General features: G+C 35.4%; 42 protein-coding genes and 1 tRNA gene (2 of these 43 running past the window's edge). 22 read left to right on the top strand and 21 right to left on the bottom strand.

The features are described 5' to 3' along the window. The 4 genes from BUR19_RS09020 to BUR19_RS09005 form a co-directional block, all read right to left on the bottom strand. Window positions 1-262, bottom strand: partial view of a hypothetical protein gene (locus BUR19_RS09020; RefSeq protein WP_074234975.1) — the beginning only. 479 nt of this gene lie to the left of the window's left edge; the window shows 262 of its 741 coding nt (coding positions 1-262); it begins with the start codon at window positions 260-262; its stop codon lies beyond the left edge, outside the window. A gap of 68 nt (window positions 263-330) precedes the next feature. Then, a complete protein-coding gene (locus BUR19_RS09015) occupies window positions 331-1,437 on the bottom strand; it encodes a hypothetical protein (protein ID WP_074234973.1) in 1,107 nt (368 codons plus the stop codon). A gap of 71 nt (window positions 1,438-1,508) precedes the next feature. Next, window positions 1,509-1,928: a hypothetical protein gene (locus BUR19_RS09010; RefSeq protein ID WP_139297292.1), complete on the bottom strand. Its 420-nt coding sequence runs from the start codon at window positions 1,926-1,928 to the stop codon at window positions 1,509-1,511. A gap of 21 nt (window positions 1,929-1,949) precedes the next feature. Continuing rightward, window positions 1,950-2,939, bottom strand: coding sequence for a hypothetical protein (locus BUR19_RS09005; protein WP_074234968.1), 990 nt, complete (start codon window positions 2,937-2,939; stop codon window positions 1,950-1,952). A gap of 135 nt (window positions 2,940-3,074) precedes the next feature. Here BUR19_RS09005 and BUR19_RS09000 point away from each other — a divergent pair, with 135 nt between their 5' ends. Beyond that, entirely contained in the window at window positions 3,075-3,593 is a 519-nt protein-coding gene (locus BUR19_RS09000) for a DUF421 domain-containing protein (protein ID WP_074234966.1), read from the top strand. A 7-nt stretch (window positions 3,594-3,600) separates the two neighbouring features. Here BUR19_RS09000 and BUR19_RS08995 read toward each other — a convergent pair whose 3' ends face one another. The 4 genes from BUR19_RS08995 to trhA form a co-directional block, all read right to left on the bottom strand. After that, complete coding sequence (locus BUR19_RS08995; RefSeq protein ID WP_074234963.1) at window positions 3,601-3,813, bottom strand: hypothetical protein; 213 nt, start codon at window positions 3,811-3,813, stop codon at window positions 3,601-3,603. A gap of 72 nt (window positions 3,814-3,885) precedes the next feature. Then, a complete protein-coding gene (gene pncA / locus BUR19_RS08990) occupies window positions 3,886-4,491 on the bottom strand; it encodes a bifunctional nicotinamidase/pyrazinamidase (protein WP_074234961.1) in 606 nt (201 codons plus the stop codon). Window positions 4,492-4,607: 116 nt separating this feature from the next. After that, window positions 4,608-6,233, bottom strand: coding sequence for an L-glutamate gamma-semialdehyde dehydrogenase (pruA, locus tag BUR19_RS08985; RefSeq protein ID WP_074234960.1), 1,626 nt, complete (start codon window positions 6,231-6,233; stop codon window positions 4,608-4,610). 225 nt (window positions 6,234-6,458) lie between these two features. Continuing rightward, window positions 6,459-7,094, bottom strand: a complete 636-nt coding sequence (trhA, locus tag BUR19_RS08980) for a PAQR family membrane homeostasis protein TrhA (RefSeq protein ID WP_074234957.1) — start codon at window positions 7,092-7,094, stop codon at window positions 6,459-6,461. 189 nt (window positions 7,095-7,283) lie between these two features. Here trhA and BUR19_RS08975 point away from each other — a divergent pair, with 189 nt between their 5' ends. From BUR19_RS08975 to BUR19_RS08965, 3 genes are all read left to right on the top strand, one after another. After that, window positions 7,284-8,813, top strand: coding sequence for a T9SS type A sorting domain-containing protein (locus BUR19_RS08975; protein ID WP_074234955.1), 1,530 nt, complete (start codon window positions 7,284-7,286; stop codon window positions 8,811-8,813). 6 nt (window positions 8,814-8,819) lie between these two features. Beyond that, window positions 8,820-10,193 carry a D-alanyl-D-alanine carboxypeptidase/D-alanyl-D-alanine endopeptidase gene (dacB, locus tag BUR19_RS08970; protein WP_074234953.1) on the top strand — a complete coding sequence of 458 codons (1,374 nt, stop codon included), beginning with the start codon at window positions 8,820-8,822 and terminating at the stop codon, window positions 10,191-10,193. 147 nt (window positions 10,194-10,340) lie between these two features. Beyond that, complete coding sequence (locus tag BUR19_RS08965) at window positions 10,341-10,826, top strand: DNA-deoxyinosine glycosylase (protein ID WP_074234951.1); 486 nt, start codon at window positions 10,341-10,343, stop codon at window positions 10,824-10,826. A 1-nt stretch (window position 10,827) separates the two neighbouring features. Here BUR19_RS08965 and BUR19_RS08960 read toward each other — a convergent pair whose 3' ends face one another. Beyond that, window positions 10,828-11,553: a shikimate dehydrogenase family protein gene (locus tag BUR19_RS08960; protein WP_074234949.1), complete on the bottom strand. Its 726-nt coding sequence runs from the start codon at window positions 11,551-11,553 to the stop codon at window positions 10,828-10,830. Window positions 11,554-11,679: 126 nt separating this feature from the next. Here BUR19_RS08960 and BUR19_RS08955 point away from each other — a divergent pair, with 126 nt between their 5' ends. Beyond that, the gene (locus BUR19_RS08955; protein WP_074234947.1) at window positions 11,680-12,513 is read left to right on the top strand and encodes an aldo/keto reductase; all 834 of its coding nucleotides are present in this window, start codon (window positions 11,680-11,682) and stop codon (window positions 12,511-12,513) included. 184 nt (window positions 12,514-12,697) lie between these two features. Here BUR19_RS08955 and BUR19_RS08950 read toward each other — a convergent pair whose 3' ends face one another. From BUR19_RS08950 to BUR19_RS08935, 4 genes are read right to left on the bottom strand one after another with little or no spacing between them, the layout of a single operon-like run. After that, complete coding sequence (locus BUR19_RS08950; RefSeq protein WP_074235620.1) at window positions 12,698-13,081, bottom strand: response regulator transcription factor; 384 nt, start codon at window positions 13,079-13,081, stop codon at window positions 12,698-12,700. Between the two features lie 14 nt (window positions 13,082-13,095). Beyond that, the gene (locus tag BUR19_RS08945; RefSeq protein ID WP_074234945.1) at window positions 13,096-14,961 is read right to left on the bottom strand and encodes a PAS domain-containing sensor histidine kinase; all 1,866 of its coding nucleotides are present in this window, start codon (window positions 14,959-14,961) and stop codon (window positions 13,096-13,098) included. Between the two features lie 27 nt (window positions 14,962-14,988). Continuing rightward, complete coding sequence (locus tag BUR19_RS08940; protein WP_074234942.1) at window positions 14,989-15,312, bottom strand: DUF962 domain-containing protein; 324 nt, start codon at window positions 15,310-15,312, stop codon at window positions 14,989-14,991. Beyond that, window positions 15,296-16,984: an APC family permease gene (locus BUR19_RS08935; RefSeq protein WP_074234940.1), complete on the bottom strand. Its 1,689-nt coding sequence runs from the start codon at window positions 16,982-16,984 to the stop codon at window positions 15,296-15,298. The genes BUR19_RS08940 and BUR19_RS08935 overlap by 17 nt, the downstream gene beginning before the upstream one ends. Before the next feature lie 210 nt (window positions 16,985-17,194). Between BUR19_RS08935 and BUR19_RS08930 the strand changes: the two genes are divergently transcribed. The 5 genes from BUR19_RS08930 (at window position 17,195) to BUR19_RS08910 (ending at window position 23,302) form a co-directional block, all read left to right on the top strand. Beyond that, a complete protein-coding gene (locus BUR19_RS08930; RefSeq protein WP_074235619.1) occupies window positions 17,195-20,164 on the top strand; it encodes a tetratricopeptide repeat protein in 2,970 nt (989 codons plus the stop codon). Between the two features lie 12 nt (window positions 20,165-20,176). Further along, the gene (locus BUR19_RS08925) at window positions 20,177-20,650 is read left to right on the top strand and encodes a hypothetical protein (RefSeq protein WP_074234938.1); all 474 of its coding nucleotides are present in this window, start codon (window positions 20,177-20,179) and stop codon (window positions 20,648-20,650) included. A 58-nt stretch (window positions 20,651-20,708) separates the two neighbouring features. Next, a complete protein-coding gene (locus BUR19_RS08920) occupies window positions 20,709-22,487 on the top strand; it encodes a TonB-dependent receptor (protein ID WP_074234936.1) in 1,779 nt (592 codons plus the stop codon). 73 nt (window positions 22,488-22,560) lie between these two features. Then, window positions 22,561-22,634 (top strand) — tRNA-Arg (locus BUR19_RS08915). 461 nt (window positions 22,635-23,095) lie between these two features. Beyond that, window positions 23,096-23,302 carry an NAD(P)H-dependent oxidoreductase gene (locus tag BUR19_RS08910; RefSeq protein ID WP_083600714.1) on the top strand — a complete coding sequence of 69 codons (207 nt, stop codon included), beginning with the start codon at window positions 23,096-23,098 and terminating at the stop codon, window positions 23,300-23,302. 413 nt (window positions 23,303-23,715) lie between these two features. Here BUR19_RS08910 and BUR19_RS08905 read toward each other — a convergent pair whose 3' ends face one another. From BUR19_RS08905 to BUR19_RS08890, 4 genes are all read right to left on the bottom strand, one after another. Further along, the gene (locus BUR19_RS08905; RefSeq protein ID WP_245799049.1) at window positions 23,716-24,300 is read right to left on the bottom strand and encodes a hypothetical protein; all 585 of its coding nucleotides are present in this window, start codon (window positions 24,298-24,300) and stop codon (window positions 23,716-23,718) included. A 22-nt stretch (window positions 24,301-24,322) separates the two neighbouring features. Beyond that, the gene (locus BUR19_RS08900; RefSeq protein WP_074234934.1) at window positions 24,323-27,271 is read right to left on the bottom strand and encodes a DUF11 domain-containing protein; all 2,949 of its coding nucleotides are present in this window, start codon (window positions 27,269-27,271) and stop codon (window positions 24,323-24,325) included. Window positions 27,272-27,707: 436 nt separating this feature from the next. Continuing rightward, a complete protein-coding gene (locus BUR19_RS08895) occupies window positions 27,708-29,366 on the bottom strand; it encodes a helix-turn-helix domain-containing protein (RefSeq protein ID WP_083600713.1) in 1,659 nt (552 codons plus the stop codon). A gap of 425 nt (window positions 29,367-29,791) precedes the next feature. Beyond that, window positions 29,792-31,474, bottom strand: a complete 1,683-nt coding sequence (locus tag BUR19_RS08890) for a T9SS type A sorting domain-containing protein (RefSeq protein ID WP_074234929.1) — start codon at window positions 31,472-31,474, stop codon at window positions 29,792-29,794. Between the two features lie 191 nt (window positions 31,475-31,665). Between BUR19_RS08890 and BUR19_RS08885 the strand changes: the two genes are divergently transcribed. From BUR19_RS08885 to BUR19_RS08865, 5 genes are read left to right on the top strand one after another with little or no spacing between them, the layout of a single operon-like run. Next, window positions 31,666-33,618 carry a tetratricopeptide repeat-containing sensor histidine kinase gene (locus BUR19_RS08885; protein WP_074234927.1) on the top strand — a complete coding sequence of 651 codons (1,953 nt, stop codon included), beginning with the start codon at window positions 31,666-31,668 and terminating at the stop codon, window positions 33,616-33,618. A gap of 5 nt (window positions 33,619-33,623) precedes the next feature. After that, the gene (locus tag BUR19_RS08880; RefSeq protein ID WP_074234925.1) at window positions 33,624-34,289 is read left to right on the top strand and encodes a response regulator; all 666 of its coding nucleotides are present in this window, start codon (window positions 33,624-33,626) and stop codon (window positions 34,287-34,289) included. 47 nt (window positions 34,290-34,336) lie between these two features. Continuing rightward, window positions 34,337-34,540, top strand: a complete 204-nt coding sequence (locus tag BUR19_RS08875; RefSeq protein ID WP_074234923.1) for an ArsR family transcriptional regulator — start codon at window positions 34,337-34,339, stop codon at window positions 34,538-34,540. Window positions 34,541-34,543: 3 nt separating this feature from the next. Beyond that, window positions 34,544-35,305 (top strand): helix-turn-helix domain-containing protein, encoded by a 762-nt coding sequence (locus BUR19_RS08870; protein WP_245799048.1) that lies wholly within the window; start codon window positions 34,544-34,546, stop codon window positions 35,303-35,305. 22 nt (window positions 35,306-35,327) lie between these two features. Beyond that, window positions 35,328-36,488 carry an FAD-dependent oxidoreductase gene (locus tag BUR19_RS08865; protein ID WP_074234921.1) on the top strand — a complete coding sequence of 387 codons (1,161 nt, stop codon included), beginning with the start codon at window positions 35,328-35,330 and terminating at the stop codon, window positions 36,486-36,488. Window positions 36,489-36,822: 334 nt separating this feature from the next. Here the strand turns inward: BUR19_RS08865 and BUR19_RS08860 are convergent, their stop codons facing one another. The 4 genes from BUR19_RS08860 to BUR19_RS08845 all read right to left on the bottom strand — a co-directional run bounded on the left by BUR19_RS08860 (window position 36,823) and on the right by BUR19_RS08845 (window position 42,149). Further along, window positions 36,823-37,686: a T9SS type A sorting domain-containing protein gene (locus BUR19_RS08860; protein WP_074234919.1), complete on the bottom strand. Its 864-nt coding sequence runs from the start codon at window positions 37,684-37,686 to the stop codon at window positions 36,823-36,825. An 82-nt stretch (window positions 37,687-37,768) separates the two neighbouring features. Further along, window positions 37,769-39,589: a GEVED domain-containing protein gene (locus tag BUR19_RS08855; RefSeq protein ID WP_074234917.1), complete on the bottom strand. Its 1,821-nt coding sequence runs from the start codon at window positions 39,587-39,589 to the stop codon at window positions 37,769-37,771. 131 nt (window positions 39,590-39,720) lie between these two features. Continuing rightward, window positions 39,721-40,857 (bottom strand): hypothetical protein, encoded by a 1,137-nt coding sequence (locus BUR19_RS08850; protein ID WP_074234915.1) that lies wholly within the window; start codon window positions 40,855-40,857, stop codon window positions 39,721-39,723. Beyond that, complete coding sequence (locus tag BUR19_RS08845; RefSeq protein ID WP_175565888.1) at window positions 40,854-42,149, bottom strand: helix-turn-helix domain-containing protein; 1,296 nt, start codon at window positions 42,147-42,149, stop codon at window positions 40,854-40,856. Before BUR19_RS08845 ends, BUR19_RS08850 begins: the two co-directional genes overlap by 4 nt. 561 nt (window positions 42,150-42,710) lie before the next feature. Here BUR19_RS08845 and BUR19_RS08840 point away from each other — a divergent pair. The 7 genes from BUR19_RS08840 to zwf all read left to right on the top strand — a co-directional run. Next, window positions 42,711-44,165: a T9SS type A sorting domain-containing protein gene (locus tag BUR19_RS08840; RefSeq protein ID WP_083600712.1), complete on the top strand. Its 1,455-nt coding sequence runs from the start codon at window positions 42,711-42,713 to the stop codon at window positions 44,163-44,165. A 751-nt stretch (window positions 44,166-44,916) separates the two neighbouring features. After that, window positions 44,917-47,250, top strand: coding sequence for a TonB-dependent receptor (locus BUR19_RS08835; protein ID WP_074234909.1), 2,334 nt, complete (start codon window positions 44,917-44,919; stop codon window positions 47,248-47,250). Between the two features lie 2 nt (window positions 47,251-47,252). Continuing rightward, window positions 47,253-48,068 carry a DUF4249 domain-containing protein gene (locus tag BUR19_RS08830; protein WP_074234907.1) on the top strand — a complete coding sequence of 272 codons (816 nt, stop codon included), beginning with the start codon at window positions 47,253-47,255 and terminating at the stop codon, window positions 48,066-48,068. A gap of 197 nt (window positions 48,069-48,265) precedes the next feature. Then, window positions 48,266-53,293 carry a translocation/assembly module TamB domain-containing protein gene (locus BUR19_RS08825; RefSeq protein WP_074234905.1) on the top strand — a complete coding sequence of 1,676 codons (5,028 nt, stop codon included), beginning with the start codon at window positions 48,266-48,268 and terminating at the stop codon, window positions 53,291-53,293. A gap of 2 nt (window positions 53,294-53,295) precedes the next feature. Further along, on the top strand, window positions 53,296-55,662 hold the full coding sequence (gene tamL / locus BUR19_RS08820; RefSeq protein WP_074235616.1) for a translocation and assembly module lipoprotein TamL: 2,367 nt from the start codon (window positions 53,296-53,298) through the stop codon (window positions 55,660-55,662). 143 nt (window positions 55,663-55,805) lie between these two features. Further along, entirely contained in the window at window positions 55,806-57,224 is a 1,419-nt protein-coding gene (gene gndA / locus BUR19_RS08815) for an NADP-dependent phosphogluconate dehydrogenase (RefSeq protein WP_074234903.1), read from the top strand. Between the two features lie 13 nt (window positions 57,225-57,237). Beyond that, window positions 57,238-57,671 carry the 5' end (the start) of a glucose-6-phosphate dehydrogenase gene (zwf, locus tag BUR19_RS08810; RefSeq protein ID WP_074234901.1) on the top strand. 1,048 nt of this gene lie beyond the right edge of the window, so 434 of the gene's 1,482 nt are visible here — the first part of the coding sequence; it begins with the start codon at window positions 57,238-57,240; the stop codon falls past the right edge of the window.

Genomic DNA, 57,671 nt, shown 5'->3' with positions numbered 1-57,671 from the left:
GATTTTTCTTGACAATAAAACGCCAATCATCGCCATTATCATCAAAGTTGACAAACTGAACAATATCAGTATAAATTTTCCCTAATTCAAGCTTCTCATCAGGTCTCAATTGACTTTTGAATACTGTTGAATCTTTCTTTTCCTCAGTTTCTTTTTTCACTGAATTTTCCTTATTCGTTGGCTTTTCTTTCTTCTCACAAGATTGTAAACTGAAACTCAAAAAAACGATTGATAATAGGATAGAAGTGATTTTGTTTTTCATTGGCTTTTAGTTTTAGAAAGATTTATGATTTGCTGAATGATTGATGATTATGATTTTATATTAGAAAATTAATAATATAAAATGGTTCTGTCCCAAGTCAGACGTTCATCTATCTGCATTTCATCACTGAAACGGCTTTTCTCAAAAGATGTTTTTTGTTTCCAAATCCAGTTATTTTGATTGTCATATTTGTAATCGTAAACAATATAGTCTCCATCTTTGTAAACCGATTTTATCACATCGCCTTGAGGATTATATTGATGATGAAGATAGTCTCTCATCGTTCCGTCTTGGTTTAGAAAATTTTCTTCAGTCAGTTGCCCCAAATTATTGTAAACAAAAGTCGATGTTTTATTTCTTTTGGTATCTCTATAACTATTGAAGATTTCTTGCTTTTTAATCAACTGATTTTTTGTATTAAAAACATACATCTCGTTAGTTTCCTGTTTTCTTTCCTCATTAATCTCTTTTTTTACTACAAAAAATTCGTTTTCGGTTTTGGAGCATTCAAATGTGATTTTTTTCTTTATCGTTTTTTTTTCTTTATCGGTTATTTCAACTTCATAAAGTCCCATTGCATTATAGAGAAAATGGTTTTTAGCCATTAGATTTTTTTTATCACCTAGATATATTTCAGTATTGATGATTTGGTTTTTATCGTTGTAAAATACTTGACTAAAACTTTCAAGTCCTTGAGATTTGCTCCATTTATCCATCATCTCTTTCGCATAGGTTTGTAAAAAGCCTTGGTTAGAAAATGTCAAATCTACAGTATTTCCTTTGGAAAGTGTTTCGCTGTAGCCTACCAAAGTGTCTCGTTTTTCTACATTTTTTATGTTTTTCACAGTTCCTCTCAAACCAAAATCTTTTGCCATAAATCCTTCTCCGAATTTATCAGCTCCTAAAATGATTGCAACATTGTCACAAGCACATTTTTTTGCATTAGAATCCAAGTTCAGATTTTCTATAACTTTTGATTCTTGAACATTGATATTTTCATTGGGAAGAGTTGGAGGTGAAATATATTGTATATCGCTTACTTTATTCGTTTCTTCAACTACACTTGGTTTTATTGCTTCCACTTTTGGAGGCGGAAGTGGTTTCTGTTTTTTCTTTTGTCCAAGAGCAATTGTGAAACAGAAAATAAGTAAAAGGAGGGAGTTTATTTTTTTCATTCTTTGAATTTTAGGTCTGAAATTACAAAATTCGCTGTCTACTTTTTTTGAAGATTTTAAATTCGTTGTTTTTATTGATTTCTATAAAACTGATACAACTTTTCGATTCTTGGATAATACAAACTGTCTTGATTACCATTGGAAACTTTGAGTCTTTTTTTGTTGGAAAAATAAAGAATAATGATTTGATCCGTTCCGTCATATTGATATCTTCCAGAGTCAGATTTTATGTTTTCAAAAGCTTCAATATCAATGTTTTTCAAAAGTTTTTCCCAATTTTCAGCAGTATTTTTTATCTTTATTTCTTTAAAAGCTTCTGGATTCCAGTTAAAATAAGATTCCACAATACTATCTTTGGTAAAAACAGAACGGTGACTTTTACAGCCTTTACCACCACAAATACTTTTGAATTCAACTTTCACAATGTCTTTATCGGTTGATTGACAAGATAAAACAGAAAATAATAGGAGTAGGAAAAATAGATGCTTCATATTTTTCATTTAATCAAAGAATTAATGCCTATTGTCGCAGTCAGTATAAAGCTCTGGATAAGAAGAGTCTAAAAACGTAATGCACGGACAACCAAACGATTCTGAAACAAAACCAAAAACAACAGGTGGTTTATTTTTGAACAATTTTCCAGTCCATTGCCAATCGTTGTATTCGTTATTATTAATGAAATTCAGAGGACTGAATTCTGCGCCTTCGCCAGTTGTAAATGTTTTTGCAAACGTAACCTTGTTATCTTTTACAACGGCTAATTTTCTCTTATAAATCCCATATTCGCCTTTGTAATCCTGAATATAATAAGTAAGATTTTCAAATTTTGCCATATAAGTATTTTCTAAACTCTTGTCGTTTTTTAATGGAAAAGGAAATTGGTTACGGCTAACTTTTTTCCAATGGATTGGAATCATTTTTTCTCCAGAAAATGGGTTTTCCTTTCCAAAATACGCCCAACTATAATTGGTTTTATCCATTACAGATTGTTCTGAAGATTCAATTTGATTCAGTTCGAAACCAATCATATAATAATAATTATAAATCTCTTCGCCTTCACTAGTATAAAGGTCAAGATTAGCAACCGATTTCAAATCACGGATTGGGAATTTCTGCAACTGGGCATCTTTGTAATTGTAAAGAAACAGCGTGTCAGTTTCCGATAGGGAAGTTCCTTTTAGTAATTTTTCGCGGTAAATTCCAGTCAATTCAAAATGCTTCAGTTCGGCAAATGTCTTGGTTTTTTGATTCTGAATAATTTCCTCAGGAATTGCTAAAGAATCATTATAAATATCAGACAACGAAATGAATGTGCTGTATTTGCCAGCATTTTCCATAGAATACAAATCGAAAATATGAAAATCAGAAAGGTTTTTCTTTTCTGTAGAAATTGTATCAACAGTGATTTCTTGTTTTTTATCAACAGTTGCGACTTTCTCGACTTCTTTTTTACAAGATAAAAGGCATAATGATACAGCGAATAGTAAAAGTTGTTTTTTCATCGTTTGGTTTTATTTCAAATATAGTTTAAAATATTTTGTTTCTCACAAAGCTTTTGCGAAACAAAAATTATGCAAAATATACTTTAACAATATCCGGAAAACTATCTATCTTTATTTTATAAATTTTTTCAAACTTTGAATCCAATTCTTGATATCGTTGTTCGTTCGCTGGCAGTTTACTTTTTTATGGTCATTGCTGTGCGTGTTTTTGGTAAGAATCAATTGTCACAACTTAATGCAGGCGATGTGATTCTTCTGCTTTTGATAAGTAATGCGGTTCAGAATGCAATGGTTGGTTCCAACAGCAGTTTACAGGGTGGAATTGTCGCCGCTTTGGTTTTATTTGTAGCGAATTTTGTAGTGAAGAAATTTATCTTCAAGAATCAGAAAATAAAGGAATTGATAGAAGATAAACCTTATATTCTGGTAAAAGATGGAGTAGTGTTTCCTGCGATTCTTAAGAAAGTTCAAATCTCCGAAGACGAATTGGAAGAAGCCATTCACGAGCACGGCATCGAAAATGTGGGTGATGTGAAGTTGGCAATTCTGGAAGTGGATGGAAATATCAGTGTGATTTCAACCGATAAAAATACGGAGCAAACGCATTATTCCAGACATAAAACTAAAATGAAGCGGAAATTTAGAAATCAGTAAACTACATCTAAAATATTTTTCTACAAATATTAATGATAATAGCAATTGAGTCTGAGATAAGACTCCCGTCATCACTTTTCAAATCTTTATACGCTTTTCTTTTTTCTTTGAAATTTTTACTTTTCAATTTTTTATTGATGTTCAATAAATCAATCATCGACCAGCTGAAACCGATGATGAAAACTATAATCATTAAAAAAACTAGAAGCGTTTCATTCATTTGTGTTGATTTTAAAATTTGTCATTCCGTAAATTACTTATTATTACGGAAGGACAAATAGTGATTTCATAATTACGCTAAAATAGTAATGCCCTTCTCAGCTAAATCATAAATCGTGTTTCTAGCGCTGTCCGGTTTTACATTCACAGCTTTTGTTCCGTTGAAATGTAAGCAAGTGACAAATCCAGCATTAAAAGCATCAATCGCAGTGAATTTTACACAATAATCCAACGCCAATCCAACTATCTCAACCAACTGAATATCGTGGTATTTTAAGAAATCTTCCAATCCTGTTTTCATAAAGTGATTGTTATCTTGAAATCCGCTATAGCTGTCAATTTCAACATTTTTTCCTTTCTGTATGGTATGTGTGACTTTATCACGATTCAAATCTTTATGAAACTCTGCTCCAAAAGTTCCCTGAACACAATGGTCTGGCCACATAAATTGTGGAACGCCGTTTAGAGAAATTGTTTCTCCAACGTTTTTTCCATTGTTGGAAGCAAAACTTTTATGGTCTGCAGGATGCCAGTCTTGTGTCAAAACGATTTGGTCATATTCGTTTTCTTCCATCAGAAGATTGATATAAGGAATGATGCTGTTAGCTTCCGGAACGGCAAGAGCGCCACCTTCACAGAAATCATTTTGAACATCAACTATAATAAGCGCTTTTTTCATTGTCTAAGATTTAGGTTATTAAAATACAAAATGTCATTCTGAAAGAACCGAGCCAATTAATATAATTAGCGTTTAGATTCCTGCAAAATGACATTTTGACTTAATTTATTTTGAAATTATCCTAAATATGGATATTTATAATCTTTTGGAGAGACAAAAGTTTCCTTGATACTTCTTACAGACACCCAACGAGTCAAATTCATTTTAGAACCTGCTTTGTCATTGGTTCCAGATGCTCTAGAACCTCCGAAAGGCTGTTGTCCTACAACCGCTCCTGTTGGTTTATCATTGATGTAGAAATTTCCGGAAGCATTTTCCAAAGCTTTGTAAGCTTCGTCAATTGCATATCTGTCTTGTGCGAAGATTGAACCAGTCAAAGAATATTGCGTCGATGTGTCAACCAATCTCAAAGTATCTTCCCAGTTTTCATCTTCATAAACAAAAACAGTCAAGATTGGACCGAAGATTTCCTCAACGATACTTTCGTAATAAGGATTAATCGTTTCTATAACTGTTGGATGAACGAACCATCCTTTTTTATCGTCATATTTTCCACCGATAACAACTGTTGCATCTTCAGACTTTTCAGCTCTGTCAATATAACCTTTACATTTCTCGAAAGAATTTTTATCAATAACCGCGTTTACGAAGTTTGAAGGGTCTTCTGGAGAACCAATTTTAATCGTTTTGATTTGAGCTTCCATCACCGCTTTTACTTCATTCCAAAGCGATTTCGGAATGTAAGCTCTGGATGCAGCAGAACATTTTTGTCCTTGATATTCAAAAGCTCCTCTTACCAAACCTGTGGCAACGGCTTCAACATTCGCTGAAGGATGAACCATCACGAAGTCTTTTCCTCCAGTTTCACCAACGATTCTTGGGTAAGATTTATAATTGTGAATATTATCGCCAATCATTTTCCACATTCCTTGGAAAACCTTTGTAGAACCTGTGAAGTGAAGACCTGCGAAATCAGGATGAGCCAAAACTTTCTCAGCAGTTTCTTTTCCGTTGGTAAAAATCATATTGATAACACCATCTGGAAGTCCAGCCTCTTTCAGAACATCCATAATCACTTTTGCTGAATAAACTTGTTTGTCAGAAGGTTTCCAAACCACAACATTTCCCATCATTGCCATACAAGCCGGCAAATTTCCAGAGATTGCAGTAAAGTTGAAAGGTGTCACTGCAAAACAGAAACCTTCAAGCGGTCTGTATTCTACACGATTCCAGATTCCTGCATCAGAAACCGGCTGCTCAGCGTATAGCTCAGTCATAAATTCTACATTGAAACGTAAGAAATCGATGAATTCACAAGCCGCATCAATCTCTGCCTGATGAACGTTTTTAGATTGTCCAATCATCGTTGCAGCATTGATAACATCTCTGTAAGGTCCAGCCAAAAGGTCAGCTGCTTTCAAGAAAATTGCTGCTCTGTGTTCCCAACCCAATGCATTCCATTTTGATTTTGCAGCAAGAGCAGATTCAATGGCCTGGTCTACGTGAGACATATCACCTTCATAATAAAATCCGAAATCGTGCTGATGATCCTGAGGTGAACTCAGTTTTATTTTTTTGTCTGTTTTAATATCTTTTCCACCGATTACCATTGGGATTTCGGTTTTTTCTTTCCACATTTTTTTATAAGTAGAAATAAGGCTTTTTACCTCGTCAGAACCAGGAATATAAGAATTTACGGGTTCGTTTTGTGCAAAAGGCACTTGAGAAATGGCTTTAGACATAAATTTAATTTTTAATTTCCCCAAATTTACGATAAGGATTTCATAACTGCAATCTAAAGACTTTGTTTTATTGACTGAGATTTAGAATTGGATTTAAACTGCTGTACTGTATAGTTTTATGAATTTAACAAATGGAGTGATTTTGTTAAATTTTCTAAAATCTGTAATTGATTATTGATAAATTAACGCTTCAAATTTTACAAATTTTACATCGCTGAAAATATTCTAAGGAAGGATAAAAAAGAAAACTGCACAAAAATGCATAATACTGCCACCTAAAACGAATAAGTGCCAAATAGGATGATAAAACGGTTTTCTATCTTTAGCATAAAAATAGATTCCGAACGTGTAGCATAGTCCGCCAAGAATAATCAATGTCAATGCGCCTGTAGAAAGGTTTTCTATCATTGGTTTGATGGCTATAATGGCTGCCCAACCCATCAAAGCATACATCGAAAGAGATATTTTTTCATTATTCCTAAGTGGAGAAAATTTAAAAATAAAACCAATCAAAGCCATTCCCCAAATCACACCAAACATGCTCCAACCCCAAGCGCCTTTCAGTCCTAGAAGTGCAATGGGCGTGTAAGTTCCCGCAATGAGAAGGTAGATACTGAGATGGTCGATTCTTTGACAAATTTTTTTCCATTTCAGTTTGTAAACCGCGTGATAAACAGTGGATGCTGAATAGAGTAGTATCAAACTAATCCCGAAGACCAAAGAAGAAGCAATCGCAATCCCACTCCCGCTAATCACGGAATAGTAAATCATCAGAATCAAGGCGACGACGGAAAGTATAACCCCAAGACCGTGTGTGATGACATTGTATAATTCTTCTTTTTTGCGGTTCTTCTTCGGCATCTTTTAAATTTTAAAGTAAAGTTACCTATAAAACTGCCTGACTAACTGCTAAAACGTAAATTTAACAAATTATTATAATAATGTTATATAATATAGTATTTTTGCAAAATTCCACAATATTAACTTATTGAATATAAATGAGATTTTGTGACGGAATTTCACTAAAATTAATTATAATTAACTAATAATATGAACAAAAAACTAATTTCAATATTTGCACTTCTCTTACTTCCAATAGCTATTTATTCGCAGGCACCAGCTATTCAATGGAAAAAAACTTTTGGCGGAAGTATTCTTGATTTTGCAAAAGATGTACAGCAGACCAGTGATGGTGGCTATATTGTAGCTGGTTACTCTTATTCTTCTGACGGTGATGTAATAGGAAATGACGGCGGTATAGATTGTTGGATTGTAAAACTTAATAGCAACGGTGTTATCCAATGGCAAAAATCTTTAGGAGGAACTAGTCCTGATTATGCATATTCAATCCAGCAAACTACAGATGGAGGTTACATTATAGCTGGACGTTCTTGGTCTAATGATGGTGATGTAAACGGCAATCACGGTGATAGTGATTATTTAGTTTTTAAATTAAATGCTAATGGTGTTATTCAGTGGCAAAAATCCTTAGGCGGGAGTGATACTGATTATGCAAATTCAATTCGGCAGACTACAGATGGTGGATATATTATTGCCGGAATTTCTAATTCTAATAATTTTGATGTAACAGAAAATTATGCAGGCTACGACTTTTGGATAGTAAAATTAAATAGCAACGGTACCATCGATTGGCAAAAATCTTATGGTGGAGGTGGTGAAGACTGGGCTAATTCTGTTCAGCAAACCGTGGATGGTGGATACATTGTGGCAGGTTATTCTAATTCTAATAACGGCACTGTCACAGGAAACCATGGTGATACAGATTATTGGGTGATAAAATTAGATAATAACGGTATTGTGGAATGGCAAAAATCCTTAGGCGGTAGTAATACTGATAAAGCCAATGCTATCCAGCAGACTGCTGATGGCGGTTATATTATTGCAGGAGAGTCAAAATCCAATAATGGTGATGTATCAGGAAATCATGGAGGAACTGATTGTTGGATTGTAAAGCTAAATGGAAACGGTAATATTGAATGGCAAAAAACTGTTGGAGGAAGTCTTAATGATTCTGCAAACTCTATAAAGCAAACTTCAGATGGCGGCTATATTATAGCTGGTAATTCTGAATCTAATAATGGTGATGCAACACAAAATTTTGGAAAGACTGATTATTGGATTTTTAAGTTAAGTCAAAATGGTAATTTGCAATGGCAGAAATCTTTGGGTGGAAGTGATAGTGAAACTGTGGCCGCAGCTCAACAAACTTCTGATGGAGGGTATATTGTAGCAGGATCTTCTTATTCTAATAATGGAGATGTAGCAGGAAATCAAGGGTATTCTGACTATTGGGTGGTAAAATTGGGTCCGGATAATTTGAATACCAATGAGTTTACTCTTAAAAACACTGTTCTTGTAGAAAATCCTGCCAAGGATCTGCTAAAGATACATAGTAAAGATAGTATTACATCTTTGCAGCTATATAGTATGGGTGGCAGAATCATAAAAACGAGCAACTCGAAAACGATGTCAGTTAAAGAATTACCAAAAGGTATCTATATTTTAAAGATACAGCTGGAAAATGGCAAAACTATTTCTGAAAAAATAATAAAAGAATAAGTATTGATGAAGTATTTTCTTTTAATACCATTACTTATTTCGCAAACTTACTTTTCCCAATCGGTTTCTGATCAACTGGACAAATCTGTGAAAGAAATGATGTCTGCGTCCAACGCTTTGTCGGCCAATCTTTCGTTCTATGTTTCGGATGAGAATGGAAACTTGGTTTATGAATATAATGGGAACAAAGGGCTTTCCACAGCCAGCACACAAAAGATTTTTACATCTGTTGCGGCTTTGGAAACGTTAGGTAAGAATTATCAGTTCAAAACAACAGCTTCCTACTCTGGGAAAATATCGAACGGAACTTTGGATGGTGATTTTTACATCACTTCCAATGGTGACCCAACTTTGGGAACTTGGCGGTACGAAAATTATAAACCTGAAAACTTCAAACAGCAGTTATTAGAAGCTATCAAAAAATCCGGAATCAAGAAAATATCAGGCAATCTGATTGTGGATGATTCTTATTTTGATTTCCAAAGTACGCCTGGTGGCTGGCCTTGGAATGATTTAGGGAATTATTATGGTGCAGGAACATTTGGAGTGAATTGGAGGGAGAATCAGTTTGATATTAATATTAATGGAAATCAGTTCAAGAATTTTTCATATGATTTGGATAATGTCAATTGGATCAATGAACTGAAAACCGGCGGAAGCTCTGACCAAAGTCTGATCTTCACAGCACCACATTCTGAAACCGCAATGATTAATGGAATGTTACCTGCCGGAAAAGTAAGTATCGTTTCCGGCGCAACACCTAATCCGCCAATGCAATTGGCTGTTGAAATCAAAAAGCTGCTGACAGAAAATGGAATTTCAATCTCAGGGAAAACAACCACTTATTATAATGAAAAGATTACCGGAAAATCCATTTCAAAAGTACCAACTCAAAATCAAATCTTTGAATATAAATCACCAACGCTGGACAAAATTGTCTATTGGTTTTTGAGAAAAAGTATCAATCTTTATGGAGAAACGCTCATCAAAACAATGGCGAAAGAAAAACGAAATAATCCAACTTTTGAAACCGGTGTTGATTTTCTCAAAGATTTTTGGAAGTCAAAAGGAATTAATCCAAATATGATTAATTTTGCTGACGGAAGCGGACTTTCGCCACAGAATTATGTTTCTGCAAAAGCCCAGGTTCAGGCTTTGTTATATGCTAAAAAACAAAATTGGTTCGATGCTTTTTATGAAGGTTTCCCAACTCAGAATGGCATCAAAATGAAAAGTGGAACCATCAAAGACAGCAAATCTTTTGCAGGTTATCAGACTTCCAAAAGTGGAAAAAATTATGTGTTCTCCATTATTCTAAACAATTATCAGGGCGGAAGTATCAGTAATACTTTGTTCAAAATTCTGGATAATCTTAAGTAGAGTTTTAAACGCAAAGGCACAAAAATTGAATCAGAATGATGCTTTAAGGGACAAAGTAACTTCATTAAATTCTAAAACCGTAGTTTTACTTTGCGACTTTTACTGAATTAATTTTAAATTAAATTTTGCGACTTTGCTATAAACAAAATGAACCGAATCAATTCTTTTCCACCAATTGTAGATGAACATTCACAAATTCTGATTCTTGGTTCTGTTCCTGGAGTTAAATCTTTGGAAATGCAGCAATATTATGCGCATCCACAAAATCAGTTCTGGAGATTGATGTTTTATCTTTTTGATACAGAATTTTCTACGGATTATAACACGAGATTAGAATTACTGAAAACCAATAAAATCGCACTTTGGGATGTCATCGAAAGTTGTGAACGAAAAGGAAGTCTGGATACGGAAATCAAGAATGAAATTGATAACAATATTCCGCAACTCATAAAGAATCATCCGAACATCAAAATCATCTTCTGCAACGGACAAAAGTCGTACAAAAATCTCATTAAAATTTTGGGCAAGAATTTCAAAATCCCGATTATGGTTTTACCTTCTACAAGTCCGCTTCATACTGTTAAGTTTGAGGAGAAATTGGAGAGCTGGAAAGTGATTAAAGATTATTTGTAAATCAGCTATTCCAAATCTGCCAAGCTTTCTCAGCCTGTTGTTCCAGCATATAAAATCCGTTAAGCGTTGTTGCGCCTTTTTCTGCACAATGTCTAAGAAAAGCAGTTTCAGATGGATTGTAAATCAAATCAATAACGTAATGTTTATCGGTAATCGCATCAAAAGGAAATTGAACAGAATCATCAACATTCGGGAAAGTCCCAACTGGTGTTGTCTGGATAATTAATAATGAATCTTTTACCAAATCTTCAGTCAGGTTTTCAAAATTGATTTCGGATTTTCTGGAAACAGTTTGATGTTCTATGTTGTGTTTATCAAGAATATATCTCACAGCTTTCGCAGCGCCTCCGTCGCCCAGAATCAAAGCTTTATTATGATGGTCTTTTTTGTTAATTAAAAGCGTTTTTTCAAATCCAAAAGCATCTGTATTATAACCGGTTTTCTTACCGTTTTGGAAACTTACGCAATTCACAGCTCCAATTTGTAAAGCTTCATCACTGAGTTCATCAAGAAAAGGAATAATCGCTTGTTTGTAGGGGATTGTGACATTCATTCCAACTAGATTTTGATTATCTATAATTGGATTTAAATGTTCTATTTCAGCAATATCAAAGAAATTGTATGAATGATTTTTTAGAAATAATTTTTTGAATTTTTCCTCAAAATATTTTTTTGAAAATGAGTAAGAAATATTCTTCCCAAGCAATCCGAATTCCTGTTTTTCCATAGTTCAAATTTATGAAATATCATTAAAATTTGAATTATAATTTTTAGATTCTTCTATCAGTTTTATTATTTTAAAATCTCTTTTAGATGGCGTAATTTTGGCTTTCGAAAAATCAAATTTTTTAAAATGAAAAATGTAATTCTAAATAACGGAACTGAGATTCCGGAAATCGGTTTTGGAACTTGGCAAACAACGGAAAGTGTTCAGAAAACTTTGAAAACTGCTTTAGAAGCTGGTTACAGACATATTGATACGGCTGATATCTATGGAAACGAAGCAGAAATAGGAGAGGCGATTGAAGAATCCGGAATTGCAAGAAAGGATCTGTATCTCACTACTAAAATATGGAACAGCAACAGAAGCGGGCAAGGTGTGAAATATTCCGTAGAACAGTCTCTTAAAAAACTGAAGACCAATTATCTGGATTTGTTATTGATTCACTGGCCTGCGAATGAAAAACAATTTAAGAATTGGAAAGAAATTAATGCGGAAACGTGGAAAGCAATGGAGGAGTTGTACAAATCCGGCGTTGTAAAAACAATTGGCGTCAGCAATTTTATGTTGCCACAATTGGAGGCTTTACTGGAAACTGCAGATGTGATTCCAGCTGTTAATCAGATAGAGTTTCATCCGGGTTATGTTCAGCAAAGTGTTGTTGATTTTTGTAAGGAAAAAGGAATTGCGATAGAGGCGTGGAGCCCTATTGGTTCCGGAAGATTATTGAAAGATGAAGATTTGAAAGATATTGCTGATAAATATAATGTTTCTCCTGCGATTCTTTGCATTCAGTTTTGTTTGCAGTCCGGTGTGATTGTTTTGCCTAAATCTGAAAATCCGGAAAACATCAAAAACAACTTGCATTTTGAACGATTCAAAATTGAGGAGAGTGATATGAAGGCTTTAAAAACTCTGGAAGAAACAGGTTTTTCCGGTTTGAATCCAGAAACGGTCGATTTCTAAATTTGGAATAGTTAAAGAAAAGAAAAGCAGTTTAAAAATTTAAACTGCTTTTTTATTGAGTATTATTTTTTCATAAATTTTAAAAGTTGAATGGCACGCAGCCTGACCTGAGTGGAGCTCTTTTTCTTTTTATTTAAAAAGAAAAAAGCGGGAACGGTGGGCGGATTAAGCTGCCCAAATTAAATTACTCAGCCGAACTATTGGAATAATATCTGATTTTTTCTACAATTTCTCCTAAATCAAAAGGTTTTGGGATGAAATCTATTGCTCCGCTTTCTATCGCAGAATCTCCCAAACCTCGGCTGGCAGACATTATCACAACCGGAATGTTTTTGAAATCCTGATGTGCTTTTATCATTTTGCAAATGTCTCTCCCGTCTTCTCCGGATAACCACATATCCATCAGGATGACGTCTGGTTTGGTTGATGTTTCTAAAAGGGAATTGAACATATCGGTTCCTCTTTCGTAATTTGAGACTTCGAATCCCTCCATATTCAGCATCAATTTCACTGAATCTAAGATTGCAGGACTATCGTCCACTACTATAACTTTTTTAGAATTTGACATTGTAATTTTAAGTATTAATTTGATTTGTGTTTTTTTGGAATCTCGAAACAAAAATCCGAGCCCTTCCCTTCAATTGAGTTTACAAAAATCCTGCCACCGCTTCGTTTTATAATTTCAGAAGAGATATAAAGTCCTAATCCAAGTCCCGGAAAGGTGTGTTCCATACTGCCGCTGACTCTGTAATATTGTTCGAAAACTTTGTCTTTCTTATCCTCAGGAATACCGATTCCATAGTCTTTCACAGAGAATAGGACGCAGCCTTCTTCGGTTAATTTTGTGGTGATTTTAATTTTATCAGAATCCGGAGAATATTTTATGGCATTGCTGATAAGATTACTCATTACCTGAGAGATGCGATGTCTGTCGCCGTAGATTTCGCCAATGTTTTCTGCTTCCAGATAAATTCTGTGGCTGGTGCTCATCTGTTGTTCTGTGATGATTTCTGTAACCAACACATCAAAATTAAAATTAGATTTATTTAAAAGGATTTTACCATTTTGAATTTTTGTAACATCCAGCAAATCATTGACAAGGCCAGTCAGTTTGTTAATTTGGTCATCCATTTTCATTGCCACATCTGCATTTTTCTGGTCGTCCTGCTTTCTCAGATTTTTTTCTAGGTATTGAGAATACAATTTGAGACTAGTCAATGGTGTTTTCAGTTCGTGACTTGCGATTCCTAAGAAATTGTCTTTCTGCTGCTGGAATTGCTTGAACTCATTAATATCTGTACAGGTTCCAATCCATTGGATGATTTCGTCATTTGTATCTTTTATAGGCACGGCACGACCGAGAAACCATTTGTAAGAATCTTCGGTTTGACCATCCTTGAATTGATATTCTATCTCGTAAGCGCTTTTGTTTTCTTTGCTTCTTTGCCAAACCTGAGTTGCTCTTTCGATATCATCAGGATGTAAGATTTTGTGGGTTGCCGCTTCTCTGCTGTCGATACCTTCAAATCCCGTATAATCATACCATTTTTTGTTGTAATAGTCGATGTTTCCTTCTTTGTCAGCTGTCCAAATAATAATTGGTAAACTGTCCGCCAGGTTTTTATATTTGGCTTCGTTTTCTTGTAATCTTTGTTTTGTAAGTACAGCTTCTGTTACATCTACAGCAACATTGGCAATAGCATAGACTTCATCATTGTGATTTTTCAAAGGTTGATATGAGAAATTGTAATAATAAGTTTGCAGTTTGCCATCTACCACAAGATCAGCACGATCTTCTTTTGCAGAGTAAGTTTCTCCAGACTCATAAACCTGTTTCAATAATCCAAGAAAAGCTTGACCTACTAGTTCGGGAATCCCTTCTTCTATTCTTTTTCCTATTATAGAATCATCTTTTCCCCAAGTCTTCAGCATTTTGTCATTAGCCAAATCTATGATGAAATCTTCCCCTTTATAAATTGCAACTGCGTAATCAGAATTTCTAATTAGATTTTCAAATTTATACTCCGTTTCCGTCAGTTTCTTTTCAGTTTGGACTTGGTCCGTAACTTCTGTAGCCACCACGCTGATTCCTATAATTTCTGATTTATCATCACTATAGATTGGAGCATAGATAAAATCAAAGTAACATTCTTCAGTGTGTCCGTTTCGTACCAGATAGCATTTCTCTTTGTAGCCTTTGTAAATATTACCGGTTGCTTTTACAATATTTAAAATATCTATAAAAGCCTGTCCTTCCAATTCTGGAAGAGCATCCATTAATTTTGAACCAATTATTTCCGGCTGTTTTCCCCATAGCTGAAGCATTTGCGGATTGGCCACCTGAATTACGAATTCATCGCCCATTAACATAGAAAGGGCTACCGGAGCCTGAACCAGCAAAAGAGCTAATGAATCTGTAGAAATATTAGTTTTGATGAAATTCTTCATTTCGAAATAGAAAATAAATTTACAATATTATTTCTTAGTTTTTAAATATTTGTTTCCTGTTAAGATTTCAAAAAATAGTCTGGAATCTGAAGCTAAAGACCAAATCAGATATCTGATTATCGAAGGCAAATTCTTCTCAAATATAGTTTGACTGAACCAAGCAAAGCCAAATCCGAAAATCGGACAATACCAAAGAAACCGTTCTTCTCCAGATTGGATAACATAAAAAATAACCGCAAAAACTAATAGAATTCCAAGGAAATGGAATGCCTTAGTCAGCGGTTTAATGTGTTTTGTAAGATAAAATTGATAAAACTCTTTATAGGTTTTAATTCTATTCTGAAAATGCATTTTTGGTTTGATTTAGTTTGCTGTTTTTATATCCATAAAGGAAATAAATTATCAAACCTATAGCAAACCATAGTCCAAACCAGAACCAATTTTCGTGGCTCATTCCGGTTAATAAATAAAGACAAGAACTAAGACCAATTAAAGGAATCAATGAAAGATTTTTAACGAAAGCCAATCCACATAAAATGAGATTAACTATAATGAAAATGATAATCGCCAAACGGAATTCGCCTTCATTCGGGTCGCTGATATTAGTTAATTTGTGGAAGAATTCTGGCTGGTAGAAATAGAAAAATATCAATCCGCCAATGAAAATTAATGGAAAAAATAACCTACCATTAATATAAGGTAAATGGAATCTACCTTTGATCTTTTCTTTTGGAGGTAACATCAAAACGCCACCACAAACCAAAACGAAAGCGAAAATAGTTCCGATACTTGTAAAATCGAGAATGAAAGTTTTATCCGTGAATAGAATTGGAACACCTACAACAATCCCCGTAATAATGGTTGCAAAAGAAGGAATTTTGTTTTTGCTGTGTACTTGCTGAAACTTCTTTGGTAAAAGTCCATCTCTCGACATTGCCATCCATATTCTAGGTTGTCCCATTTGGAAAACCAAAAGTACCGTAGTAATTGCAACAATTGCAATTAATGATACAATGAACTCCATCCAAGGAAGATTGAGATTCGATTTATCAAATACAAAAGATAATGGATCCCCGATTCCGTCAAATTTTCTGTAATCTACTAATCCTGTTAAAGTTAAAGTCAGAATAATATAAATAACCGTACAAAGTCCAAGAGAAATCAGCATTCCTTTTGGAAGGTCTTTTTGAGGGTTTTTGGTTTCTTCTGACAAAACAGAAATCGCATCAAAACCGATATAGGCAAAGAAAACACCTGAAACAGCAGACATGACACCTGCAAATCCATTCGGCATAAAAGAGGGCTCTGAAGTCACAGAATTCGTCGGAAACCAGTTTCCGGTATTCACATAAGCTACGCCAACAGCAATTACGAGAAGAATCACGAACAACTTCAGAATTACAAAAAAGTTATTGAAGTTCTTACTTTCCTTGATGCCCTGATAGCAAAGCCAGGTAATCAATCCATTGATTACCAAAGCAGGAATATCAACAATGATTTTTAAATTTCCAATAATTGGAGCAGATTTCCAAGCATTAATCAATTCAGCATTATTCGAATTGTTGAGAACCGCTTTTTTAGCTTCTGTATAACTACAAGTAAAATAATCAGGAATATGAACTCCGATTCTTTCCATAAAACTGGTAAAATAATCTGACCAGGAAAATGCAACATAGATATTCCCGAAAGAATATTCCATGATCAAAGCCCAGCCAATTACCCAGGCGATTAATTCCCCAAAACTGGCGTAGGCATAAGTATAGGCACTTCCTGCAGTTGGAATTCGGCTTGCGAACTCGGCATAGCAAAGAGCAGTGAAAGCACAGGCAAATCCACAGATCAGATATAAAATAATAACGCCCGGACCGCCGCGGAAGATAGCTTCTCCTAAACTGCTGAAACTTCCCGCTCCAATAATAGCAGCGATCCCAAAAAATACAATATCCCAGGTTCCAAGAACTCTATTAAGCTGTCCGGAATCTGCATTCTCTGCGTAGTGTTTTCTTCTGAAAAGTGAACCCATTTAAGTTTATAATTTTTGTGAAAGTAACAAATGTAATAAAATTTTGATGTTTTTAACATTTATTAATAAATAAAACAATATCTGCTAAGGCTTTCTTATATAATAAAATCTTTTAAAATGCTCTCCAAATAATATCTTTTCGCTATTTTCGTTGAAAAAGGAACAAACTTTGTTGAAGCTGTGGCTTTGACAATAATTTTGAAAATCTATATGAATTCAAAAAAAGTAATACTGGCTTCAATGTTATCGCTTTACGGGATTTCTGAGGCGCAACAATCTCGATATTTTACTCAAAAAGAAGACTATCATTTTGGTTTGGCAGAGAATCTCTACAACACCAAAGTTTACAATGCTTCCCAATACGAATATTCCAACCAATATTTTTATAATAAAAGCCTTAGTAATTCCAGAAAAGAGGCATCCTTGTTTTTCAGCAATGTGATTGGTGTGATTCTGCAACAGCAATATGCAGAAGAAGGTCTGAATGCTTTTATTAAGGAATATCCAAAGTCTGCATATTTTGCTCAGGCCAACGGACCTTTGGCAGATTATTATTTGGCTAAAAAAGATTTCGAGAAAGCGTTGGAAACTTTGCAAAAGGTCAATCAATATCAACTGAGCAAAGAAGAAAATACGCAGCATATTATGAAGCTAGGTTATGCTAAGTTTATGACCGGAGATTCTGCCGGAGCGATTGAAGCATTAGAAGAATCCTTCAAATCTGCAGATGAAACCAGCAAACCTGCAATTTCGTATATGTTAGGTCATCTTTATTATGCTGACAAACAAAATGATAATGCTTTTGTTTACTTCGACCAAATCAAGAATAATGAGGAATATGCACATCTTGTGAAGCCTTATTATGTTCAGATGTATTACAATCAGAAGAATTATGATTTGGCAATCTCCGAAGGAAATGAAATCTTGAACAATGGAAAAACCACAGCTTACGATACGGAAATCCATAAGATAGTAGGAGAGAGCTACTTTATGAAAGGCGATTATCAGTCGGCTTATCCGCATCTGAAATTATTCCTTGACAAAGAGCAAACACCATCAGAAACTGACCTTTACGAAATGGGATTTGTTTCTTCTCAAGTGGGGAAAAATGCCGAAGCAGTTGGTTATTACAATCAATTGATTAACAGCAATTCTCCGTTGGCGCAAAACGCATATTATCAGCTTGGAAATGCTTATTTGCAAAATAATCAAAAACAAGAAGCACTTTCGGCTTATCGTAACGCATCTCAGATGAATTATGATGCCAAGGTTCAACAATTGGCTTTGGAGCAATATGCAAAATTGGGTTATGAATTGGGAAATCCATTTGAGAATTCTTCAAAAGTGATTCAGAGATATTTGGATAAATATCCGAATTCTAAAACTCAGGAAATGAGGTCGCTTTTGGTTAAATCTTATTTATACTCAGGAGATTATAAAGCGACTTTGGAGGCACTTTCAAAACTGAATCCAAAAACTGACGAAACAAAAAAAATAGAGCAGGAAGTTTCTTATCTTTTAGGTTCTGAGGAATTTAACAAAGGGAATTTTGACCAGGCTGAATCTTATTTTCTAAGAAGTCTTCAATACAAACTCAACAAAGATTATTACAAAAAAGCCAAATATTGGTTAGGGCAGACTTATTATCAAAAAACCGATTACAAATCTGCAATTGCTGTTTACAAAGAATTAGAAAATGAAACCGCAGAGAATTTTCCTGAACGTGAACAGTTGGATTATGATTTAGGTTACGCTTATTTCAAGTCTAAGGATTTTGCCACTGCTCAGGAATATTTCAAAGAATATCTGAGATTCCCGAAACAGGAATTCAAAGCAGATGCGGAATTGCGTTTGGCTGACACTTACTACGCTAATAATCAGTTGAATGAAGCTTTAGAGATTTATAACAAAACCGAAAATGCCAGTGATTATACGTTGTATCAGAAAGCTTTGGCTTTAGGTTTCAAAGGCGATACGGTGGCGAAGATTTCCGAGCTTAAAACTTTGATTTCAAAATACCCGAATTCAGAATATGTGGATGATGCAAGTTACGAGATTGCGTCTGCTTATGCTCAGAATGATGATTTCACTCAATCTAATGCTTACTTTGATAAAGTCATCAAATCCAGTCCCGATAAGGATTTGGTCGCGAATTCCCAGATTTACAGAGCTCAGAATCTGATTGACTTGAATCAGAATGAAAATGCGATTTCGGAATTCAGACAATTGGCGAATCAGTATAAAAACACAGCTTACGCAGACAAAATTGTTGCTGCTGCAAAACCTGCTTTTGTGAAAAACGGTGATGTTGCAGGTTACGAACAATTTGCAAAAGGTCTCAATGTTAATGTTTCCGGAACAGAAATCAGTGAAATCAATCTGAATCTGGCGCAAGACAGTTTCTCGAAAAAAGATTACACAAAAGCGGTTTCTTATTATGAAAAATATCTTGACCAAAGTCCAAGCGGAGACAATCTTTTCAAAGCGCAATACGAGTTGGGAGAAAGTTATTATCAATTAAAACAAACTGATAAAGCGCTGCTTCCGTTACAAAATGTGGCAGATTTCCAAAACGATTATCAGCAGGAAGCGCAGGTTAGATTAGCTCAGATTTATCTCGCTCAAGATAAAGTGGCTGATGCAAAAAAATATCTGGAACAAAATGCCAATTCAACCAACGTTACAATTAAAAACTTCGCTTCAGTTGAATTGATGAAAATCTATGCCGACGAAAAGAACTTTGCTGAAGCTGAAAAATATGCGAATGCTGTAATTGCCAATACAAAAAATTCTGCTACAACTTTGGAACAGGCCAAAGTCATCAAAGCAAGAAGTCTTATGCAGCAAGGAAAAGATAAGGATGCACAAACGGCTTACTCGACTTTGGAGAAGTCTTCCAACACAGAAGTTGCGGCGGAAGCTTTATACGCAAAAGCTTTCTATCAGAACAAAGGAAAAGCTTTCAAATCTTCCAATGAGACTATTTTCAAATTGGCCAATAATTACGCTTCGGAAGAATATTGGGGTGCAAAAGCTTTGGTCCTGATGGCTAAAAATTATCTGGCGCTGAAAGATAATTACCAGGCTAGTTATACGGTGGATGAAATCATTAACAACTATGGCGATTTCCCGGAAATTGTGGCAGAAGCGAAGGAAGTGAAAGCGCAAATCAAGAAGTAATTTGATTTTAAAATGAACAAAGCATTTTTTCTGATTTTGATTACACTTTTATTTGTGAGTTGTGTACCTTCTTATAGAATATCTCATAAAATTTATAAAGAAGCAAAACCAAGTACAAATAAGGTAAAAGCTCTTGTAATAAATAAAGAATTAAAAAAAGAATATAAAATTTTAGAAAAATCACAGATTTATGAACTAGTAGAGGATGATAGCTATCAAGTAAAAATAAAACTTGATTCTATGAAAACATCATTAGTTTGTGGGAATGGAATGGCCGGTAGTATGCTAACTTTTGGATTATTACCATCATCTTTACCAGATGAATATTATTATGGATTTCAGGAAATTGGTGATGAAAATAAAAAGTTCGAATTCAATTTACAAGTAATACAAAGTTTATGGCTATTTAATATGTTTTATCCAAAAGGGTTTTCAAAACAAGCAGGAAAAGCGTTGTTAGCTTCATATCAAGAAAGGAATAAATAAATATTTTGATGAAGGATTAAATTCATTTTTAAATCCTTTAATCTTTAAATAAATTTAAATGAACAAACTAAAATATATCGCCGTTTTGGCATTTTTGGGAACAGTCGGGGTCTCAGAATTGGGCGCTCAAATCAAAGAAGAGCAATTGATTCTTAATAGAAAAAGAGAACCGGAAGTCAAGAAGATCGAGAAGAAGAAAACATCTATTGTTCAGGAAAAAAACTATCCGCCGGATAACAAGAAAAAAGAAGATTCGCTCAATCTGAAATATGATATAGTGAATGTACCTCCAGTTTCTGATTTCAAAACGACAGAAATTCAAGGCGAAGATATATCTCCGAAATTCTCCAATGATTATCAATTTAATTATTTCAGATTAGGTTATGGGAATTATGGAAAATTTCTGGCAGATGCTAATGTTTCCGGAAAAGTTCAGGACAATGTGGAAGTAGGAGCGGATATTCATTATTTGTCGACTAGCGGATTGAAGAAAGACTATGATTGGGATTCCAAAAGTAGTCAGGCAAAAATCGGCGCTTTTGCCAATATTTATACTGAAAAAGGAAAGTTCAATATTGATGCAAATTATGCTTTCAATAATTATAATTACTACGGAATTTATGCTTTAACGCCACCAAATAATGATATTGATATAGAGCAGAAAGTCAACAAATTTAGTGTGAATGGTTATTACGACCATTATTCCAATGATATTCTGAATAACGTTCGTGTGAAATCTTACTTTTTGAGCGACCATTTCGGTGCTAGTGAAAATTACGCCAATGCAGAATTGAATTTATCAAAGCACGATTTTGCGGTAACCGACGGAATAACAGCGAATGGAGATTTGGGAATCAATCTGGAAACGGTCAATTCTAAATTTGATATCCTGAATAAAAACACTAATAATCAATTCAATCTTACGTTGTCGCCAAAGGTTACTTTTTACAAAGGCGATTCCTATTTATTGATTGGTTCGGACTTCAGTTTTCTTAATTCTAAAAATTCAAGCAATGTAACCGAAGAATCAAAGAATAACAAATTCTATTGGTTTCCAAAAGCAGAAGTTTTGGTTGCTGCTGCGGATGAATTCAAATTCTATGGAGGAATTGATGGAGGTTTGAAACTGAATACTTATGGTAATCTTCTGGACGAAAATCCATTTTTGATTTCTGATTTGGTTTTAACACCAACTGAAACCAAATATCATTTCTATTTCGGTTTGAAAGGTGATGTTGACCAGACTTTCAAATATGATGTTAATGCAGGATTCAGCAAAGTGAATAACGCTCAGTTTTTCTATAATAATAATCTGTTTGATACTAATATTACTGCCGACAGACAAGGCTACGATTATGCGAATACTTTTAGTTCAATCTATGATAATGGAACTTTGATGGAAGTGAAGGGCGATTTGCAGGCATTTCCAATGGAAAACCTGACCGTTGATGCTGGTTTGCACTTCATGAAATATAAGCTGGACAATCTGGATGAAGTCTATTACAAGCCATTATTCCAATTTAATCTTGGCGCCAAATATACAATGCTTGAAAAGAAACTAAATCTTGGTTTCAAAGCGTATTTTGTAACAGACAGAACTTCAAATACTTATGAGATAAGCAATATTGCTGCAATTCCAAATTATACAACAATTGAGAACAAAAACGAAAAAGTTGGAGGTTATGCAGATTTAAACTTATCCGCAGAGTACAAAATTCACAAAAATTTCAGTATTTTCGCACTCGGAAATAATCTTCTGAATACCAAATACCAGAATTATCTGGGCTACAAAGTTTTGGGAGCACAGTTTTTGGGAGGCGTGAAGATTACTTTCTAAAATAATTTAAAAGGTGATAATTGATGAGTGATTTTATATCATTTATAATTCATTAATTATCATTTATAAAAAAGGCCTTGTAGTTCAACTGGATAGAATGACGGATTTCGGCTCCGTTGGTTGGGGGTTCGAATCCCTCCGGGGTCACTCTAAGGGAAATTTCACTTTTATTAGTGATTTTCCCTTTTTTGCTTTGTAAATTTCTGTTAATCGAGATTGCATAATCGATGGTTTAATTAATTGGTTTTTTGAGACCTGTTTTCTGAAATTCGCCAAATGAGGCTGCTGATATATTTGATTTGATACTTTTGTTATCTTTGGAAAAATACCGCCTGAAAAGAACGTTGCCCAAAAATATTTAATTATCAGATTTGGGCCACTTTTCGAAAATCCAAATTAAGAATGGGGAAAACGATTATGAATATACAAGTCTTACTATAGCTGTTCCGGCAGACTACAAAGATGCTTTTTCTCATTTTTATTATGCCTAAAATACTACCTCCGAAACCATTACAAAATATTACTCCCCTCATATCAAACCATTTTATTTTTTAATTTAGGGACGCCGGCTGTTCTTCTAATCAAAAAACTGAAATTGATATTAATAAATGTCTTGTTTTATCTATCCCATCTGGTGGACGGAAATGGCAGCTGTAATGAAAGGATTTATCGACCGCGTCTTTAGCTATGGTTATGACCAAGGTGTACAAAAAGGCTTACTTAAAGGTAAGCTGACAACTGTTATCAATACGCACGGAAAATCAAAAGCAGAGTATGAGGATATTGGAATGGATAAAGCGTCATTTTCTTACTGATTGCAGGAGTTTTTTTCCAATGTAACCTGATCACAAATCCTGATTACCTAGTTTACGGCATTTAATCTCTGCAGTAGGGAATAATTCAGCAACGATCGCAAAGAAAGTTTCTTCTCAGAAAGTGCAGTGAGAATAGAAATCGCGTAAAATCCTAAGGCTGAACCGTCTTTATATATGTCTGAATACACCACTACTGTCAAATCCGGCAATTGTCAATATAGAAAGATATGCGTCTTATTTCAGGTTCGGTTCTGTAACGGTGTTTGGTATCAGTTCTGAATATTGGACTGATGCCCAAACAGTCTGATATTTAGTGTATAGGTAAAAAACTGGGCAGAAAAAACACAAATTTTAAGATTTCTAGTCTTATAAAAACACTACCCAGTCAAATTATTTTATCAAATATTTAATATTTATGGAGCTTTCCAGAATGTCCAGGCACTTCCATTAAAGACAGCCAGTCTTTTAGCACCTTCTCTTTTGATGTATACCATCATACCTGGTGAGGGATCCGTTACATCGTCGGTACTGTTTACCATAGGCAGCACCATTGCTTTGGTATCGGATTCTAAAACAAGGACGCCATCAGCAGACGTAATTGATGCCCCTATAATAACTTTAGCTGCAGCATTTTCACTAACAGTTGCTGATGTTGGCTGCGAAGCCATTGTAGCTGAAATATCGGCTGTGTTTCCATTGCTGAGATCAAACCAGCCATCAGAAGATTGCATGTCCGTAACGCCATTGTAATATTTTATTTTAGCTTTAGTAGCGTCTCTTGCATCAAGAATAAAAGTTCCTTCAACAAGACCTCCGCCAGAAGGTAGTGTTCGTGTGTAAGGAAGTATAATCCCTTTATTTTGTCCAGCTGCAAATTCAAGGAGAATAGAATTTTTCTGTCCGGCGGGTACGCTGCCAGTGTCATTGCCGATAATTACCTGTGAGAATGCTATAGCAGATAACAATAGGTATGTGATTGAGAATAACTGTTTCATCATTAATCATTGTTTAGTAATATTGTTATGGACAAGCTTGTCTGTTAAAACAGCTCCATATACCATCATGGTAAATTTTCAGACATTTAACAGTTGTATCATAAACCATCATACCTTCCTGCGGGTTTACGATTTTAGGCGCGATGGTTGTGGGGCTGCTTTGTCCTTGAATGTCTATCGTTGAAAGGCGTGTTATCACAAAGCCTCGGTTATTAGATTCCAAGGCTATATGTCCTGATTTTCTTGCCATTGGCCAGTTTCCGGGAGCATCACCACCAGCCCTTTTCAAAAGTGTGATGCCAACCTTAGTATCCGGACCATTGCCTGTCACTACAGCTGGCCGATAGCATGCGCAAGGTGTAATATTAAGACCATAACCGTAACCATTCATAATAGTCAGGCCAACAACGTTTTGAGTGACAGTAATATTATTAGTCCCGGTATGGTTCCATGTGATTGTATTAAATGTATTACCATTGGTAAGCACTAATGGCTGAAGAGGTCCATATGAAGCTTTACTCCCGTACAAGGAAATAACTCCAGCAGGGCTAATAGAGATACGAATGAGTGGATTAGCTGGATTTCCCCGCATCTGCCATATGTCGGCAGCTGTTCCATTGTGTGTAGTGTTGATTTCATATTGAGATCCATCGGCAAAACGTACATTGATACCTGAAGTACCTGATGACTGGAACTGAAGTTCTTGTGCAGCTATCAAAGTACCATTGATATTTAGATTGAATGAATTATCCAGTTCGTAAATGTCGAAGACAAATCCGTAGTTAGAAGGTGGTTGCACAATATTCTGAGTAACATAAGGGTCTGGAGAGTCAGAAATACTCCATTGGAAGGTATTCCCATTGACAGGTTCTGTACAGATTTCACCTGGTGTAAATGTTACAGTATTATGGTTTAAAATATTATTACATATGCCACCAAGCCCATTATTGGCACACTCGTATTGGGCATTAGTAGGAGGCACTCCTGGCGTATTATTGGTAGCATCAGGATCTGTAACATCGTTTGGTCTTAGTATCGTAGCCTGAACCTGTACCGCACCAGCAGTTGCAGCGCTGCTCACAAGCATTGTAAAGGTGTATGTAATTTCACATCCGTTGGGCAGAGTAAGCTGAGAAGAATAGGTGTGTGTTATCGCATTGTAGCTGACAGCAATTGCTTGAGTGCCACAGTTGTTACCGGTAAATGTTAAAGACTGCGGATCGAAACCTGACGGCACTGTAAAAGTGAATGGTGCATTTTCAACATCACTAGGACCATTATTTTTTACTTTCACTGTATAAGTAATCTGGTCAGCTATTGCCAGTGTTGTTTTATCTGCGGTAACTGCCGTAACCTGAAGATCTGCAGTCTTAACAATGACCGAAGTTTCTGATTGGGCAATCGGTCCCTTAATATAAGACCACGTATCGATTGATTTCTCATTACCAAATCCATTTCCAAGATTGGCTGAAGTCAGAGGGCTTGTGCTGTTAGTCTGCTGTCCCCACATATGTCCACCCGTACCGGTAGGACCACTAAGAGAACCGGCAACGCTGGCGTTAGCGGGTGTAGATCCTTTTCCCTGATTATTGGTGGTAGTCCTCGTTATATCACTATCATCCCAATATACGCGGTAACGTTCGCTGGTAGTGTCGGTACCATTTAAAAGTTCCAACACCATACCGTTGGGATTTATTTCCATATCAATAAATGGAAAATGCACTTCTGCACCACGCAATTGAACTTTAAGCCTGATTGGCTGGTTACCCTGCGGAAGATTATTGTTATTGCCGTCTTTTCCATCCCAGAATACATTGTTATTGCCTGCGGCAGCGATTCCAGTTAGAGTCCGTGTTGTAAAAGTCGCTGGTATTGAAGCACTTTCTATCGTAATAGTATAAGAACCCTGAACTGCGGCGTTAAATCTAACATAGCCACCCTTAACACTGCTGACCTGTCCCGGTGTTGTTTCAGAACCGACCAGACTCACATTAAGAACTGTAGGTTCAATGACGCTTGTTCTCAGCCAGGTTGTGTTTCCGGGTACACTACCACTTGCTGATACAGGCAGATCCGAGGACGGCTGGCTGTAAAATATCTTATGGGTAATGTCAGAAGAAGTATCTGCAACAATAGGGGATTGCACATAAGATGCAATACCGCTTGAAAAGTCCATACTTTTATAAGTAGAACTGTTATTTGAAATAAAACCTCTGTTGTTTACAAAAAATGTGAAGCCGACCCCATTATTACCATTATTATTGACTCTGTAGATATAGCCATCTTTTGTTAACGCATAAATCTGCCCGTAAAATCCACTTTGAGCATTGCTGATATGCAGATTTACTACATTGGAGTAAGTCCGACCTGTTATCCAGAAACCCGAAGATTCTACTGAGACATCCCAGGCTGCAATTAGTTCTGAGTTTGTGTCCTGCGTCCACGACGCATCTGCAGCAATACTGGTAACTGATGGTGTAGCAGAAGAGTTGACGTCACCTGTGGGCGTAAATTCGATTTTCCATATACCAGCCTGGTTCGCTGCTGCTGTTCTGTTAAAAGTTAAGTATCGATTCGAACCTGCTGCCTGTGCCAGAAGTCTTGGTCCTGCCAATTCTGCGGTTCTGGTGCTTATCTGTCCCGTGGTATTGTTAGCGGAAGTGTACACAGAGCCATCCGGAGCTGTAAGAATAATTCTGCCATTGCCTATGCCTTGAGCACTTGAGGCTGCGTGGATAACTTCACCCGCCTTAATATAAGCATAATGCGCTCCTGCTGTTTTAAACGGCCATGAAGCCATTGTAGAACCAGTGGTACCATTATAAGTATTACTATACAGGTAAGCCCGACCGCCAGCAGCGCCGCTGGGATAAAGATTTTTTGACCCTTCAGCAAAAAGAAAATTAGCTGTAAGAAAGATTAAACAGCAGAAGAACCTCCTTCTGTTGAGAAAGTTAAAAATTTTTTGCGTCATTTTGTGTTGATAAAATTTAATAAAGCTTGTTTAGAATTTAATTCTTGCTGTTAAGCACGGATGGTCAAAAAAACTTTCCCGATAGATATTCGGGAAAAGCTTTCAGACTTTTCATCATTTGTATCCTGTTTCCAGCAAGTCAAAAAATCTGATGCAAAATACCAGCTATCAAAACGGATATACAATAAAATGAGAGGTCGTATTCAGGAAAATGAATGTTAATAATAAATTATGAATAGAGATTTAATAATTTAATAGTCTGGTGATTAGCAAAAATAAAAAAGGAGACTGCTGCCTCCCTCAACTTTATGAACTTTAATCTTCTAAATATCATATTCGATCAAAATTCAGATTCAATAATTTTTTAAGTTTTATACAAAATTATGCGACGCTAACCGGATGCGATCGGTTTATTTCCGAAAAAAAACATCGAATTTCAATTCAAATGCTGTGACCGAAGATGATCAAGGAATTCGGAAGGCGAGACATCAGTAACCTTCCTAAATGCTGCTGCAAACTTACTTTGAGATGAAAAACCTGCCTCATCAGCCAAGCTGGAAATTTTGTACTTATGATATCGACTATCATTTTTTAGTTTATGGATAATGTGTTTAACCCTCAATTCATTAATATAGTTCTTAAAATCTTTCTTTTTGTAATTATTAACTACAAAAGATAGGTACTTAGTATTAGTGCTGCAATAAGCTGCAACATATGGAAGAGATACATTATTTCGGGTAAATAACGTAGACTGTTCAAACTTTTCAAGCTTTCCTAAGATTTTCTTTTCGGTAGCCGGAGTCATTAAGGCCTGAGTTTCCGTTTCAATGTCATCTGATTGTTGAGACAGAATAGCCTCATCCCTGGAAAAAACATTTACTTCTGGAATGTCAGATTCGAACATTGTTGGAGTGTTTGTCTCTTCAAATTCCTTTAAGATCTGCTGTATTTTTACAAATTTTTCTTTCTGGCGCCTTCTGTAAATAATAAAACAGCCAATAATAACGGTTAGTAAGAAAAGCGCTACAGCAATCAATACATTTTTCTGTTCTGATTGCTGCTGTTTTTTTTCAGAGTCTTTTTTCAGGTTTGTAAAGGAATCATTAATAAAAGCGGAGGTTTTGCCGCTTATTTTTTCTTTAACAGAGTCTTGTTTGCGTTTGGTTAATTCCAGTTTTTCAATATCCTTGGTTAAAGCGTAATATTGCTGAGAACTTTGATAAATTTCATTTTTTAAGCTGAGGTAGGGTGATTCTTCAGCAAGCAACTGCGCTTTATCAATCAAAGGTTTGGCTTTTTCGGGACTTTTCTGTGCAATATGGATCTGCGCCATTCCGTTCAGAACCAAGGCTGTCAGGAAGTTGTCCGGCATTTCATTCAATTTATTCAAAGCTTTTTGATAATAGTCCATGGCCTTTGAATAATTTTTCAGGTGATAGTAATTCAAACCCAAAAGCTGTTCATTATTAGCTGTAAGAAATGGATTATCCTGTCCGCTAAGACTAAAATAGCGTGAGGCATCATCAATCATTTTTATAGATTCACGATATTTTTTTTGCTCAAGCTCATAGTAAGCTTTCTCCTGCATAAGAAAGCCGTTTGTTTGATTGACAAGTTTTGGGTCATCGATGTATTTTATAATCTCGGCTGTTTGATCTATATATTTTTTTGACTGGTCATAAAGTCCAAGATGTCTATACTGGGTAGCAAGAAAACCTGATACCTTTGCTTTCCATACATATTCATTTGTGTTATCCAATATGTCGTTAGCTTTTATAGCATAATCAACTGCTGCTTTAAATTCTCCGGATTGTTGAAGCAATGAAGCTGAAAGCATAAGGCTCTTGGCTTTATAGCGAGGACTTTCGGAAACATTATATAGAGAATCAGCTATTTTTAATGCTTTTCTAAAATCTTTTTGAGATATTTCAAGATATGTTTTGGTGTAAATCTGATTAAAAGCCTCTGGGTTTTGGGCCTTTGGGAAGGTCATTAAAATAATTGTACAAAGAGTTACTAAACGGAAAAGAAAACTCTTCCGGCAATTTAATTTAATAGTCATCATATTAGGGTGTTGAACTGTCAAAGTTAACATAATATATTTTTAGCTATTATAATAGGGTACGCATTCTGTCTTTCGTTCCGAACCGAAATCAGGAAAATGGCTCGTAAATATCTATGTTTATCTATTTGTGCGAAAGTATTTTATGTGTTACAAGAGAAATTTCAAACATAACAATTTTCAGTTTGACTATTTCACAGTTCATGCAGAGTACTGAAGCAAAAGATGGCTGTTGCATTTTTTGTATTGGTAATGATAAATTAATGAAAACAGCCTCCTTATTCTTCATTTTGCCAGCTTTACCAAAACCTAATTAAATAGCGATATTCCATCAAACCAGCTAAAGAAACACACTATTTAACCAAAGTGATTGTTTATCTCTTCTTGGCTGCGTAATAAGATCACAAAAAAACCAGACAGCAATAAGATGTCTGGTTTTATTTTGGTATTGAATCTGATTAGTGGTTAATCAGAATTTTTTTACTTACAATTCCTGAAGAGGTTTCGATCTGTGCAATATAATAACCTGAAGGAAAAGGACTCACATTCAATTCCGTACTGTTTTCAGTCATATCTTGCTTTAGTACAATCTGCCCTGCAGAATTAATAAGACTTATATTCATCAGCCTGCTGTTAGGTTGTGCTTTTATTTTCAGTATGTCAGTCACAGGATTAGGGTAGACCTGTACAAGCGCTGATTTAGAGACATCATCAATGACTGACATTGTACCATCTTCAAAAAATAAAGTCAGGTTGGGAACATAAAGAACAGGGAAGCCTTCTGGTGGGTTCAATGCATCGAAAGGCTGTTCGTCACCGTCTCTGCTTCGGGAGTAAATAGGCTCCTCGGAAAAAGTACCAATAAATGTTGACCATAGCACCATTTGTGGATGACTTTTATTGGTATAAACTACAAGATTTTTTCCTGAATAATTGAAAGAATTCTGAAGCGGTATGTAAAGCTGGTTGAAACCTTTCTTAAAATTCATTTTACCGTCAAAAACTTTAGTAAAAGATGACGGTGTTAGCCATTCTGAAGACAAATCTTCCTGATCAGTCTCAGCCAAAAATATCTGAATCGGAATGTCATTATTGTCTTCATCAAACTGACAAGTATATTGCAATCCGGTAATTTTAGCGTTGTTCTTTCCAATCTGTTGTGTAGTGTACATACTCTGCCCTAAACTATAAAAATTGAAAAAGTTAAATGGGATGGAATGCTGCAGTGTAAAAGATCCAGAACCGATCTGCACGTTTTTGGTTCCATCTTTCATAATATGCACTGCCAGATCTCGGGATTGATTGTTAGTTGCATTTTCATCGCCTGAAAGTTCTACCACGGCATAAACCGATTGTTGAGGTATATCGCTTTCCTGTGGTGTCCAAGTCAGGATCTTCTGTGATTTTTCTCCGAAACTAATGGGATCTCCTGCAACGGATGCCAGTTCTGCTCCGCTACTTGATTTTAATTTGATATTGTAATTACTCTGTGTTAATTGTCCGCCATTGGTAACCTCAACCATAAGCATAGCAGATTGTCCGGCATTCACAGAAGTGTTACCACTGATTTGACTTACCAAAAGATCTTTGTCAGGTACAGCGTCAATTCTTACATCATCAACTGCCCATCCATTGATAAAAAAGTTACTGCCATCGTAACGGAAGGCATATTGTATTTGTGTTGCATTTTCAGGAACTGTGATAAAGTAAGTGAAACGATCCTGTGGAATATTAAGTGTCCCTAAAGGTTTTTCCCAAAGTGTCTGCCACGTTTGGCCACCGTCAAATGTCACATCCGCTCCAATAGTTTCCCCTGCATCGCCAAGGAAATTAATTAGATATTGATTGTAAGATAAAGCCAGTCGCTTATGTCCTGCGGTATTGATCACCGGCGAAACCAATCGGCTCAAACCGACCTGCATCCCGTAGGTCATATAAAGTTCGGGGGCTGTTCCGCCTGATATCTGCGAATTATTGATAGACCAGCCCGGTGGTTGTTCTGCTTTGATTTCCCAACCAGGTGGCAGACCACCAGCAGGATAAGAAAAGCTTTCTGTATAAATCGTCTGCTGAGCAGATGCCAGACCTCCATAGAAAAGATAAACAGGAAGGACTGAAAGCAAAGTAAAAATTTTCTTCATAACAATAATGATATGTGGTTAATGATTACAAATTAACTTTATTACCAGCATTAAAACAATTCGTGACAGTTGCTAAATTTCAGTAGTTCAGCTAAGTACTGGCACTTATTTTTATCCTGAAGCCATAAAAAAAATACCAATTTTCAGGATTTAACGCCATATTTGTATGATGCATTTGAAATGCAGAACATATGAAACGGTTCTATATTCTTACTTTACCCATTATCCGCGAGCTCATATCTCTCAGCAAAATTATCCTACTGCTGATTTTATGCCTATCATGCGAGGATAAGAATAAAAATAAATTAAATAACCATCAACAAAATTACGACAGTCAATTTAATGAGATACATAAGCTCGTTTACGAGAACCCATCATTAGCGCGCCGAAGCGCTTCACGGATTCTAAAACAACTTTCTAAAGAAAATGTCGAGGCTAAGGTTATCTGTCTGAAATACATCGGTTCGTCTTATGCATTTGAAACGCAGTATTCAGAAGCGATTACATATTACAAAAAAGCACTATCATTTGCAGAGAAGTTAAATTTCTATTATGAAATTGGCAATTTAAACAACAATCTGGGTACCATTTATAATGAATTTGGGAACTATAGAGCCGCATATATGTATTTTGTAAAGGCTCTTCAAAATTATGATTTGTCTGGACACAAAGAAAAAAAAACAGGAACACTTAATAATATTGGATTAACATATCTTAATCTTAATCATTACGACAAAGCGTTGGGTTATTTTAAAAAAGCCCTCAACTCAAGTACAATCAATAATGATAGCATCCTTACCGCTACCATCCTCAATAATATAGCGATATGCAACTTTTCTAAAAAAGATACTAATAGAGGAATGAAAAACCTCCGGCAGTCAATACTATTATCTGAGAAGGCCAATAACCTATATGGAACTTGTGTGTCTTATCAGATTATGGGCAACACCTATTTATCGATGAATGAAAAAAGCAAAGCTTACAATGCCTATTCAAAGAGTGTTACAATAGCTAAAAATGCAGGTCTTGTCCATCTTCTTGCTGTCTCCAAAGTAGGGCTGGCCAGGCTTGCACTATCTGAAAATAATGTTGCTAAAGCCCAGCTATTGGCTGATAAAGTTATGGCGGTATCTGAACAAAATAACAGCCAGTCCCTAAAAGCAGATGCTCTTCAGCTTTTAGCTAGTATTTATGAAATAAGGAAAGATTACAAAGAGAGCCTGAAATACTTCGAAGCGCATACCAAACTGAAGGAAGAGATGACTAATAGCTCGATTGTTAATCAGATCTATGATGTGGAAGTAGATTATCTCAACCAGCTCAATCAGCTTCAGACACTAGAGCTGGAAAAGAAAGAACTTGCTATCAGTAATAAAAATATTATACTGCTACTGATGTCTCTGGTATTTATGATTATTTTTGGTGGGCTCTATTTTCTATACCGTAACCATCAGAATAAACAGAAAGTAAAACTTCAGGAAACCATCATCGAGTTGAACAGGCGAAAATCCAACGCGGCACTTGAAGCTGAGATCAGAGAAAGAAAAAGAATTGGACGTGAGTTGCACGACAGTCTCGGGTATCTGTTATCTTTAGCAGGTCTTAATGCCAGTGTTTTACAGAAACGCAACGATATTAATGAAACCAAAAAAAGTGAACTTATTGCAGCTTTAATGGAAAGTATTAATGAGGCATTCGATGAAGTAAGAAATATTTCCCACAATCTGGCTCCATCACTATTATCAGAACAAGGCATCAAAGGTGCTTTAAAAAATATCGCAGATAAGGTTAACCAAAGCGGTAAGATTAAAATGAGTTTTGATACCTTTGGTCTGCAGCAGCATTTAGATGATCTCATAGAGAATATCCTTTACCGTACCATTCAAGAAATAGTGAATAATACTATCAAACATGCAGATGCATCTGAATTATTTGTTCAGATTGCCAAGGACTCTCATCAGATTACGCTGATCTCTGAAGACAATGGCAGAGGATTCGATGTTGAAAAACTTGAAGAAGAAGCAAGTTTTGGACTGGCACATATCAGGTCATGGATAGAAAACTTAAACGGTAGTATGCATATTGATTCAAAAATAAACAGAGGAACAATTGTTAGTATAATGATTCCCATAAACATTGAATAACACTCATGGCAGATCATATAATAAAAGTTTTGATAGTGGACGATCATCAATTGATGATAGAGGGACTCAAAGTACTTCTTGAAGATGAATTAGGAATCAAAGTGGTTTCGGGTGCAGCATCGATGGGTGAAGCAATCAAAATTTTAGAGCAGCAGCAAGTGGATATTATTCTGATGGATATCAATATGCCTGAAATATCGGGAATAGATATGACCAAGAAGATCAGGGAACTCTACCCGGCAGTTAAAGTTATTGCTTTAACGATGCACGAAGATATTTCAGTTATTTCAAAAATGATCAAGGCTGGTGCTTCGGGCTACATTCTAAAAAGGACGAATATGCAGGAGGTAGTTGATGCTATTAGAGCAGTTCACCAAAACGGCCGCTACCTTAGTGCCAGTGTCCAGCACGTCATAATGGATAACCTGATGAGTCCCGAAGAACTTTTAGATACTGCTGAAGAAGACAAACCTGTATTATCATCCAGGGAACTGGAAGTACTTCAACTAATTGCTAAAGAATTTAGTAACGAGCAGATTGGAGAAGCACTGTATATCAGTGAACGAACTGTAGAAGCGCATCGAAGAAATATCTTCATTAAAACAAAGACCAAGTCTATTGTAGGATTAATTAAATATGCACTTAATGAAGGGCTTGTAGAATTGGATTGACAACGTAGCCTAATAAATTAATAACTTTTTAAATCTTTAAATACACGATGAGTGAGCAACACAATAAAAAACCAGTTAAACTATGTTATGAACATATCGGTGGAAAGCTTGGTGAACTTTTACTGGAACAGTTTATAGCCAAAGGGTGGATCGAAAAAGCTGATCCTAAAGAGAAAAATTATTTAATCACTGCAATAGGAGAGATTGAGTTTGCTAAACTAGGGGTTGATCTGTCAAAAATCAAATCATAACCCTTGATTCCACCTGACGATAACTTGCAATTCCGTTTGGTAGAAGCCGACCAAGCTATTTCTGATTTTGTCTACTGTTTTTCGGCCTTCCATAACTTAGTGGCAATTGAAGAAGGTATTATTATCCCTAACGGTAAGATAGATTTGGTGTTGTCTCTTAATGACGAGGGACAATTCCATATAAGTCTTTTAGGTCTGGAAACTGAGCCTAAGATGACGCCGAAGCAGACGTTTACCAAATTCTTCTCTATCAGTTTTGAACCACTGGCTGTTGAATACATCCTTCGAACTGAAGTTGCAGGTCTGCTTAACAGCGGTAAGAAAATGCCTGATAATTTCTGGGGATTCACAGCTGAGGATCTTTTTGACTTTGAGGCCTTCTGTTTAAAAGCATCCCGCGTCATCACCTCTCTGATCCCAAATGAAGTAGATCAAAGGAAACAGCTTCTTTTTGCAGAATTACGGATGGCAAATGGAGAAGTTAAAGTAGGAGAAATTGCAGAAAAGCTGGGTTGGAGTTCCCGACAGATCAATCAATATTTTAACCGTTTCTTAGGCGTTTCCTTAAAAACCTACTGCCGGATTCTGCGCTTTCAGTCTTCATTGCGGCACATCTGGGAGGGTGAATTATATCCGCAGCTCAGCTACACAGACCAATCCCATTTTATCAAAGAAGTAAAAAAATTATCCGGCGTATCACCTAAGGAACTCAGCCGTAATGAAAACAGCCGATTTTTACAATTTTTAGTTTACGATAAGGAATAGCTTTGCCGTAAAAAGTAATAAGATGCTATTAGACAATAAAAAAGTCGTCATTATCGGTGCAGGCCCTGGAGGTCTTACGCTTGCAAGACTTCTGCAAAAAAAGAATATTAAAGTCCAGGTTTACGAGAGAGATTATGATAAAAATGCCAGAGTACAGGGGTCACCATTAGACCTGCATCAGGATTCGGGACTAGCTGCACTGAAAGAAGCTGGTCTTATAGAGGCGTTCCAACAAAATTTTCTCCGTGGAGCAGACCGTGAAAAAATTATGGATCAAAACGCAGAGACCCATTACAGCGATCATCACCATAAAAAAGAAGACGATTTTAATAATAAATATTTTCGTCCAGAGATTGACCGCGGCGTGCTTCGCAGCATCTTACTTCAATCCCTAATGCCGAATACCGTCGTGTGGAACAGTCATTTTATCTCGATGGAACCTCAGGACAATGGTTGGCTACTTCACTTTAAAGATTCTGCTTCAGTTTACGCTGATTTGGTAATTGGTGCAGACGGCGCTAACAGTAAAATTCGCTCCTATATAACTGATGTTAAACCTTTCTATACAGGTATTACAATGCTGGAAGGACATATTGAGGGTGCTTCACGTAATACACCTGTTATTAATACACTTTTGGAAGGGGGCAAAATCATGGCATTTGGCAATAATCAAAATCTTTTGATGGGACAGAAAAGCAATGGTGATATAGGATATTATGCCAGTTTTAGAGTACCAGAGGATTGGAGAATACATAATGGAATTCTTCATTATAACAACAATGAGGTCTTGCAATGGTTTCAATCAGCTTACAGTCAATGGAATCCTATCTGGGAACAATTATTTACTGCTGCCACACCGCCGCTTATTCCAAGACCGATCTACTGTGTGCCATTGGATCAGTATTGGGTTCCTAATCATAATGTGACCGTTTTAGGAGACGCTGCCCACGTAATGCCGCCTTTTGCAGGAGAAGGCGTTAACATGGCTATGCTCGATGCTTTGAAATTGAGCCGATTGTTGACTGCAGATGCTAAAACAAATATGCTGGAGACCATTGCTGCTTACGAGGAAGAAATGAGAGCAAGAACATCTGTTATAGCTCAAGAATCCCTTCAAAATGGAGAAATCATGCATAACGAATATGCCCTGAAGTCCATGGTTGAAATGTTTTCTAAGCATTAAGGATAATTAAGCCAGCCTTAAGTCGCCATTCAAAGCTATGCCTTTTCCTTTTCAATGAGAACTCCAGCATTATTTAGACAGTGGAGACAGTACAGATGCGCAAAAGTTCTTAGACTTTGTCATTGATATTGGTAGTGTAATTGTTTTCTCAAAATATTTTGGATTCCTGTATTTATTTTATTTTGAAAACCTTATAGTTATAAAGTGATAGAAAGCATCAAAGAAATAAAAACAACTCAAATAGGAGTTGTTTTTTTATTAATAAGCTTCTATTAAAATTCAAATTCTACATAGATCGTCTTATTGAAAATATGATTTATATTTTTGATAAATTTTACAACTTTACAACCTTCTGAACAGATGTAGTATTATCTGTGAAAATTATTTTAATGAGATAAGTTCCCTTAACATATTTGCTTAGATCGATACTCTTTGAAGTTGTCGATTGGATTTTTTTTCCTGTAGAATCATAAACCTGAAAAGTCTGTGTTGCTTTGTCTGTTTTTATGTAAACTTTATCAGTTGTAGGATTGGGATAGACTTGTAAGATAGATTTATTACTATGAGAAACAGCCATTGATTGTTTTGCCTGAACTTTGAAATTATCGACGTAAATACGATAGTTCGCATCTGCTACAAACGTAGTACCATCAGAAGCATAGAATGCAAACTTTACATTGTTGCTTTTATACGCAGAAACATCAATTGTTATTTTATTTCTTTCATTAGAAATAGTCATATTGGGATTGTCCCAGTTTTTTAGTTCTTGCCAGGTCGTTCCGTTATCAGTAGTTATCAGAACTTTGAATTTGTCTGTTGATACAACCTGTGGAGCAGGTCCGTTTGGATTGGTCATAAATGGACCGTTGGTAGTACCATAATCAAAGGATATTTCATACTCACCACCAGATAAATCAAAAGCATTGCTAATAGCCCAAGCAGAAACATTAGCTGTGAAAAAATTCATACATAATGATTGGTCGTTTGCAGAAGTGTTACCGAGAAAAGGTTTTTGTTGCCAATAATTGGATGATGTACCTGTAGGCCCATTTCCAACATTGGCATTGAAGGCATAACCGATATACCAATTTGTCAATGGAAAAGTAGTAAATTCCTGAGTGTACGGAGGAACTGTTGTTTGTGCGAAAAATGATGAAGCAGTCATCATCATCATTGCCAATAGATAAAGTTTTTTCATAGTTGTAGAAAATGTTAGTTAAGATAAAGCCCCATCTAGACAGACAGGGCTATCATCATTATAAAATAATTAATTATGAAGACTATTTTTTGATTAATTTCTGAGTATCCTGACTTCCATTATCAAAAGTCATTCTGATGATATATTGACCAGTTGTAAGCTTTGATACATCAATTGTTTTAGTTGCAGACTCCATAACCTTTCTTCCGTTCATATCAAAAATTTCAGCCATTTTCAGATTTGACTCATTCTTGATATTTACAAAATCTTTTGTAGGATTTGGGAATATAATTGTATTGATTTTTTTATCAGTTTCAGATACTGCAAGACTTTCTTTAAGGACATTTATGGTATAATCCTCTGCCTGCCCTTGGTCATAAACTCCACAAGAATAGGTCGAATAATTAACAGCTTCTGAGATGATTCTCATTCTTGTATTACCTAAATTAGCAGATAATGGAACAGGAAGTTGGTAAGTAATTGTATTTCCATTAGATGTTCTTACTCGCCCAAGTTGATAAATCTCTCCGTCGTCACCCAGAAATCCATTTTGATTCCAGTCTATAAATGCTGTGATAGCTTGGTTTGATGTACTGTCATAAGTTTGCGCATTGATTTGGATTGGATAGGTCTTTCCTCTCTCAAGATCTGTTTTGATTCCTGAAAAATCTTCAAAAGGAACATTATCAGTTGATGCGTTGTTGATAGTTCCAATTTTCACGTTATCTATCGGCATGAGGAAATTGAATTTTGGAAGACAATAACTGTCAGTAGGATTGGTTTCAACACAGCTTCCTATCAATGTAAATACCCCGTCTGCACCATTGGTTACCGGTTTCCAGTTGGTTTGTCCGTCTCCGCTGTAATACATTTCCTTTCCACTGTTTCTAATAGAAGTTGATTCCCAGAAAGATGCATTAGTCTCATCATTGTTAATCACTTTTACAACAATCCAATATCTGGATCCCGTAGCACCACCTGAAAGTACCACAGGCTCGGGAAGATTGAAAGTGTTTTTTCTGAACGTGAATCCATCTCTTACATTCAAATCGGCAACAGAGCTTGGTGTTACTCCTTCATAAGCTTTGATAGTTCCGCTTGGCAAACCATAACCATCTCTAGCCATAATGTAAATAGCAAAAGACTGGATTCCGCCTTTGTCAATAGTATTAAGAATAATATCTGTAATAGTTAGATTGGTATGTGCTCCAACATTGAAATCATTGGCAAGGTAAAGAAGCTTTAAGTCTCCAGCTCCTGTTTCAAAATTATTGCTTGGCGTAGATGGTGCACAAGCAGATGGATAATTTTCAACACTGTCACTATTACCAACAACAATGTCATCCAGAACGTTGGCTCTTCCAGTCTTCATTACCGCTTCAAAACAAATCTGAAGCTCAGACGATTTTTCTGGTAGATTCAAAACAGCTTGTTTCCATTCTGGAACATTGAACATAAAATTTTTCAATACTTTCCACTCAGAAGTAGGAGAGACACGGTAATAAACATTTAGGATATTCTGATAGATTCCCCAAGATTCCTGCCCCATGAAAAATGAAACTGTCGGCGTTTGTAATCCTGTAATATCCATTGTCGGACTTATCAGTCTAACCTTTGCATCGGGGGAATTGGCTGCAATTTGAGAACAAGCATTAAGTTGCCCAGAGTGTGCATTCACGATGTTGTAATCCACACCGCCTGCTGATCCTTTTTTATAGATCCAGCCATCATAACTTGGGTAGTGCCCACCAATTACCTGTTGTGTCCAACAAGAACGGCTTGGGCTGTCAGCTTCAAAAGTTTCCTTAAAAGGAAAGGAGCTTACAGTATTACAAGTCTGGGCATTTAGATCAGCATTTGCAATAGCAAAAAATGCAATGATCAAATAATAAAGTTTCTTCATTTCTATTCAAATTTTAAACAGGACGAAAATATATCCGATTTTAATAGAAAGCAAAGTATTGAATAGCTTTATTATAGAAAATTTATGATTTTGACAGTGGGATTTTATTGATAAATAGTTGAATGTCAATATTATATATTTCTGGTGGCCTCTTTTCTTAAAACCCTTCGTATTTGCTCTTTTCTGACTGTTTTAATGAGCATAAATACGATTATGATTGTAAAAAAAGTTGCAGTAAATATAATTAGTAATATATAATTTTTATTGATTGACTGTTTTTCTAAAGCACTGTTTGATTCCTCCTGAAGAATTAATTGGTTAACTAATTTTGCTGAGGCTAGATTGCTTTCCGCAACACGTTTTTTATAAACAGATTCGTAGTAGTGGTGATTTTTAATGTCTTTTTGCTGTAGAAAATTTTTGGAAAGTAGTGCATAAATGTCATTTTCTATATCGTCTCTGGCTACCTGATTTTTTCTTTGCTTCAGAATTTCAAAAAGAATCACGTTTGATAAATCGGGTTTATTTTCCAAAGCCAGAATTTTGGCCTTTCCAAGTTCGATAAATGACTGTTGTAACTCTACAAATTGTGGAGGATAACGATTGGAAGCCTCTATCATATTGATACTCGCCAGATTGAGGTTTTCCAGTGCCAACTTGGTCTGCTTTTGTTGAATCAAGGAAAATCCTTTGTTCAGGTAAGCCATTTTGATGTTGATCTCTGCTAAAGGATTTTTGGACTGCAGATACTGATTGATTGCTTTGTTGAAATAAGATATTGCGATTCCACTGTCAAGACTATAGAAATAGTTCATTGCCTTGAGATAGAAAATATTTCCTTTCACCATACTAAGCGTATCCGAAATCTTTGGTGAAGATAAAAGAGCCTCAGCCTGATCTAGGTAAACACGCGTTTTTTCATTGAGTTGTAAAGACTGATATGTATTTCCAAGGATACCTAATATTTTGACTTTGGTTATTGCGTCACCATTGTCATCAGCAATATCCAAAGCTTTATTGCCATATTTTATAACGTCTAGCGGCTTTTGCAACATATTAGACGTGTTTGTCAATATAAATAATGACTGGAGTTTTTGCTCGTGACTTAGATTTTTTTTATCAAACGCTGTTTTTGCAAGACGAAAAGCTTCTATAGGGTTTTGCAGCATCAGCTTTTGTGCTTTAGTCAGAATTACATCCACAGTTGGCTCATTGGCAGCTCCGAAGAATCCAAAAAACAACATCGTAATTAGAATAAATCTTTTCATTCTTCTTTCTCTTTTAACAATTGGATGTAGCTCGCTGGTGACATCCCTGTAACCGATTTGAAAACTGCAGCAAATGCGCTGTGCGTGGAAAAACCACTTTCCTCTGCCAGATATTTGATTTTATAGCTTCTGTAGATTGGCTTTTCTTTCAGTTTATTGATGATGTAATTGATTCTCAATTCATTAATATAAGCATTGAAATTTTTTTGCTTGTGTGTATTAATTGCTTCTGACAGGTATTTTGTATTGGTTTCCAGTTTTTTAGCAAGATTTTGCAATGACATATTGGGATCGATACAATCCTCAGATTTTTCAAAATTTTGGAGTTTTTCCAATAAAATGTTTTCCGTTTTTTCCGGAATCGACTGTGGTTGTGTTACCTTCCTTTCTTTTAAAGCATTGATTTTGTTTATGAAACTTCGATATTCTTTTATCTGAGTCGATACTTGAAAAAATCTAATTAATAATAATGTAATGATAATTAATCCAGCAACAGTAATATAAATCAATATCCTTTTTCTGCTCTCCAACAAAGATTTTTCTTCATCCTTATAATTGTTCTCAATAATATTGAACCATTTGTTCTTTGCAGAAAATTTTGCTTGATCTATAAGTTTTAAAATAGATTCGCTTTTATCGCTGTACTCTTTGTAACCAATATTGGAAGATGTTTTGGAGTAATAGGAGGCTAACAGGTCGTAATATTCATATTTAAGATTGATATTGGTAGATTGTTCCAAAGAATCTTCTGGGAGCGAATCTATAAGAATCTTTGCTTCTTCCTGACGGCTATTATCAATGAGAAATTTACCATAGATAATCTGAAATTCTACATCGGAATTGTAGAGTTTTTGGATTTCCTTTAAAAAATATTCGGATGACTTGAAATCTTTTGAGCCTGCTATTGTAAATAAGCTGAGAAGATTTTCTCTTTCAATAAGCAAATTACAAGTCGTCGCTTTTTTTAATATATCAGAGAGTGAGACCGATAGATTTCTAATTTTATTTTGCTCGATTTTATCAATTAACTCATTTATTTGCTGTGAAAAATTAATATCACTGTTATTTTCATGTTTTTTAGCAAAAGGTGTTTTGATACTCAGATAGTTTAAAATACTTCTTTTGAGAATGAGAATGCCAGGCGAAAGATTTTCATCATCACTTGCGATTTTTTTCAAAGCTTCATTCAGATTATTTTGAAAAAAAAGTGATTTTATTCTAAGGTAGTCAATTTTTTCTTTCTCGTCCGTATCCAGAGCGAAGTTTTTTTCCAGATAATCTAGTGTTTCCAAAGTCTTATCCGGTTTTAGTGTCAAATCATAAGTTGCCTTTTGAAACAGTTGTTTTTTTTCAGGATCAATGGGTTTACCAAAGATAAAAGTGAAAAAAATCATACAGAGAAGAAAAACGGACTTTGACACCAAAATATAAATTAGTGGTTAAAATTATGCTTTTATTTTCATTTTCGGTAGTTTTTTTAAGTATAGATATTGTAAAATAAAAGAATGATAATTATTTTACGTTAAACGAAGATCTATTATTCAACTCATAAAAAAATAGATCAAATTATAATATAAACATATCAAAACTGGAATATTAATAGGAAATTGAGCTTACAGTTTGTTACAATAATTACGAGGTAAATGTTTTTTTTTAAATGATTGATTATTAATGTTTTGTTTTGATTTTTTTTGTATCGAAATTGAGGAAGTTTTTATAATTATGACAGTGTAACATTTCTGTTTTAGGGCTGCTCTTTATACTTTAGTTGGACAAAATAAGGTTCGAATTTTTAAACAAGTGACAGCTTTATGACTGAGAATAATTATAAAATTTAACTAACAATTTCTAATATGAGAAAAATTAATTTTTTTGCTTTTTTATTATGCGGATTGATGTCTGCGCAAACCACATTTACTTTGGTAAAGGACATTCTTCCAGGTGTACAGAATTCAACACCTTCCAACTTTGCTATTTATAATGGCAAACTTTATTTTTCTGCGAGCTCTACAATAGATGGTGCGTCCATCGGTTCTGAACTATGGGAAAGTGATGGGACTGAGGCGGGAACAAAATTGGTTTCGGATATCGTTCCTGGTAACTCTTCTTCTTCACCAAATGCATTGTATTCATTTAATAATAAATTATATTTCAGCGGAAGTATGGTTATCAATGGAACCACTACTTCCGGAGTATTGATGTCGTATGATGAGACCAATGGTGTGCAACTGGTTTCATCTACAGCAAAATTTAGTTCAAATCTTACAAATTTAGGTAATACATTATATTTCAAAGCTACAAATGCAAACGTAACGCCCAACACACAAAGACTTTTTTATCTGAACAATTCAGGTCAGGCAGTTATTGCGGATGATAACCTTAATGTTCTTAATATTGGTCTTGGTCCTAATAAAATTTTGGCTAATGCCCAAGTGACAAGTGCGGCAAATCCTCTTTTGACTCAACTTTACGGGTTTGACGGTACATCAACAGCTCTCGTTAAAAATGTAAATCCAACGACATCTTCTTACCCGCAGTATCTGATTTACAGTCCTGCTTTGGGTAAAACCCTTTTTAACGCCAACGGAGGAAATGGAGGAGAGCCTTGGATTACAGATGGAACAGAGGCCGGAACAGTCATTTTGAAGGATATCAATATTTCTAGTGGCACAGCAGGATCTAACCCCAACAATTTTACAGAGTACAAGGGGAAAGTTTATTTTTCTGCTTCTGATGGTTTAACAAGTGGAATAGAACCTTGGGTTACAGATGGAACAGAGCAAGGCACCAAAATGCTAAAGGATATAATTCCCGGAACATCAGGTTCTTTTCCTGAAAAATTTGTGGTAGTTAAAGACAAGCTTTACTTTTTTGCTACAAGTGCAAGTAATGTAAAACAGATTTGGGAAACAGATGGAACAGATAGCGGAACTAAAATGTTGGCGTCTATAGCATCAGGCTCCAGCTTAGTTGCATATAATGACAAACTTTATGTTGTCGCTAGAATCTCAAGTACAGATACTATTGGTACAGAACTCTATAAGGTAAATCTTCCAGAGGAAACCCTCTCTGTATCTGAAAAAGATGAATTCGCAAAAATATATCCAAATCCATCTAAAGGAGAAATATTTGTAACAAAAGTAAAGTTCGGCTCTTTTGAAGTATCCGATATGACTGGTAGAATTGTTAAAAAGGATAAATTTTCAAATAATAAAATTATAACCAATGTTACAGCTGGAACTTATTTCTTAAAAGTTTTATCCGATGATTCTAAAACTGAATTTGTAACAAAGATTGTTATTAAATAACAAGTATATTATTTCACTATAATCTAAATTTTTAAGAAAAAAACACCTTGAAAACAAGGTGTTTTTGCTTTTAAGTTAATATTAAAATCCGTACTGTACTGAAAATCTAACATCAACTTTTGCTTATTATTGAAAAGAATTTTCAAAGTTAAGTTCGATTTATTTTATCTTAAATGAATCAACAAAAATAGTACTGCTCGGAAGTATGGTTGAGATATTGGAATGGCTATGCAAAATCAAAAACTATCTCGTGAAACATAGATATAATAGCTAAGATTGATGAAGTCTTAAAAATTATTCCAAACCTCTTTAAACTATCATATTAAAGTAAATAATCGGACGAAGTACGTTGTACTGTCTTTGATTTTGACTCTACAATTTCAGGAAACAACATTTCGAAAACCTCAATTAAATTAGACATTCCCAAGTATCATATTGATTAATAACTAATGAAGAAAAAAGCACTTCTGAAAATACTTTTACGACTAATTAAAGTTTACACGCACATCTGCACAAGCACTTTTGTTGATTCTGTAATTCTTTTAAATCAAGTTACGAATGAATTATCTATCTCAAATATTGCATAGCATAAAGTCTTAATTATTGAAACGATTAAAATTGATATATTTAGAATTTAATTAACTATAATTTTAACATTAAAATATATTGGATAATTTTATTGATGCTGTTTTTTAATTGATTAATATAATCAAGAAGCAAATTAAACGTTTAAATAAAGTAAATTTGTTCAATGCAGACATCCTCCCTGAAAATTGCTAGCTCCGTAGCGGCAATTTGTTTTAGTTCCATTGTTTTTGCACAGCAGAAATATTCGGTAAGTGGTACAGTTAAAGATCAGAAAAATGGTGAATTGCTCATCGGCGTTTCCGTAAAGGTTGCAGAAGATCCTACCATTTCAGTTATTGCCAACGAATACGGATTTTACTCGCTTTCACTTCCCAAAGGTTCATATACTTTGGTTGTTTCAAATCCCGGATTCAAAGATTTTCAGCAAATCGTGAATGTTGAAGATGATGTTAAGCTGAATCTTCAGCTTAGTCAGGAAAACGGTGAAAGGGTAAAAGAAATTGATGAAGTTGTAATTTCCGCCGTGAAAAAAGACAAAAATCTTTCATCTGCACAAATGGGAACCGAGACTCTGAGCATTAAGCAGATTGATAAACTTCCCGTTCTGTTTGGTGAAAAAGATGTGATGAAAACCATTCAGCTTTTACCCGGAATTAAAAGCAACGGTGAGGGAAGCAGCGGTTTTTCTGTAAGAGGTGGTGCGACCGATCAGAATTTGATTTTACTGGATGAAGCAGCAGTTTATAATGCATCGCATTTACTTGGATTCTTCAGTACCTTCAACAGTGATGCACTGAAGGATGTGAGTATCATTAAAGGGAATAGTCCTGCGCAATATGGCGGTCGACTTTCATCAGTTTTAGATGTGAAAATGAAAGACGGAAACAATAAAGATTACAACGTCAACGGCGGAATCGGATTAATCAGCAGCAGATTAAGCGTTGAAGGACCGATTCAGAAAGAAAAATCTTCATTTATTGTTTCTGGAAGACGAACATATGCGGATGTATTTTTAAAAGCAACGGATGATTTTAAGGACAGTAAATTATATTTTTATGATTTAAACTTAAAAGCCAATTATCAGATCAATGATAATAACCGTTTGTATTTATCCGGATATTTTGGAAGAGATGTTTTAGGTTTGGGTGATACATTTTCAACCGATTGGGGAAATACGACAGCAACTTTGCGTTGGAACAGCATTATCAACAGCAAATTATTCTCCAACACGTCATTCATTTACAGCAACTACAATTATAATGTTGCGTTAAGCAGTAACAACAATACTTTCGGGCTTGATTCTGAAATTGAAGACTGGAATTTGAAACAGGATTTCTCCTGGTTTGCGGGAAATAAACATTCCGTTAAATTCGGTTTTCAGTCAATTTATCATACGATCACTCCAAGTAGCGCATCGGGAACAAGTGTGAGCAGTTTTCCGAGAAATCCGAGATATTCCTGGGAGAACGCCGTTTACATTAATGATGATTATAAAGCAACAGAAAAGTTAACCATTAACTACGGAGCAAGACTTTCAATGTTCAGTGTTTTGGGTGGCGATACTTTTAATACCTACCAAAATGGAGTTTTAACCGACTCTGAATTTTTAGAAAAAGGAAAATTCGGGAAAACCTATGTGAATCTTGAACCGAGAATTACAGCAAATTACAGAATTAATGAAGTAAGCAGCGTGAAAGGAGGCTATTCCAGAAACACTCAGAATTTACACTTATTAAGCAACAGTGGAAGCGGAAACCCGACCGACCAATGGATTGGAAGCAGCTATACCGTAAAGCCAGAAATTGCTGACCAAGTCAGTGCAGGTTACAGCCGAAATTTCAACAACAATAATTATGAATTGAATGCTGAGATTTATTACAAATCAATGCAGAATCAGATCGATTATAAAAATGGGGCACAAATCTCTTTTGACACCGCTGCAGATGTTGAAAGCGAGCTGTTATTCGGAAAAGGAAGAGCCTACGGTTTAGAATTAATCGCCAAAAAGAAAAGCGGAAAACTGACGGGTTGGGTTTCTTATACTTTATCTAAAACTGAAAGAAAAATCGACGGAATTAATGATAATCAATGGTATGATGCAAGACAGGATAAAACACACGACCTTTCTGTTGTCGCAACTTATCAACTGAACCCGAAATGGTCTTTTTCAGGATTATTCCTTTACAGCACTGGAAATGCGGTAACTTTCCCGACCGGAAAATATGAATTGAACGGACAAACAGTTTTCCAGTACAGCAACAGAAATGCAGACAGAATGCCGGCTTATCACAGAATGGATCTGAGCGCAACCTATGAACCTGTTTCTACTAAACGCTGGAAAGATTCCTGGTCATTCGGGATTTATAATGTTTATGGAAGAGAAAATGCATACACGATTACTTTTGAAGATAATCCGAACAATCCGGGAACAACAAGAGCAATGCAGACTTCACTTTTCAAATGGGTTCCGAACATTACTTATAATTTTAAATTCTAATTATGAAAAATTTATTAATAATCATATTTTCTTTATTTTTATTAAATTCTTGTGAAAAAGAGATAGATTTAGATTTAGAAGACCAAAGTGGACAAATTGTGATTGAAGGAAATGTAACTGATCAAGCAGGTCCATATTACGTGAATATTACAAAGTCGGTTGCTTTTACTCAGGCTAATCAATATCCTGCAATCGAAAATGCACAGGTTGTTTTAAGCGACAACACAGGTCAAACCGAAACTTTACAATATATTGGAAACGGAAGATATCAAACATCAACTTTTGTAGGACAACCTGGTAGAACATATACTTTAAAAATTCAGGCGGAAGGAAAAGAATACACTTCAACAAGTACAATGCCTGAAGCTGTAACTTTTGACGGTCTGGAGCAGGATTCTTTCATCGTCGGTGGAGAAACAAGTTATACACTTTTACCGCTTTTTACTGATCCTGAAGCTTTAGGAGACCGTTATCTTTTTATTTATAATGTCAACAATCGTTCAAAGAGTAATTTTCAGGAGTTTTCTGATAATGTTAATAATGGTTTGCCTAATCAAAGACCTTTGATATTACCTAACGATGATGAAGACGGAAGTGTGAAAGTTAAAGTAGGCGATACGATTAATGTAGAAATGCAGTGTATCGACCAAAACGTTTATACTTTTTACTCTGCGCTTTTACAGCTTTCAAACGGTGGAGCCAATGGTGGCGTTACACCAGCGAATCCGCCAAGTAACATAAGCAATGGTGCGTTGGGTTACTTTTCCGCACATACCGTAAGAAAAAGAAGCACTGTCATAACACAGCAATTGGATTAAGATATTATTTATGAAAATCATTTATGATTATCTAATCAATATTTTTTTGCTTGAATTTAATATTAATTTAAAATCCCATTTGTATTGATTATCAGCATTTAAGCTATTATTTGTTAACTGGTTTTAGTAAGGGTTTTTGATGTGAACTTAATAATAGTACAGTATTTGCTATCTTGTATCTATAAAACTATTAAGGTTTGAAAAAACTCAACAAAAGAAAAATTCTTAAACGCATTCTTGTAACCATTATTTCCATATTGGTTTTTTTTATTGTACTTATTTTTAGTCTCAGGCTTCCATTTTTTCAGAATATGATAAAGGATAGATTAATCGTTTATCTGGAAGGAAAAATCAAAACTAAAGTCTCCCTTGAAAAAGTTTACATAGGCTTTCCAAACAGTTTGGTCATGGAAAATCTGTATTTGCAAGGCCAGGATGTGGATACGCTTTTATCAGCAAAGAAGCTAGATGTAGGACTCGATATGTGGCAGTTGATTAAGTCTAAAGCTGATCTTACGTCAATTGATTTGGAAGGCGTTCGTGCGAATGTTGTCCGTAATCCACAAGGAAAATTCAATTTCGATTATATTATTGATGCTTTTGCAACTTCGGAAAAGGAAGAAAGTCCATCTAAGCCTTTCATTATTTCTTTGGATAAAATTAAATTGAAAGATATTGGATTATCATTCAATGATCAGCAATCCAAAAATGATATCAATCTTTACTTCAAATCTTTTGATACAAGAGTTAAAACATTTGACCTTCAAAATAATTCCTACGCTGTTAATGACATCAATCTTGATGGTTTAAAATTAAAACTAAAGCAGGATTTGATAGAAGAAGTCTCTAAAAATGTGGAGAAAAAAGTTGATTCCCTCAACCAGAAAAAGCCGATGAAATTAGGTCTGAATGGAATAAAACTGACTAATTTCAATATCGATTATGGCGATGATAATACGAAGACATTTGCAAAGGTTCTTTTCAAAGAATTAAGTACCAAAGTGAACAGTATCGATCTTGACAATAATAATTATGACGTTGGGAATGTTTATCTGACAGGTGCCAATATCAATGCCAATTTATTTCTTCCAGCTTCTAATGCAAATTCTCAAAAAGAAGAAAAACCTGAAGTTTCAAAAGGTTCTGACAAGGAAAAAGCAATGAAAGTCCTTCTTGGAAAACTGATTCTGGATGATGTAAAAGTCGCTTATAATAACACAGCTGTTGCACCAACCAAAAGCGGGATGGATTTCAATCATCTTAATTTTGGAAAATTCAATCTTGATATCCGTGATTTCAAAATGGAAAACAATGGTTTTGCAGGAACTGTAAAATCTGCAGAAATTCAGGAAGCGAGAGGTTTGGATGTTCAGAAATTCAATACAGATTTTGTGTATGCCGAGAAAGAAGTTTATCTGAAAAATCTTTATCTGCAAACATCAAAAACTATTTTGAGAGACGAAGTTGTTGTTAATTATAATTCCATTGAGCAATTATCAGCTAATCCTGGCGCTGTGAAAATTTCAGCCAATATAGAAAATTCCAAAATCGGATTTTCTGATATTCTGAATCTCGTTCCGACGCTTAGAAATACAGCACCGTTTAACAAATATCCCAATGCAGTTCTCAATGTCAATGCTAATGTGAAAGGTCTTGTTAATGATTTATTGATTAACGATTTGAAAGTTTCCGGTTTAGATCAATTGCGAGTTGCGGCTTCCGGCAGAATCAAAAATGCGATGAATCCTGATAATTTGTATTACGATTTGAAAATTGGCGAACTGGCTTCATCCGGAAAAACAGTTTTCAATCTGGTACCGAAAGGAACTATTCCGTCCAACATTTCTTTGCCTTCACATTTCAGCATCAAAGGTTTTGCAAAAGGCACGACGAAAGTTGTGAATACGAATCTGACTTTATATTCGACTTTGGGAAATGCCGGAATTATTGCGAATGTCGATATGCGCAGAAAAAATCGTGAATTGTATGATGTAAAAGCCAATCTTCAGAATTTGCAAATTGGAAAAATTATTCAGAATAAAGATTTAGGCCCAATCACAGCTCAGGTTGCTGCCAAAGGTGAAAGTTTTGATTTCAAAAATGCAAATGCGGATTTGAAAGGCAATGTTCAATCTGCGGTTTATAAAGGTTACCGCTACCAAAATATGAATTTGGTTGGAAAAATTAACCGTGGCGCTTACAATATCAACTTAGTTTCAAAAGATCCGAATGCGAATCTTCATCTCACAGCTTCAGGTATTTATGATGATAAAAATCCGACAGTTAAAATCAATGGAAACATTAATAAATTAGATTTAAATAAATTAGGGTTTTACAGTTCACCAATGATTATCGCGGGTGGAATTGACGGCGATTTCAAAAGTCTTGATCCAGATAATCTCAACGGTTATCTCAATCTGCAGGACTTTGCAATTTCTGATACCAAAGAAATCTATCCGATTCAGGAAATTAAACTGAATGCTATTTCTACTGCGGATTCAACCAAGATTCAATTCAATTCTCAGATTGCAGATTTTGAACTGAATGGAAAATATAAGCTGACTCAAATTTTCGGAGCATTGTCTCAGACAATTAATCAATATTATCAATTCCAGAAACCTGACAAAATATCAAAAATAGATGCAGGACAATATTTTACGCTGAATGCAACCATTAAAAATGATGACTTGATAAGGAAATTTGTTCCGGATTTGAAAAGTTTTGAAACGATTAATATCACAGGAAATTATAATGCAGATTCTCAAGTTATAGAATTGGATGCGAAAATTCCGCAAGTGGTTTATGGAGCTAATACTTTGGAAAATACAAACTTGAAGGTGACCAATCAAAATCAGGCTTTGCAGTATAATCTGGATGTTGCAGCTCTCAAAAGTGAAAGTTTTGCCGTCAATAAAGTCAATATAAACGGCGATGTTGCGGATAATATCATCAATTATAACATCACGACAAAAGACGAAAAAGATGCAACACAATTTCTGATTGCCGGAAATGCAAAATCGCTTAACGACATCACGGAAATCTCACTCAATCCAAACGGTTTGAAACTGAACTATATGGATTGGACTGTTGCTGAAGATAACAAAATCCAAATAGGAAGTCAGGGAATTTTTGCGGACAATTTCAGATTATCTAATGCTGGTAGCGAGATTTTACTACAATCGGAAAGTAATTCTCAAAACAGTCCGCTAAATGTTTCGCTAAAGGATTTTAAGATAGAAACGATTACAGAAATCATCAAGAAAGATTCATTGTTAGCAAAAGGAACGATTAACGGAACAGCGCAGTTGAAGAATTTGACCAAAAAAATGACTTTCACTTCTGATATTGATGTGACTGATTTATTCGTCTTTGGAAGTCCGGTTGGGAATCTTGATATCAAAGTTGACAATCAAACTGCCGATATTCTGAATGCGAATATTGCCCTTTCTGGCAATGATAATGATGTGAAAATTACAGGAAATTATAATACTTCCGCAAGTTCTTTTGATATGAATCTGGCAATGAATCAGCTTCAGATGAAAACGCTCCAAGGTTTCACGATGAACGCGATTACCAATACGGAAGGTTATCTGTCCGGAGATCTTAAAATTACAGGAATAGCTACTGAACCAAGAATTCTTGGCGATATTAAAATGAATAACGTTGGATTAATGATTGCGCAAACTGGAAGTGATTTCAGAAAAATTGATGATAAAATTTCATTCACCAATAGAGGAATTGAGTTTGATGATTTCAAAATCAATGATAAAGATGGTAATTCTTTAAAAATTGATGGACAAGTTTTAACGCAGACTTACAGGGATTTTGCTTTCAATCTTGATGTTAATGCAAGAGATTTTAAAGTTGTGAATTCTGAAAAATCGAATGATGCAATGATGTACGGAATCTTGTCAATTGATGCTGCTTTGAAAGTCCGTGGAAACTTAGACCTTCCAAAAGTGGACGGAAGATTGGCGGTTTCTGATGATACAGATTTTACATTTGTTCTTCCACAATCTAGTCCGGCTTTGCAAGATAGAGATGGGATTGTAGAATTTATCGACCGAGACCAGATTGCATTGAACAAAACCATTGTCGCAGATTCTTTGAAAACCGAAAATAAAATCAAAGGAATGGATGTGAGCGTGAATATCGAAGTCAGCAAAGAAGCGAAAATGTCTGTGGTAATTGACAAAGCCAACGGTGATTTTGTAAACATTCAAGGTGATGCAGAGTTGACTGGCGGAATTGATCCTTCCGGAAAGGTAACTTTGGTCGGCGTTTATGAAGTTGAAAAAGGAAGCTACGATATGACGGTAAGTTTGTTGAAACGCAAGTTCGAAATTCAAAAAGGTAGCACGATTACTTGGACTGGCGAACCGACTGCGGCAACGCTCAACATTACCGCCGTTTATAAGACTGAAACGGCGCCTTTGGATTTGGTTCAGCAACAAATAAGCGGTGAAAGTGCGGCGAATCTGAATCAATACAAACAAAGAATGGAGTTCAATACTCTGCTTAAAATGAATGGCGAATTGTTGAAACCAGTCATTTCTTTTGATATTACGACAGCCGAGAAAAATAATTCGATTTCATCTAATGTGAAAGATGTTGTGGACCAAAAACTGACTCAACTAAGAACGGACGAAAACGAAATGAACAAGCAGGTTTTTGCTTTGCTTTTATTGAATAGATTCATCGGTGAAAATCCATTTGAAAACAGCGCAGGACTTTCTACGGAAGCAATGGCGCGACAAAGTGTGAGTAAAATCCTATCTCAACAACTGAATAATCTGGCTTCGGATTTGGTAAAAGGTGTTGATCTTAATTTGGATTTAGAATCTTCTGAAGATTATTCCACAGGAAACAAAAATACCCGAACAGACTTGAATGTCGATATCAGTAAAAAATTATTGAATGACCGATTGAAAGTCTCTGTTGGAAGTAACTTCGGGTTGGAAGGCGATGCCAGACAAAACGAAAATACGACCAATATCGCAGGCGATGTTACCGTAGATTACAGCCTTTCCAAAGATGGCAGATATATGTTGAGGGCGTATCGTAAAAACGAATATCAGGTGGCGTTGCAAGGGCAGATTGTAGAAACAGGATTAGGTTTTATCATCACTTTGGATTATGATAAATTCCGTGAGATTTTCCAGAGTGCCAAAAAGGAAAAGAGAAGAAGAGAAAAAAACAATAACCAAGCTGTAGAATTTAAATAATGATGATTAAGAATAATATCAAGTTCAAATCCGTAATTGCTGTTTCAACTTTGGCAATATTTTCTTCCTGCAGTAATACCAAATTTCTGAAAGAAGGCCAAATGCTCTATACTGGCGCAGAAGTGAAAGTGGAAGGAGACAGTATTTCCAAAAAACAGAAAAAAGCTTTGAAAGCAGAATTAGAGGACGAACTGACACCAAAACCGAACTCCAGTTTTCTCGGATTAAGGCCAAAATTGTACGCTTATAATATTGCCAAAGAACCTAAGAAAGATAAAGGATTTAACTATTGGCTAAAGTACAAATTTGGGGAAAAACCAGTTTTGTTGGGTGATGTTGATAAGGAATTTAATAAAGATATTATTGTCAATTATTCTGAGAACAAAGGTTATTTCAATGCTCAGGCGAAGTACGATACGATTTCGAAAAATAAGAAAGCTCGTGTTATTTATACTTTAAATCCCAAAAGTCAATATCTGATCAGTCAGGTAAAATTTCAGGAAGATTCTACTTTGATTAATAAGGAAATTCAGAATTTGAAAGACAAGTCCCTTTTGAAAGTCGGAAATCCATTTGATTTAGGTGTAATCAAAGCCGAAAGAGAAAGGATTGATAATGGGTTGAAGGAGAAAGGTTTCTATTATTTCAGTCCAGATAATTTGATTATTCAGGCAGATAGCACCGTGGCGAAAAATCATAAAGTAGAACTGAATGTCAAATTAAAAGATCAGACGCCAGATTTAGCAAAAGAACAATTTTCGATTGATAATGTCATCGTTTTTCCTAATTACAATATCCGTGATGTTAAGGAAGGGAAATACCAAATCCCGATGGATAAAGATTCTCTTTCCAAATATGCCTACGGCGATATCTATGTCATCGATTCCGAACATAAATTCAAACCAAAGATTTTCGACCGTGCTTTGTACTTTAAAAAAGGAGATATTTATAATAGAGCAGACCACAATCTGACTTTAAACCGACTGATCAGTTTAGGTGTTTTCAAATTTGTAAAAAATGACTTTATCGTTTCCGATTCTCTGAATCATAAATTTGATGCCTATTATTCTTTGACCCCGAGACAAATTCAGTCTTTGAGATTAGAAACGCTAGGAAGAACCAATTCCGCCAATTACGGTGGAGGAGAAGTCAATCTCAACTGGACACACCGGAATTTTTTCCGCGGAGCAGAACAGTTCAAAGCTTCGGTTTATGGCGCTTTTGATGTTCAGATGGGTGGCGCAAAAGATGCGAATAATATCATCCGTGTTGGCGCGAAAACTCAACTTTCAATTCCGAGAATCGTTGCGCCTTTCCGTTTCAATTCTTCCAGTGCGTTTGTGCCAAGAACCAATATCGCATTAGGTTACGAATACCAAAGCCGTACGGAGTTGTACACTTTGCATAATTTCAATGCATCTTTTGGCTATGTTTGGAAAGAAAATGTACGGAAAGAACACGATCTTAAGGTTATTGATATCACAATGGTTGCACCTCAGACAATTACAGATAAGTATAGAGAACAAATTGATGGTAATCCGGAAAAAGGCATTCCACCGAACCCAACTTTGGGAAGAGTAGTAGAGAAACAATTGATATTTGGACCAACTTATACTTACACTTATACCAATACAACTTCACCTCAAACCAATACGTTTTACTATAGAGGAATGCTGGATTTGGCAGGGAACATCACTGGACTTGTAACCGGAGCCAATGCGAAAAAGGGCGATCAGAAAGATGTTTTCGGAGTTCCTTTCAGTCAATATGCGAAGATGGAACACGATTTCAGATTCTATCATAAATTCAATGAGAAAACGTCTTTTGCATCCAGAATTATTGCCGGTTTAGCATATCCTTACGGAAATTCAGAATTTGTACCTTATTCCAGACAGTTTTTTGTAGGTGGAAGTAACAGTATCCGAGCTTTCCGTGCAAGAACTCTTGGGCCTGGAAGTTATGATCCGAGAACTCAGAATGCCAGTTTCTATTTTGATCAGGCAGGCGATGTCAAATTGGAAATGAATGCAGAATACCGTGCTAATATTGTTAAATTCCTAAATGTTGCTGCTTTTGTGGACGCTGGTAATATCTGGTTAATCAATGATGAGATCAATGCACAAGGACAAATTACAAGACCAGGAGGAAAATTTTCAAAAGATTTCCTGAATGAGTTAGCCGTTGGAGCAGGAGTTGGATTAAGGTTAGATTTTTCGATATTAATTTTGAGATTGGATTTGGCAATGCCTTTAAGAGTTCCTTATTATGAAAAAGGGGATCGTTGGGTTCTGGACAGAATCAAATTCGGTGACAGTTCCTGGCGAAAAGATAATCTGATCCTGAATATTGCGATTGGTTATCCTTTCTAAATAAATGATTTAACACAAAATAAATTCAATAATAGATATTGGATATGTAAAAGAATGGGATTTTCCATTCTTTTATTGTTTTCGGTCGATTTCAATTCCGTAAATTTATGCTTTGTAAAATTTAAATCAATCTAAATTTAAAAATGGAAAAGTATAATTACGGGATGATTGGTCTCGGAGTGATGGGGAGAAATCTTCTTTACAATATTGCTGAAAATGGTTTTTCTATCGCGGGATTTGACCTCGATGATGAAAAAGTAAAACATTTGCAGGATGGTGCAACTTCTAAAATGAAAGTCAAAGGAACAGTTTCTTTGGAGGAATTTGTGACTGCTTTAGAAACACCAAGAAAAATAATTCTAATGGTTCCAGCAGGAAAACCTGTTGATGCGGTTCTAGGAAATATCACGCCACTTTTGAGCAAAGGTGATATCGTTATCGATGCAGGAAATTCTTACTTTGAAGATACAAACAGAAGGATTTCTGACCTAGCTGCAAAAGATTTACATTTTGTAGGAATGGGCGTTTCAGGCGGTGAAAAAGGCGCAAGAAAAGGGCCAAGTATTATGCCTGGCGGAGATTTGGAAGCGTTCAAACTTCTGAAACCAATGCTGGAAGCTATCGCAGCAAAAGTAGACGGAGAAGCTTGTACAGCGTATATGGGCAAAGGTTCTGCTGGAAATTATGTAAAAATGGTTCACAACGGCATCGAATATGCAATTATGCAACTCATCAGCGAAGCATACGACCTTTTAAGAAAAGGCGCCAATCTTAACAACGAACAACTTTATGAAGTTTTCAAAAAATGGAATGAAGGTGAAATGAATTCTTTCTTGATTGAAATCACAAGAGATATTTTCCAACAAAAAGATGATTTGACCAATGCTTATTTGGTTGATAAAATCTTAGATAAAGCTGGCGCAAAAGGCACCGGAAAATGGACTTCTGAACAAGCGATGGAAATCGGAGTTTCTATTCCGACGATAGATATTGCGGTAACTTCCAGAATTTTGTCTGCGTATAAAGATGAGAGGGTTTTGGCTTCCAAATTATATTCTGAAAAGGAAATTTCAATTCCGGAAAATGTAGAATCATTTATCCAAGAAGTTGGGGATGCTTTGTATTTAGCGACATTGATTAGTTATGCTCAAGGTCTGGCATTATTAGTAAAAGCTTCTGAAGAATACAACTTTGAAATTCCATTAAAAGATGTGGTTAAAATCTGGAGAGGTGGCTGTATCATCCGCTCTGTATTGTTAGAGAAATTCTATACTGCATATTCTGCAGACCCGAATTTATCAAATATTTTATTGAATCAAGAGATTTCTGAAATCGTAAAATCGAGAATTCAATCTCTAAGAAAAACGGCAAGTTTCGCTGTTGAAAGCGGAATTTCAAGTTTAGGACTTCAAACAGCTTTAGGTTATTTTGATGCTTATACTACAGAATCTCTTCCGGTGAATTTGATTCAGGCTCAGCGTGATTATTTCGGAGCGCATACTTACCAACGTGTGGATAGAGAAGGCGTTTTTCACACAACTTGGAATTCTTCAAATCAATAAATTCAGGAAAAAAATGAGTGAAAATAAAATCCTGCAACCAACTACGATTATCATTTTTGGTGCAACCGGAGATTTAGCTAAAAGAAAATTGTTTCCTGCGTTTTACAATTTGTATATCGATGGCAGAATGCCTGAGCGTTTCAATATTGTAGCTTTGGGAAGAGCAGAAAATACGGACGAAAAATTCAGAGATTACATCAAAGAAAATCTGAATGAATTTTCCCGAAAAGATGTGACGTCAGAAGATTGGAAAGGTTTTGAGTCGCATTTGACCTACTTCCAACATCAATTGGATGAGCAGCAATCTTACCAAGACCTCAGTCAAAAATTGCAGACTTTCGATATTGATTATGGCACCAGAGCCAACAGATTATTTTATCTTTCGATTGCGCCTAATTTTATAGAAACGATTTCCAATCATATCAAAAATACTTTTCTGGCTTCTGA

Origin of the sequence: Epilithonimonas zeae (assembly GCF_900141765.1) — a bacterium.
Taxonomy (GTDB): Bacteria; Bacteroidota; Bacteroidia; order Flavobacteriales; family Weeksellaceae; genus Epilithonimonas; species Epilithonimonas zeae.
The sequence above is the reverse complement of the archived record's forward strand: the minus strand, read 5'-3'. Positions and strand labels throughout refer to the sequence as shown.

Excerpts from the sequence above, each read along its gene's own strand:
- BUR19_RS09015 (WP_074234973.1), bottom strand. The coding sequence starts at position 1,437 with ATGAAAAAAATAAACTCCCTCCTTTTACTTATTTTCTGTTTCACAATT.
- BUR19_RS09010 (WP_139297292.1), bottom strand. The coding sequence starts at position 1,928 with ATGAAGCATCTATTTTTCCTACTCCTATTATTTTCTGTTTTATCTTGT.
- BUR19_RS09005 (WP_074234968.1), bottom strand. The coding sequence starts at position 2,939 with ATGAAAAAACAACTTTTACTATTCGCTGTATCATTATGCCTTTTATCT.
- BUR19_RS08995 (WP_074234963.1), bottom strand. The coding sequence starts at position 3,813 with ATGAATGAAACGCTTCTAGTTTTTTTAATGATTATAGTTTTCATCATC.
- pncA (WP_074234961.1), bottom strand. The coding sequence starts at position 4,491 with ATGAAAAAAGCGCTTATTATAGTTGATGTTCAAAATGATTTCTGTGAA.
- pruA (WP_074234960.1), bottom strand. The coding sequence starts at position 6,233 with ATGTCTAAAGCCATTTCTCAAGTGCCTTTTGCACAAAACGAACCCGTA.
- trhA (WP_074234957.1), bottom strand. The coding sequence starts at position 7,094 with ATGCCGAAGAAGAACCGCAAAAAAGAAGAATTATACAATGTCATCACA.
- BUR19_RS08975 (WP_074234955.1), top strand. The coding sequence starts at position 7,284 with ATGAACAAAAAACTAATTTCAATATTTGCACTTCTCTTACTTCCAATA.
- dacB (WP_074234953.1), top strand. The coding sequence starts at position 8,820 with ATGAAGTATTTTCTTTTAATACCATTACTTATTTCGCAAACTTACTTT.
- BUR19_RS08965 (WP_074234951.1), top strand. The coding sequence starts at position 10,341 with ATGAACCGAATCAATTCTTTTCCACCAATTGTAGATGAACATTCACAA.
- BUR19_RS08960 (WP_074234949.1), bottom strand. The coding sequence starts at position 11,553 with ATGGAAAAACAGGAATTCGGATTGCTTGGGAAGAATATTTCTTACTCA.
- BUR19_RS08955 (WP_074234947.1), top strand. The coding sequence starts at position 11,680 with ATGAAAAATGTAATTCTAAATAACGGAACTGAGATTCCGGAAATCGGT.
- BUR19_RS08950 (WP_074235620.1), bottom strand. The coding sequence starts at position 13,081 with ATGTCAAATTCTAAAAAAGTTATAGTAGTGGACGATAGTCCTGCAATC.
- BUR19_RS08945 (WP_074234945.1), bottom strand. The coding sequence starts at position 14,961 with ATGAAGAATTTCATCAAAACTAATATTTCTACAGATTCATTAGCTCTT.
- BUR19_RS08940 (WP_074234942.1), bottom strand. The coding sequence starts at position 15,312 with ATGCATTTTCAGAATAGAATTAAAACCTATAAAGAGTTTTATCAATTT.
- BUR19_RS08935 (WP_074234940.1), bottom strand. The coding sequence starts at position 16,984 with ATGGGTTCACTTTTCAGAAGAAAACACTACGCAGAGAATGCAGATTCC.
- BUR19_RS08930 (WP_074235619.1), top strand. The coding sequence starts at position 17,195 with ATGAATTCAAAAAAAGTAATACTGGCTTCAATGTTATCGCTTTACGGG.
- BUR19_RS08925 (WP_074234938.1), top strand. The coding sequence starts at position 20,177 with ATGAACAAAGCATTTTTTCTGATTTTGATTACACTTTTATTTGTGAGT.
- BUR19_RS08920 (WP_074234936.1), top strand. The coding sequence starts at position 20,709 with ATGAACAAACTAAAATATATCGCCGTTTTGGCATTTTTGGGAACAGTC.
- BUR19_RS08910 (WP_083600714.1), top strand. The coding sequence starts at position 23,096 with ATGTCTTGTTTTATCTATCCCATCTGGTGGACGGAAATGGCAGCTGTA.
- BUR19_RS08905 (WP_245799049.1), bottom strand. The coding sequence starts at position 24,300 with ATGATGAAACAGTTATTCTCAATCACATACCTATTGTTATCTGCTATA.
- BUR19_RS08900 (WP_074234934.1), bottom strand. The coding sequence starts at position 27,271 with ATGACGCAAAAAATTTTTAACTTTCTCAACAGAAGGAGGTTCTTCTGC.
- BUR19_RS08895 (WP_083600713.1), bottom strand. The coding sequence starts at position 29,366 with ATGTTAACTTTGACAGTTCAACACCCTAATATGATGACTATTAAATTA.
- BUR19_RS08890 (WP_074234929.1), bottom strand. The coding sequence starts at position 31,474 with ATGAAGAAAATTTTTACTTTGCTTTCAGTCCTTCCTGTTTATCTTTTC.
- BUR19_RS08885 (WP_074234927.1), top strand. The coding sequence starts at position 31,666 with ATGAAACGGTTCTATATTCTTACTTTACCCATTATCCGCGAGCTCATA.
- BUR19_RS08880 (WP_074234925.1), top strand. The coding sequence starts at position 33,624 with ATGGCAGATCATATAATAAAAGTTTTGATAGTGGACGATCATCAATTG.
- BUR19_RS08875 (WP_074234923.1), top strand. The coding sequence starts at position 34,337 with ATGAGTGAGCAACACAATAAAAAACCAGTTAAACTATGTTATGAACAT.
- BUR19_RS08865 (WP_074234921.1), top strand. The coding sequence starts at position 35,328 with ATGCTATTAGACAATAAAAAAGTCGTCATTATCGGTGCAGGCCCTGGA.
- BUR19_RS08860 (WP_074234919.1), bottom strand. The coding sequence starts at position 37,686 with ATGAAAAAACTTTATCTATTGGCAATGATGATGATGACTGCTTCATCA.
- BUR19_RS08855 (WP_074234917.1), bottom strand. The coding sequence starts at position 39,589 with ATGAAGAAACTTTATTATTTGATCATTGCATTTTTTGCTATTGCAAAT.
- BUR19_RS08850 (WP_074234915.1), bottom strand. The coding sequence starts at position 40,857 with ATGAAAAGATTTATTCTAATTACGATGTTGTTTTTTGGATTCTTCGGA.
- BUR19_RS08840 (WP_083600712.1), top strand. The coding sequence starts at position 42,711 with ATGAGAAAAATTAATTTTTTTGCTTTTTTATTATGCGGATTGATGTCT.
- BUR19_RS08835 (WP_074234909.1), top strand. The coding sequence starts at position 44,917 with ATGCAGACATCCTCCCTGAAAATTGCTAGCTCCGTAGCGGCAATTTGT.
- BUR19_RS08830 (WP_074234907.1), top strand. The coding sequence starts at position 47,253 with ATGAAAAATTTATTAATAATCATATTTTCTTTATTTTTATTAAATTCT.
- tamL (WP_074235616.1), top strand. The coding sequence starts at position 53,296 with ATGATTAAGAATAATATCAAGTTCAAATCCGTAATTGCTGTTTCAACT.
- gndA (WP_074234903.1), top strand. The coding sequence starts at position 55,806 with ATGGAAAAGTATAATTACGGGATGATTGGTCTCGGAGTGATGGGGAGA.